At 72.1% G+C, this 55,710-nt stretch carries 53 protein-coding genes (2 of these 53 cut by a window edge); 24 read left to right on the top strand and 29 right to left on the bottom strand.

Features of this window, described 5'->3' with window-relative positions:
- The 5 genes from ACZ3I3_RS33900 to ACZ3I3_RS33880 form a co-directional block, all read right to left on the bottom strand.
- Position 1, bottom strand: a 1-nt sliver of a protein-coding gene (locus ACZ3I3_RS33900) for a DUF7144 family membrane protein (protein ID WP_467371309.1). It extends 497 nt beyond the left edge of the window; just 1 of its 498 coding nucleotides falls inside the window; the start codon is cut by the window's left edge — 1 of its three bases falls inside, at position 1; the stop codon falls past the left edge of the window.
- A gap of 30 nt (positions 2–31) precedes the next feature.
- Positions 32–499, bottom strand: a complete 468-nt coding sequence (locus tag ACZ3I3_RS33895; protein ID WP_467371307.1) for an SHOCT domain-containing protein — start codon at positions 497–499, stop codon at positions 32–34.
- Positions 500–579: 80 nt separating this feature from the next.
- Positions 580–1,476, bottom strand: a complete 897-nt coding sequence (locus ACZ3I3_RS33890; RefSeq protein ID WP_467371306.1) for a YhjD/YihY/BrkB family envelope integrity protein — start codon at positions 1,474–1,476, stop codon at positions 580–582.
- A 3-nt stretch (positions 1,477–1,479) separates the two neighbouring features.
- Complete coding sequence (locus ACZ3I3_RS33885; RefSeq protein WP_467371304.1) at positions 1,480–2,826, bottom strand: hypothetical protein; 1,347 nt, start codon at positions 2,824–2,826, stop codon at positions 1,480–1,482.
- Between the two features lie 121 nt (positions 2,827–2,947).
- Positions 2,948–3,607, bottom strand: coding sequence for an HdeD family acid-resistance protein (locus tag ACZ3I3_RS33880; protein WP_467371302.1), 660 nt, complete (start codon positions 3,605–3,607; stop codon positions 2,948–2,950).
- A 228-nt stretch (positions 3,608–3,835) separates the two neighbouring features.
- On the opposite strand from ACZ3I3_RS33880, the gene ACZ3I3_RS33875 reads away from it, so the two are divergent.
- A complete protein-coding gene (locus ACZ3I3_RS33875; RefSeq protein ID WP_467371300.1) occupies positions 3,836–4,501 on the top strand; it encodes a potassium channel family protein in 666 nt (221 codons plus the stop codon).
- Positions 4,498–5,919 (top strand): DUF2252 domain-containing protein, encoded by a 1,422-nt coding sequence (locus ACZ3I3_RS33870; protein WP_467371298.1) that lies wholly within the window; start codon positions 4,498–4,500, stop codon positions 5,917–5,919. Before ACZ3I3_RS33875 ends, ACZ3I3_RS33870 begins: the two co-directional genes overlap by 4 nt.
- 19 nt (positions 5,920–5,938) lie before the next feature.
- On the opposite strand, the gene ACZ3I3_RS33865 is transcribed toward ACZ3I3_RS33870, so the two are convergent.
- From ACZ3I3_RS33865 to ACZ3I3_RS33855, 3 genes are all read right to left on the bottom strand, one after another.
- On the bottom strand, positions 5,939–6,136 hold the full coding sequence (locus ACZ3I3_RS33865; RefSeq protein ID WP_020276994.1) for a hypothetical protein: 198 nt from the start codon (positions 6,134–6,136) through the stop codon (positions 5,939–5,941).
- A gap of 124 nt (positions 6,137–6,260) precedes the next feature.
- Complete coding sequence (locus ACZ3I3_RS33860; RefSeq protein ID WP_467371296.1) at positions 6,261–6,800, bottom strand: hypothetical protein; 540 nt, start codon at positions 6,798–6,800, stop codon at positions 6,261–6,263.
- 18 nt (positions 6,801–6,818) lie between these two features.
- Positions 6,819–8,447 carry an MFS transporter gene (locus tag ACZ3I3_RS33855; RefSeq protein ID WP_467371343.1) on the bottom strand — a complete coding sequence of 543 codons (1,629 nt, stop codon included), beginning with the start codon at positions 8,445–8,447 and terminating at the stop codon, positions 6,819–6,821.
- Positions 8,448–8,597: 150 nt separating this feature from the next.
- Between ACZ3I3_RS33855 and ACZ3I3_RS33850 the strand changes: the two genes are divergently transcribed.
- Positions 8,598–9,563 carry a hypothetical protein gene (locus ACZ3I3_RS33850; protein WP_467371294.1) on the top strand — a complete coding sequence of 322 codons (966 nt, stop codon included), beginning with the start codon at positions 8,598–8,600 and terminating at the stop codon, positions 9,561–9,563.
- Between the two features lie 3 nt (positions 9,564–9,566).
- On the opposite strand, the gene ACZ3I3_RS33845 is transcribed toward ACZ3I3_RS33850, so the two are convergent.
- The 7 genes from ACZ3I3_RS33845 to ACZ3I3_RS33815 form a co-directional block, all read right to left on the bottom strand.
- Positions 9,567–12,269 (bottom strand): winged helix-turn-helix domain-containing protein, encoded by a 2,703-nt coding sequence (locus ACZ3I3_RS33845; protein WP_467371292.1) that lies wholly within the window; start codon positions 12,267–12,269, stop codon positions 9,567–9,569.
- An 18-nt stretch (positions 12,270–12,287) separates the two neighbouring features.
- Complete coding sequence (locus ACZ3I3_RS33840; RefSeq protein WP_467371290.1) at positions 12,288–13,139, bottom strand: class II glutamine amidotransferase; 852 nt, start codon at positions 13,137–13,139, stop codon at positions 12,288–12,290.
- 225 nt (positions 13,140–13,364) lie between these two features.
- Complete coding sequence (locus tag ACZ3I3_RS33835) at positions 13,365–13,547, bottom strand: DoxX family protein (RefSeq protein WP_467371288.1); 183 nt, start codon at positions 13,545–13,547, stop codon at positions 13,365–13,367.
- Positions 13,544–15,511, bottom strand: a complete 1,968-nt coding sequence (locus tag ACZ3I3_RS33830; RefSeq protein ID WP_467371286.1) for an acetoacetate--CoA ligase — start codon at positions 15,509–15,511, stop codon at positions 13,544–13,546. Before ACZ3I3_RS33830 ends, ACZ3I3_RS33835 begins: the two co-directional genes overlap by 4 nt.
- Positions 15,508–17,094, bottom strand: coding sequence for a bifunctional 3-(3-hydroxy-phenyl)propionate/3-hydroxycinnamic acid hydroxylase MhpA (mhpA, locus tag ACZ3I3_RS33825; protein ID WP_467371284.1), 1,587 nt, complete (start codon positions 17,092–17,094; stop codon positions 15,508–15,510). The genes ACZ3I3_RS33830 and mhpA overlap by 4 nt, the downstream gene beginning before the upstream one ends.
- Before the next feature lie 7 nt (positions 17,095–17,101).
- Complete coding sequence (locus tag ACZ3I3_RS33820) at positions 17,102–18,091, bottom strand: fumarylacetoacetate hydrolase family protein (protein WP_467371282.1); 990 nt, start codon at positions 18,089–18,091, stop codon at positions 17,102–17,104.
- Positions 18,092–18,120: 29 nt separating this feature from the next.
- Positions 18,121–19,266, bottom strand: coding sequence for a VOC family protein (locus ACZ3I3_RS33815; RefSeq protein WP_467371280.1), 1,146 nt, complete (start codon positions 19,264–19,266; stop codon positions 18,121–18,123).
- Positions 19,267–19,401: 135 nt separating this feature from the next.
- On the opposite strand from ACZ3I3_RS33815, the gene ACZ3I3_RS33810 reads away from it, so the two are divergent.
- Complete coding sequence (locus tag ACZ3I3_RS33810; RefSeq protein WP_467371278.1) at positions 19,402–20,037, top strand: TetR/AcrR family transcriptional regulator; 636 nt, start codon at positions 19,402–19,404, stop codon at positions 20,035–20,037.
- 138 nt (positions 20,038–20,175) lie between these two features.
- On the opposite strand, the gene ACZ3I3_RS33805 is transcribed toward ACZ3I3_RS33810, so the two are convergent.
- Together ACZ3I3_RS33805 and ACZ3I3_RS33800 are read right to left on the bottom strand one after the other, a co-directional pair.
- On the bottom strand, positions 20,176–21,354 hold the full coding sequence (locus ACZ3I3_RS33805; protein WP_467371276.1) for an acyl-CoA dehydrogenase family protein: 1,179 nt from the start codon (positions 21,352–21,354) through the stop codon (positions 20,176–20,178).
- 139 nt (positions 21,355–21,493) lie between these two features.
- Positions 21,494–21,862 (bottom strand): four-helix bundle copper-binding protein, encoded by a 369-nt coding sequence (locus tag ACZ3I3_RS33800; protein ID WP_467371274.1) that lies wholly within the window; start codon positions 21,860–21,862, stop codon positions 21,494–21,496.
- 125 nt (positions 21,863–21,987) lie between these two features.
- On the opposite strand from ACZ3I3_RS33800, the gene ACZ3I3_RS33795 reads away from it, so the two are divergent.
- The 11 genes from ACZ3I3_RS33795 (at position 21,988) to ACZ3I3_RS33745 (ending at position 31,502) form a co-directional block, all read left to right on the top strand.
- A complete protein-coding gene (locus ACZ3I3_RS33795; protein ID WP_467371272.1) occupies positions 21,988–22,392 on the top strand; it encodes a ChaB family protein in 405 nt (134 codons plus the stop codon).
- Between the two features lie 37 nt (positions 22,393–22,429).
- Positions 22,430–22,795, top strand: a complete 366-nt coding sequence (locus ACZ3I3_RS33790; RefSeq protein ID WP_467371270.1) for a DUF6479 family protein — start codon at positions 22,430–22,432, stop codon at positions 22,793–22,795.
- A 75-nt stretch (positions 22,796–22,870) separates the two neighbouring features.
- Positions 22,871–23,221, top strand: a complete 351-nt coding sequence (locus tag ACZ3I3_RS33785) for a DUF8129 domain-containing protein (RefSeq protein WP_467371268.1) — start codon at positions 22,871–22,873, stop codon at positions 23,219–23,221.
- 167 nt (positions 23,222–23,388) lie between these two features.
- Entirely contained in the window at positions 23,389–23,895 is a 507-nt protein-coding gene (locus tag ACZ3I3_RS33780) for a SigE family RNA polymerase sigma factor (RefSeq protein WP_467371266.1), read from the top strand.
- A gap of 11 nt (positions 23,896–23,906) precedes the next feature.
- A complete protein-coding gene (locus ACZ3I3_RS33775) occupies positions 23,907–24,425 on the top strand; it encodes a cellulase (RefSeq protein WP_467371264.1) in 519 nt (172 codons plus the stop codon).
- Positions 24,426–24,577: 152 nt separating this feature from the next.
- Positions 24,578–25,864: a bifunctional glycosyltransferase family 2/GtrA family protein gene (locus ACZ3I3_RS33770; RefSeq protein WP_467371262.1), complete on the top strand. Its 1,287-nt coding sequence runs from the start codon at positions 24,578–24,580 to the stop codon at positions 25,862–25,864.
- Positions 25,861–27,126 (top strand): hypothetical protein, encoded by a 1,266-nt coding sequence (locus tag ACZ3I3_RS33765; RefSeq protein ID WP_467371260.1) that lies wholly within the window; start codon positions 25,861–25,863, stop codon positions 27,124–27,126. Before ACZ3I3_RS33770 ends, ACZ3I3_RS33765 begins: the two co-directional genes overlap by 4 nt.
- Before the next feature lie 127 nt (positions 27,127–27,253).
- Positions 27,254–28,927 carry a purine-cytosine permease family protein gene (locus ACZ3I3_RS33760; RefSeq protein WP_467371258.1) on the top strand — a complete coding sequence of 558 codons (1,674 nt, stop codon included), beginning with the start codon at positions 27,254–27,256 and terminating at the stop codon, positions 28,925–28,927.
- A 236-nt stretch (positions 28,928–29,163) separates the two neighbouring features.
- On the top strand, positions 29,164–29,622 hold the full coding sequence (locus tag ACZ3I3_RS33755; RefSeq protein WP_467371257.1) for a hypothetical protein: 459 nt from the start codon (positions 29,164–29,166) through the stop codon (positions 29,620–29,622).
- Between the two features lie 134 nt (positions 29,623–29,756).
- Entirely contained in the window at positions 29,757–30,242 is a 486-nt protein-coding gene (locus ACZ3I3_RS33750; RefSeq protein ID WP_467371255.1) for a cation:proton antiporter regulatory subunit, read from the top strand.
- A gap of 6 nt (positions 30,243–30,248) precedes the next feature.
- Positions 30,249–31,502: a cation:proton antiporter gene (locus tag ACZ3I3_RS33745; RefSeq protein WP_467371253.1), complete on the top strand. Its 1,254-nt coding sequence runs from the start codon at positions 30,249–30,251 to the stop codon at positions 31,500–31,502.
- A gap of 457 nt (positions 31,503–31,959) precedes the next feature.
- Here the strand turns inward: ACZ3I3_RS33745 and ACZ3I3_RS33740 are convergent, their stop codons facing one another.
- On the bottom strand, positions 31,960–32,541 hold the full coding sequence (locus ACZ3I3_RS33740; RefSeq protein WP_467371251.1) for an Rv1733c family protein: 582 nt from the start codon (positions 32,539–32,541) through the stop codon (positions 31,960–31,962).
- A gap of 76 nt (positions 32,542–32,617) precedes the next feature.
- Positions 32,618–33,718 (bottom strand): winged helix DNA-binding domain-containing protein, encoded by a 1,101-nt coding sequence (locus ACZ3I3_RS33735; protein ID WP_467371249.1) that lies wholly within the window; start codon positions 33,716–33,718, stop codon positions 32,618–32,620.
- 237 nt (positions 33,719–33,955) lie between these two features.
- On the opposite strand from ACZ3I3_RS33735, the gene ACZ3I3_RS33730 reads away from it, so the two are divergent.
- Positions 33,956–35,185 carry an acyl-CoA dehydrogenase family protein gene (locus ACZ3I3_RS33730; protein ID WP_467371247.1) on the top strand — a complete coding sequence of 410 codons (1,230 nt, stop codon included), beginning with the start codon at positions 33,956–33,958 and terminating at the stop codon, positions 35,183–35,185.
- A 40-nt stretch (positions 35,186–35,225) separates the two neighbouring features.
- Positions 35,226–36,125 (top strand): TauD/TfdA dioxygenase family protein, encoded by a 900-nt coding sequence (locus ACZ3I3_RS33725; RefSeq protein WP_467371245.1) that lies wholly within the window; start codon positions 35,226–35,228, stop codon positions 36,123–36,125.
- A 45-nt stretch (positions 36,126–36,170) separates the two neighbouring features.
- Here ACZ3I3_RS33725 and ACZ3I3_RS33720 read toward each other — a convergent pair whose 3' ends face one another.
- The gene (locus ACZ3I3_RS33720) at positions 36,171–37,751 is read right to left on the bottom strand and encodes an MDR family MFS transporter (RefSeq protein WP_467371243.1); all 1,581 of its coding nucleotides are present in this window, start codon (positions 37,749–37,751) and stop codon (positions 36,171–36,173) included.
- Between the two features lie 127 nt (positions 37,752–37,878).
- A complete protein-coding gene (locus ACZ3I3_RS33715) occupies positions 37,879–38,583 on the bottom strand; it encodes a TetR family transcriptional regulator (protein ID WP_467371241.1) in 705 nt (234 codons plus the stop codon).
- A 140-nt stretch (positions 38,584–38,723) separates the two neighbouring features.
- Here ACZ3I3_RS33715 and ACZ3I3_RS33710 point away from each other — a divergent pair, with 140 nt between their 5' ends.
- Both ACZ3I3_RS33710 and ACZ3I3_RS33705 read left to right on the top strand, forming a co-directional pair.
- The gene (locus ACZ3I3_RS33710; RefSeq protein WP_467371239.1) at positions 38,724–39,137 is read left to right on the top strand and encodes an SRPBCC family protein; all 414 of its coding nucleotides are present in this window, start codon (positions 38,724–38,726) and stop codon (positions 39,135–39,137) included.
- 16 nt (positions 39,138–39,153) lie between these two features.
- Complete coding sequence (locus ACZ3I3_RS33705) at positions 39,154–39,462, top strand: hypothetical protein (protein ID WP_467371237.1); 309 nt, start codon at positions 39,154–39,156, stop codon at positions 39,460–39,462.
- 190 nt (positions 39,463–39,652) lie between these two features.
- On the opposite strand, the gene ACZ3I3_RS33700 is transcribed toward ACZ3I3_RS33705, so the two are convergent.
- Positions 39,653–40,642: an SDR family oxidoreductase gene (locus ACZ3I3_RS33700; RefSeq protein ID WP_467371236.1), complete on the bottom strand. Its 990-nt coding sequence runs from the start codon at positions 40,640–40,642 to the stop codon at positions 39,653–39,655.
- Between the two features lie 218 nt (positions 40,643–40,860).
- Here ACZ3I3_RS33700 and ACZ3I3_RS33695 point away from each other — a divergent pair, with 218 nt between their 5' ends.
- On the top strand, positions 40,861–41,955 hold the full coding sequence (locus ACZ3I3_RS33695) for a carboxylate-amine ligase (protein ID WP_467371233.1): 1,095 nt from the start codon (positions 40,861–40,863) through the stop codon (positions 41,953–41,955).
- A 15-nt stretch (positions 41,956–41,970) separates the two neighbouring features.
- On the opposite strand, the gene ACZ3I3_RS33690 is transcribed toward ACZ3I3_RS33695, so the two are convergent.
- From ACZ3I3_RS33690 to ACZ3I3_RS33665, 6 genes are all read right to left on the bottom strand, one after another.
- Positions 41,971–42,219: a hypothetical protein gene (locus ACZ3I3_RS33690; RefSeq protein WP_467371231.1), complete on the bottom strand. Its 249-nt coding sequence runs from the start codon at positions 42,217–42,219 to the stop codon at positions 41,971–41,973.
- Positions 42,220–42,257: 38 nt separating this feature from the next.
- Complete coding sequence (locus ACZ3I3_RS33685) at positions 42,258–42,632, bottom strand: hypothetical protein (protein ID WP_467371230.1); 375 nt, start codon at positions 42,630–42,632, stop codon at positions 42,258–42,260.
- Between the two features lie 142 nt (positions 42,633–42,774).
- Entirely contained in the window at positions 42,775–43,845 is a 1,071-nt protein-coding gene (locus tag ACZ3I3_RS33680) for a PucR family transcriptional regulator (protein ID WP_467371228.1), read from the bottom strand.
- Between the two features lie 82 nt (positions 43,846–43,927).
- Entirely contained in the window at positions 43,928–48,802 is a 4,875-nt protein-coding gene (locus ACZ3I3_RS33675) for a DNA repair ATPase (RefSeq protein WP_467371227.1), read from the bottom strand.
- 130 nt (positions 48,803–48,932) lie between these two features.
- Complete coding sequence (locus ACZ3I3_RS33670; RefSeq protein ID WP_467371225.1) at positions 48,933–50,966, bottom strand: flotillin family protein; 2,034 nt, start codon at positions 50,964–50,966, stop codon at positions 48,933–48,935.
- 93 nt (positions 50,967–51,059) lie between these two features.
- Entirely contained in the window at positions 51,060–51,458 is a 399-nt protein-coding gene (locus tag ACZ3I3_RS33665) for a hypothetical protein (protein WP_467371223.1), read from the bottom strand.
- A 402-nt stretch (positions 51,459–51,860) separates the two neighbouring features.
- Between ACZ3I3_RS33665 and dhaK the strand changes: the two genes are divergently transcribed.
- The 3 genes from dhaK to ACZ3I3_RS33650 are packed head-to-tail and all read left to right on the top strand — an operon-like array spanning position 51,861 to position 53,905.
- Positions 51,861–52,853, top strand: coding sequence for a dihydroxyacetone kinase subunit DhaK (gene dhaK, locus ACZ3I3_RS33660; protein ID WP_467371222.1), 993 nt, complete (start codon positions 51,861–51,863; stop codon positions 52,851–52,853).
- A 49-nt stretch (positions 52,854–52,902) separates the two neighbouring features.
- A complete protein-coding gene (gene dhaL / locus ACZ3I3_RS33655) occupies positions 52,903–53,502 on the top strand; it encodes a dihydroxyacetone kinase subunit DhaL (protein WP_467371220.1) in 600 nt (199 codons plus the stop codon).
- A complete protein-coding gene (locus ACZ3I3_RS33650; protein WP_467371218.1) occupies positions 53,495–53,905 on the top strand; it encodes a PTS-dependent dihydroxyacetone kinase phosphotransferase subunit DhaM in 411 nt (136 codons plus the stop codon). Before dhaL ends, ACZ3I3_RS33650 begins: the two co-directional genes overlap by 8 nt.
- A gap of 109 nt (positions 53,906–54,014) precedes the next feature.
- On the opposite strand, the gene ACZ3I3_RS33645 is transcribed toward ACZ3I3_RS33650, so the two are convergent.
- A complete protein-coding gene (locus tag ACZ3I3_RS33645) occupies positions 54,015–54,698 on the bottom strand; it encodes a glycoside hydrolase family 75 protein (protein WP_467371216.1) in 684 nt (227 codons plus the stop codon).
- A 399-nt stretch (positions 54,699–55,097) separates the two neighbouring features.
- Here ACZ3I3_RS33645 and ACZ3I3_RS33640 point away from each other — a divergent pair, with 399 nt between their 5' ends.
- On the top strand, positions 55,098–55,710 hold the 5' portion of the coding sequence (locus ACZ3I3_RS33640) for a fibronectin type III domain-containing protein (protein ID WP_467371214.1). It continues 374 nt past the right edge of the window; the window shows 613 of its 987 coding nt (coding positions 1–613); the start codon lies at positions 55,098–55,100; the stop codon falls past the right edge of the window.

Raw genomic sequence — 55,710 nt, 5'->3', positions numbered from 1 at the left:
TCTTGTGCCTCGATTCATGGTGCGCGGATGCTCAGTGACCGGAGGTGCGGGCGGTGGAGCCGGCGTGCTCCGCCGGGCCGTGGCCGGCCAGGACCAGTTCCTTGGCCCTGCGGAACTCCTCGTCCGTGATGTCGCCGCGGGCGCGGATGTCGGACAGCTTGGCCAGTTCGTCGATGCTGCTGGACCGGCCCGCGCTTCCCGCGGCTTCCCTGATGCGGGCGTCGAAGGCTTCCTGCTGTGCTCGCGCCTGCGCTACTTCCCGGCGACCCATGTTCTTGCCGCGGGCGACCACGTAGACGAAGACGCCCAGGAAGGGCAGCAGGACGGTGAACGCCAGCCATCCGGCTTTCGCCCACCCGCTCATCTCGTCGTCGCGGAAGATGTCGAAGACGACGCGGAAGAGCAGGACGAACCACATGATCCACAGGAAGAACAGGAGCATGCTCCAGAAGACGCTCAGCAGGGGATAGTCGTACGCCAGGTACGTCTGTGCGCTCATGTCTCTTCTCCGTTTCCGGGCGCTCGCCCGGCCGCCCTGGGGTGCTGTCTTCAGCGTGAGCACAGCCGGGGCCGGGTGCCTCACCCGACGCGGGTGAGCCTGCGGGCCGGCCGGCGTGTCCGGTACCAGTCGGACGAGGCGACGTACTGGCCGATGGCGAGGCCCGAGACGGCCACCAGGAACACGGCGATCAACCAGGACAGGAACGTGAAGACGGGCCCCAGCGGGCCGAACTCCCGCAGGCTGCGCTCCATCGCCGTGGGCACGAACAGACCGGCGGCCCAGCTCAGTACGACCGTGCCCAGGCCCGCGAGCAGTGCCCCCGGCAGCAGGCTCCGCCAGCCGATCCGGCCGCCCAGCAGCAAGTGCTGGGACCACCACCACAGCGCGGTCGCCGACAGCGCGGACAGCACCCATCCGGTCACCACGACGCCGCCGAACCCGCTGCGCAGCGGTGCCTGGACCATGAGGACACCCAGCCAGACGAGCAGCCAGAGCAGCCAGCGCCAGAGCGCGGCCCGCACCGGTGTCCTGGGCAGGCGCCAGCACCGCTCGCAGACCGCCTGAAGCGCCCGGCTGAAGGCCGTGGCGGACACGAGCGTCACCACCACGCCCACTGCACCCACGGCGTCCCGCGTCGTGCCGGTGGCGGTGAAAGCACGGCGTACCTCGTCGAGCGTGTCGCCGCGCACCCCCAGAACAGCGCGGAGGGAGTCGGCCAGCAGATCCTGCACCTCGCGGGGGGCGAACGCCGCGACGGTCATCAGCAGCGGGAGCGCGGTGAGGAAGGCTTGCGCGGCCAGCCTCACGGAGCCCTCCACGATGCTGAGCGCCGCCAGGCGGGACAGCAGCCGGGCCGTGGTCCCGGACCGCGCGCGTGCCGCGAACCGCGCGACCGTGTGCCTGCCGGGCTCCGTATGCCTGTCGGGCTCCGTGTGCTTGCCGGACGCGCGCCCGAGGCCGGGTTTTCCTGCCATGACTCACAGCGCCGCCCGTTGCCCCGCTCGGTCGGCCGGTCCGGCGGCGGCCGCGAGGATCGCCAGGATGATCAGGACGGCCAGGGCGATGCCGAGGACGAGCGCCACCGCTCCGACCGTGGGGTGGTTCCAGAACACGAGCACCAGCGCTCCCGCCGCGATGACGCCACCGGTGATCCATGCCCGGTGACCCGCCAGCCAGCGTCCGGTGGATCCGGTGCGCACTCCGGCGCGGCGCAGCCCTCGGCCGGCGGCCGTCGTGCCCCGGTCCGTCACCGTGCGGACGGCGCGGGCGGGGCGTCCGGGACCGTACAGGTACGCGACCAGTGCCGTGATCACCGAGACGACGAGCAGGGTGCGGGTGCTGTCCCGCAGGAACCGGACGAACGTGTCGAAGATCGCCGCGGCCGCGTCGGTGGGCAGCGCGGTGGGCGGGACGGAGTCCAGGTAGACCCGTCGGACCACGGCCAGCCCGACGAGCAGCACCACCATCATCACGCCGACGCCCGTCGCGGTGATCACCAACGTCACGCGGTGGGCCGGATTGGTCCACACGGCGAGCGCGGCGAGGACGACGGTCAGGACGGGCAGCCAGGTGCCGAGGATGTCCAGCAGCCGCATCGTGTCCTGTGCCTTGCCCAGTTCCTCGGCCTGGAACAGCGTGATCGTCCGGTCGGTGTCCGGGATGGCGGCCGCCTTGTCGAAGCCGGCGTCGACGAGCCGCTCCCGTACCTGGTCGACGACCGCTCCCACGTCCAGCTGGACCGTGTCGCCCTCGGCGCGCAGAGCGCCCTCCCTTTCACCGGTGAGCATGTTCACCACCGCGGCGTGCGACCGCCGGTTGGCGCCCTCCCACACCTGCTGGAAGACGTCGCTGGTGATCACGCGGGTCACGGTGCGGTCCACGACGGTCCTGACCGCGTTGCGCAGCGGGCCTTCGAGGGACTCGGCCCCCTCCACGACGCGGGGTGGTGCCCCGGCGTCCTGGAGGACCCTGGTGAGCGAGTCCGTCACCGCTTTGACGTCCACGTTCTCCACCACGCGGTCCGTGAGCCGGTTGATCACGACCTCCTGTACGGGCGGCTCGGACGCCAGCGGCGCGACGGTCTCCACGTATCTGTCGGTGTCGGAGACCGTGTCCTGGACCCAGGCCGCGACGACGGCCAGGGGCGCGAGCAGCAGGGCCAGCAGGAGGAGGACCGAGGAGCCGGCCCGGCGCACCCGCCGGTGGCGCACCGCCGCGTGTCGGCGCAGCCGTTCGTATTCCGCTCGTTCCTCGGCCGTCATGACGTGCTTGTGGTGCGGCGTTCCGCCGGAGTCCGGCGGATCCGGGGTCTCGGCCGGGTTCATGGGTGCTCCTCTCCGTGCGCCGCTTCGGCCGTGCCGGTCGCCGCTCGGGACGACGGCGGGTGGCCGAGGCGACCGCGGGGTCCGGTGCTCTGCCGCCCCCACCGGAGCGGCAGGTGCGGTGTCAGTCCGTCGCGGCGGGGGCCCGCGGCCCCGTGGGATGCGTCTTACGGAGTGCGGCCCGCCACGCGAGGGCGACCACCGCCTCGCCCAGGCCGAGCAGGACGAGCCACAGGCCGAGCAGCCGGGTCAGGGCGCGGGCCGACTCGGCCGGCAGCGCGAGCACCACGATCCCCGCGACGACGGCGAGCACCGCGACGCCCAGGAGGACGCCGCGGTGAGGCAGGTCCTTCGCGGCGACGGCCGTGTAGAGGGTGAGGATGCCGGACGCCAGCCAGACGACCCCGACGATCAGTGAGAGCGCGGCGATCGTCTGCAGCGGGTTCCGCAGGCACAGCACGCCGGCAAGGACGTACAGCACGGACAGGAACAGCCCCGGGAGCCGTTCGTGCCCCTCCCGGGCGAAGACCTCGACGAACCGGAACGCCCCGGCCACCAGCAGGTGCAGGCCGATGAGGACCGCCAGGATGTGCAGGGTCACCTCCGGCCAGACCAGTACCAGGACGCCCAGGACAAGGGTCGCGGCGGCCGAGGCCAGCAGCCAGGTCCATGAACGGCCGAGCCGCGCCAGTGCCTGCGCGGGTTCGTCCGGCGGACCGGGGGCCGCCCCGTCGGGCTCGTGTTCCTGCCCGGTGCGCGATGCCGGATCACGCGACATGGTCATGGCTCCTCCTCGCGTGATCGGACGGTCGCTTCCGGCCGCCGACGGGGCGGTGTGTGTGGGGTGTGTGCGGGTGCGAGGACCTGACCGCTCCAGGGTCACGCCTGCCGCCGGAAGCCGGGTCACCCGCCACGGGTGATCCGGTGACGCCGCCGGGGCGGTGAGGTGGGAACCCCCCGAGCTCTGCCCCCAGCAGCCTTCCGGCCGCCGGACGGAACGAAGAGACACGAGATGAGCGATCCGAGCACTGCCCCGACGGACCGCGCCCGGTCCGGGCCGGACGCCCACCGGCGCCGCAGGCGGCTCCGCCCCCGCCGGTGGGCGGCTGTCGCCGCCGTCGCCCGCGCCGTGCTCATCGCCGCCGGCCTCGTCACCGCCTACTACCTGCTGCCCCTGGACGAGCGCGGTACCGCCGGTGCCTCGGCGCTGCTCGTGTGCGGCCTGCTGGCGGTGCTGCTGGTGTTCGGCTGGGAGGTGCGGGCCATCATGCGCTCAGCCCACCCGCGTCTGAAGGCAGTCGAGGCACTGGCCGCCACGCTGGCCCTGTTCCTGGTCCTCTTCGCAGGCGCCTACTACCTGCTGGACCGCTCCGCCCCGGACTCCTTCAGCGAGCCGATGACCAGGACGGACGCCCTGTACTTCACGCTCACCACCTTCAGCACCGTCGGCTACGGGGACATCGCGGCACGCTCCCAGACCGGGCGGGTGCTGACGATGGTGCAGATGGCGGGAGGGCTGCTGCTCGTGGGCGTCGCCGCACGGGTGCTGGCGAGCGCGGTCCAGGCGGGGCTGAGCCGGCAGCGCCGGGAGCCGCCGGCCCAGCCGCGCACTGGCACCGGCACCGGCACCGGCACCGGCACCGACGCGGGGACTCGGGACAGGGAGGCCGGACCATGACCGTACCCAGCGCTTTCACCGCGTCCCTGTCGCCGGCCGAGCGAGCGGCGTACGGCAGGAACGCGCGCAGACGGGCGTCGCGTTCGTGCCACGGCTGGTACGAGACGGCGCAGCGGCGACCCGACCCGATCGAGGTGATCGAGCATCAGTCGGCCGATCGTGTAACGGAGTTGGTGCCGATCCGCTACGGCCGCATGCTGGAGTCGCCGTTCCGCTTCTACCGCGGCGCAGCCGCGATCATGGCGGCGGACCTGGCACCCCTGCCCAACACCGGACTGCAGGTGCAGCTCTGCGGGGACGCCCACCCGCTGAACTTCCGGCTGCTCGCCTCGCCGGAGCGCCGTCTGGTCTTCGACATCAACGACTTCGACGAGACCCTGCCCGGACCGTTCGAATGGGACGTGAAGCGACTGGCGGCCGGTTTCGTGACGGCCGGCCGGGCCAACGGCTTCTCGCGCAAGGAGCAGAACAGCACCGTGCGGGCCTGTGTGCGGGCCTACCGGGAGCGGATGCGCGAGTTCGCCGGCATGCGCACCCTGGACATCTGGTACGCCCAGGACGACGCCGACCGGCTGCGGGAACTGCTGGCGTCGTCGGACGACAAGTCGCTGGACAGGGAGACCAGACGCCGTACCGCCGAGGCCGCGGCGCGCGCCCGTACGCGTACGCATCTGAGGGCCTTCGAGAAGCTCACCCGCGTCACGGCCGAGGGCCGGCGCATCGCCCCGGACCCACCGCTGATCACCCCGCTCTCCCAGCTGTCGGCCGACTCGTCCGAGGCAGGGCGGGAGAAGGAACTCCAGACCCTCCTGGACGGGTACGCGCGGACCCTGCCGTCCGAGCGCCGGCACCTGTTGCGGCATTACCGTCTGGTGGACCTGGCCCGGAAGGTGGTGGGCGTCGGCAGCGTCGGTACGCGCTGCTGGGTGCTGCTCCTGCTCGGCAGGGACGACGACGATCCCCTGCTGCTTCAGGCCAAGGAAGCCCAGGAGTCGGTGCTGGCCCCGCACACGGGCGGCGAGCGCTACGACAACCAGGGCCGCCGGGTGGTGGCCGGACAGCGCCTGATGCAGACGACCGGCGACATCTTCCTCGGCTGGACGCACGTCGTGGGCCTCGACGGGCGGGGCCGGGACTTCTACGTGCGTCAACTGTGGGACTGGAAGGGCATCGCACGGCCGGAGACCATGGGCCCTGGTCTGCTCTCCCTCTTCGGCCGGCTGTGCGGGGCGTCCCTGGCACGGGCCCACGCCCGCTCGGGCGATCCCCTGGCCCTCGCCGCCTACCTGGGGGGCAGCGACCGCTTCGACCGCGCGCTCACCGAGTTCGCCCAGTCCTACGCCGACCAGAACGAGCGGGACTTCGCGGCGCTGGAAGCGGCCCGCCGCTCCGGCCGGATCAGGGCGAAGCAGCTCTGAGCGCGGCGCCCCGGTCCCGTCACTCGGGCAGCTGGCGCATCTCCAAGACCCGCAGTCCCAGTGACTGGCAGCGAGCCAGCAGCCCGTACAGGTGCGCTTCGTCCACGACGGGGCCGAACAGGACGGTCTGGCCGGACATCACCACATGGCCCAGCTCCGGAAAGGCTTTGGCCAACGTCTCCGACAGGTGTCCCTCGACTCGGATCTCGTAGCGCACGAGCTGTCCTTCCATCGACTGCCTCGGACAGGCGGACGGCGCCCTACCCTGCGATCGTCCGCCTCCGTGTTCCTTCGGGGCCTCACCCGGTACAGGTGACCGTCGCCCGGCAACGAGCCCGGGATCAATGCTTCAGAACGATCTTGACGGCGATGATCAGCAGACCGAGCAGCAGGTTGACCGACGCGGTGACGGCCATGAGCCGCCGCGAAGCACCGGCGCGGCGGGCCGCGGCCACGGACCAGCCCACCTGTCCGGCCACGGCGACGGACAGGGCCAGCCAGAGGGCGCCGCGCACGTCCAGGCCCAGGAGCGGACTGACGACCACCGCGGCGGCAGGCGGGACGGCGGCCTTGACGATCGGCCACTCGTCACGGCACACGTTCCAAACGACCCGGCGGTCCGGAGTCTGTTGCGCCAGGCGCGCCCCGAAGAGCTGGGCGTGCACGTGCCCGATCCAGAACACCACGCCGGTGAGCAACAGCAACAGCACCAGCTCGACGCGGGGGAACGAGCCCAGGGAGCCGGCGCCGACCACCACGGAGGCAGCGAGCATGGATCCGTAGACGCCGCCCGTGTAGTCCGCGCGGGCCCGGCGCTCGGCCCGGCGCTCCGCGCGGGCCGTGGCCGGGCCGGCTGTCGTTCCGGTTCTGGTCCTCGGCACCGGTGACTCCCTCCGGATTCAGCTCGTCGAGCCGCTCACTCCGGCCGGAGCGTCGGCGTCCGGCCGCCGCGGACGGCTGTCCCCGGCCGTCGGCAGGCGCGGTGTGACCAGGAGACTGGCGAGAGCGATGCCGCCGGTGGCCAGGATCGCCGCCTTCAGACCGTCGAGCTGCGCGGAGGCATAGGAGTCCGCGACGGCGTCGACCTCGGGCGGTGGCAACCCGGCACGCTCGGCCGCCGAGCGCACCTGATCGGTGGAGACGAAGGTGACCCCCGCCTGGAGAGCGACACCGACTTCCTGACGGGTCTGTTCGGACAGCCGCGGGTTGTCCGCCACCTGCGAGGTGAAGGCGTGGGCGAGCGCACCGATGAGGATCGACCCGATGAGGGCGGTGCCCAGTGCGGAGCCCAGATTCTGTGCCGTGAACTGGAGCCCTCCGGCCTCACTGCGTTCCGTCTCTCCGACGCCGGACTGGACGACGTTGCCCAGTTGCGAGGCGAGCAGGCCGACGCCGACGCCCAGCAGGGCCACGGCGCCGGCGAACTGCGCGTCGTCGATGACCGGGTCGATGGTGGCCAGCAGCCACACGATGGCCGCCGCCAGGGTCACCAGGGCCAGCCGGACCACCCGGCGCGGCCCCCACACCCGCCCCAGCGAGGACGCGGAAAGGGAGGTCACCAGCATCGTGGCGGACACCGGGAGCAGCCGCAGACCCGTCTCGAAGGCATCGAATCCCTGAACCACCTGCAAGTACAGCGGGATGGTGAAGAACAGCCCCAGCAGGATGAGGTTCTGGCTCAGCAGCGTCATCAGGCCGGACCGCAGGACGGGCCTGCCCAGCAGGGACAGGTGCACGAGGGGGTCGGCGCCCTGGTGCTCCCGCCGCCGCTCCCAGAGCCGGAAGAGGGCCAGGACGGCCGCCCCGGCACCGACGACGAACAGGGTCGGGGCGAAGCCGAAGACGGTGAAGGGCGGGTTGCGGGGCTGCACCCACCCCCAGGTGCTGCTCTGCAGCACCCCGAGCACGCCCAGCCCCAGCCCGGCCGCGGACAGCACCGCGCCGACCCCGTCCAGCCGCGGACGCGGGCCGCTCGGGGCGGACTTCGCGATCACCCGGCGGCACAGCAGGACGGCCACGACGACCACGACCTCGCCGGCGAAGACCAGCCGCCAGGTGAGGTACGTCGTCACCCAGCCCCCCAGGAGCGGGCCGACCGCGATCCCGGCGCCGGCGAGCCCGCCGATGACCGCGTAGGCGATGGCCCGGTCCTTCCCGCGATACGACTCGGCGACGAGGGCGGCCATCGCCGGCAGCACCATGGCGGCTCCGAGCCCTTCGATGACGGACCAGCCCAGCGTGAGGACCCACAGCGTGGGCGCCACGGCTGTCAGGGCCGATCCCACGCCGTAGACGACCAGCCCCAGAAGGAACATGCGGCGACGCCCCAGGATGTCCCCGAACCTGCCACCGATGACCATGAAAGCGGCCATGACCAGCGCGTACAGGGTGATGACGGCCTGGATGGCGGTGACCTCGGTGTCGAAGTCCTCGACCAGCTGACTGATGGACACGTTCATGACGGAGGTGTCCAGGACCATCAGGAACTGGGCCGTACCGAGGACGATCAGAGCCCGCCAGTGCTTCACACTGTCCACCTCGCCGAGTCGACCCGCCCATCACATCCCAGGCACGGGCCCCGTGCCTCACCCGCCACGGGGGAAGGGCCGCGCCGCGACGGTTCCGCTGGTGGAGAATGCGGGCGCCGATACCAGGGCGATTCGTGATAGATACGATTTGTGCCGTCTCGGGAGAATCTGAGAGCTGCGGGTTCCCGCAGGAAGCCCTTCCCTGAACGCTCGCTGCTGGCGTCGGTCGTCACCGATCCCGGACACCTGCCCGAACTCCTCGCCGACTTCGCCGTCCGCCGTATCGGTCCGGCCGTACCCGAAGCGATCGCCTCACTTCGGCGGAGCCACCCCGACGCCACCGAGACGGAGCTCCGGGCCCGGGTGATCGCCCGCGGCCGTCGGGCCGTCGTATCGGAGGGATCGATCGTGGGCGGCCCGTTCCTCGTCCTCATTCCCGTCGCGTTCTGCGCGGCGCTGCTCCGCCAGGCACGTACGGTCCTGGAGCTGGCCGCCCTCGACGGCCGCGACCCCACAGCGAGCGCCCGCGCCGGGGAACTCCTCGTCCTCCAAGGTGTGTACGAGGACACGCGGCAGGCGCAGCACGCGCTCACCCGCACCGGACGCGCCGCCGGCGCACCCACCCGCTGGAAGCGGTGGGCGGCCCTGTGGAACGTCACCCTGCGCATGGCACACCTCCTCGGCATCCTCCCGCCGGACGAAGCGAGTCATGAAACGGGCCGACGCCTGCGCCGGGTCGCCGTCCAGGCTTGGCGGTGGCTGCTCCTCGGCGTGGTCTTCCTGGTCGGAACGGTCGCCCCCCTCGTCTGGCTCCCGTACATGGCGGTGATCTACCGGCGCGCCGACGCCCGGCTGGCAGACCGTGTCCTCGCCTACTACTTCGCCGACACCGCACCCGCCCCGCGCCACCGGACCTCCCGCCTCGAACCGGAAGCAGTCGCGGCCGCGCTCCGCGCCCTCCTCTCCCTCCTGATTCCGCTCGCTCTGACCGCCGCGACCTTCCTGACCGGGCTGCGCATCGCCGACAGCCGCTGGCCGGTCCTCGGCATCGCCTTGGCCACGGCGTCCGCAGCGGTCGGCGTGCTCTGGTACTGGCGCCGCCACCGGCGCCCTTGACCGTCACAACAGCCCGAGGTCGCGCGCGCGGTGCACGGCGTCGCTGCGCCGGTTCACCGCCATCTTCCGGTACACGCTCTTGAGGTGGGTCTTCACCGTGTTCACCGACACATAGAGGTCGGCGGCGATCTCCTCCGTCGACATCATCCCGGCCAGCCGCTCCAGGACGTCACGCTCGCGTCCGCTCAGCTCCACCGCGACGAGTGGCGAGGGCGGCGATTGCGGGCCGGGCCGCTCATCCCGTCCCGCGGGGGGCGGGCCGGGCATGAGCCAGCCCGCTGCCAGCTCGTGCAGCGGAGCCGTGGCCAGGAGTGGCCCGATCCAAGCTCCCGCATCGAGGAAAGGACGCCGCAGCCGCTCGCGCCGGGCGTCGAGGAGCGCTTGGGCCACGAGCCTGCGGGCTGTCGCGGTGTCTCCCGACTCCTCCGCGGCCCGAGCCCTCACGAGCGCTGCCCTCACGGTCACCGCCGGACCCGTCCCGCCCTGGGTGCGGATGCTGTCGAGCAGGTCGACGGCCGCCTCGGGACGCCCCGCGGCGAGCTGGATCGCCGCGGCCTCCACGGCACACGCGGGCTGGTCGCCGGAGACGCGCCGGAGTACCGCGGTGGCTTCGTCCGGCCGGCCTTCGGCCAGGTGGGCGGCGGAGGCGACGAGCGCTTCATGGCTTGCCGCCCAAGGTGATGCCACGGCGGCGGAGACGGCCGGGTCCGCCGCCTCGACGGCGGCTCGTACCCTGCCCCTGGCCATCAGCAGACGAGCTGAGGCGAGGGCTCGTCCCGCCGCGGGCACCGGATCACGCGTTCCCGAGGGGAGGGCCACCTCGTCGAGGAGGGCCTGGGCCCGGTCCAGTTCATGGCGGTCGACGGCCACGGCGGCCAGGACCAGCCGTTCGATGCCGGAGCCGGACGGCTGGGGCAGGCCGACCCGCTCCGCCTCGGACACCGCCGCGAGGGCCCTGCGTTCCGCCCGGCCGAGCCAGCCGTTCAGATAGTCGAGCAGGGCCAGGTGCCCCATCGACTCCTCCCGGGGCAGCACGGTGGAGGCTGCGCCGGGAGTCCCTGCCACGGTGGTCAGGGCAGCGCGCGCGTCGTCGAAACGCCCGGCCCACAGCCGCACCGATCCCAGATGGGTCAGCAGCAGGGCGGGGATTTCGGGATGCTCGTCCAGGAGGTGCTCCGGGACTTCCCGCCGCAGCGCGTCGGCCGCTTCGGCGGCCTTCTCGGCCCGTGGGGGACATCCGGTCAGCCGGGCGGCCAGTGCCTCCAGCAGCGCGCAGCTCAGCTGGGCAGCCGCCAGGTCGGGCGCGTCGCCGGCCAGGTGCTTCTCGGCACGGCGCAGGCGGGGCAGACCGCGGTCCAGGTCGCACCGGGACAGGTCGTGGGCCGCGCGTACGAGGTCCGACGCCGGACTCCTGGCCTCGGGCCCCATGGGGGAGAACACCTGGGCCAGGTCACCCGAGCGCAGGCCGGTGAAGAGCTGTCCGATCGCCAGGTCGTCCACGAGGGCACCGGCGGCGAAATCCCAGTCTCCCGCGGCGGCGCCGTGGGCGAGCGTCTCCGGCAGGAATCCGTGACGACGCAGCCACCGCGCGGCCCGCCGGTGGAGTTCCGGCTCCAGGCCGGGCAGGCGCTCGCGCAGATGGGCCCGGAGTATCTCCCCGAACAGCGGATGGAGCTGGTACCACGAGTGCCCGAGGTGCTCCACGAACGCGTTGCCGCGGTGCAGCCCGGCGAGCACGGGTTCGGCATCGGCGCGGAGTGTCAGTGCGTCGGCCAGGCCGGGACAGAAGCGCTCCAGGACGCTGACGCGCAGCAGGAGGTCCTGTGTCTCTTCCGGCTGTGTCTTGAGGACTTCGGCCAGCAGGAAGTCCGCGACCGTGTTGCGGTCCGCCTCGAACTCCTTCAGGTAGCGCTCCGGGTCGGCGCTCTCCCGGGCGGCCAGGGCGGACAGGCGCAGGCCGGCGGCCCAGCCCCGGGTGCGGTCCACCAAGGCCCGTGCGGCGTGGACCGGCAGGATCAGACCGTGCAGCTCCAGCAGCGCGGCGGCCTCCTCGGGAGTGAAGGCCAGCTCGGCGGCGCGGATCTCCGTCAGCTCACCGGCCGCCCGGTAACGGTGCAGCGGAAGCAGCGGTTCGGTGCGCGTGACGAGGACGAGGTGCAGGCCCCGCCCGGCGTGGTGCAGCACGAACTCCAGCTGCTCCGCGACCTCCGGGGCGGTCACGCGGTCGTACTCGTCGAGCACGAGGACCACGGGCCGGTCGCGGTCGTCCAGCTCGGCGGCGAGGGACGCCAGCAGCTTCTGGTCCACCCCGGTCGCGTCCGCAGGGGCCCCGACCGCGTCGGATGCCAGTGCACCGCAGGTGCGCAGTGCCTGAAGGACGTAGGCCCAGAAGACCCCGGGACGCCGGTCCCCCACTTCTACGCTGAGCCAGGCGACCGGTGGCGGCAGTCCGGCGGCCCAGTCGGCGGCCAGCACGGTCTTGCCGGCCCCTGCCACACCGTTGACCAGTGTCAACGGTGTCCGCAGAGCCTGGTCGAGGTGCTGGACGAGCCGCTGCCGCCGTAGAAACGTCGCAGGCCTCGCGGGGAGGGCGAACCGGGTGCGCAGGAGCGGGTTTCCCAGGGGATCGGCGGACGGGACGGCCGGAACGATCGGAACGGCCGGTCCTCGGGCGTCGTCGTGGGTCTCGGGCACGGAGCTCACCATCCCTGACGGGTTCGCCGGTCAGCTCCGGGCCGAGTCACCCTGCGGGGCGGGCCGGAAAGCATGGAGCGCGTCTCCGCCCGGCTGGATGATGCCGTAACTGCTCTCCGGCACCTCGTTCCACGCCCCGGGGAGGGTGCCCAGCGGTTCGGAGACGACGAGGCGGGTCTCGTCGGAGATGTCCCGCAGGAACGCGGCATCCGGGTGGAGCGCGCGCAGGGTGTCCACCTTGGTACTGAAGTACAACGACCGCGAGCGGCCCTCGCTGGAGTAGCGGAACACCCATACGCGTTCGCCGTCGGCCACCGCGAGGGTCATCTGCAGCGGGTGGGGGACGCCGTGCGCGTGCCCCTCCTTCTCGACCAGGCCTGCCATGCGCGCCACGGCACCGGGAGGGTCCTCCGTCAGGCCGAAGGTGAGGGCCAGGAAGAACATGAGCTCGGAGTCGGTGGAACCCTCGATGTCGAGATACAGGTCCGGATCGACGGCCAGAGCGAGGTCACGCCGGAGGCTGTGGAACCCGCTGATCGCCCCGTTGTGCATCCACATCCAGCGACCGCTCCGGAAGGGGTGGCAGTTGGTCTGCTGCACGGCCGTCCCGGTCGATGCCCTGATGTGCGCGAAGAACAGACCCGAGCGAACGTGGTGGGCGACCTCCAGCAGATTGCGGTTGTTCCAAGCCGGACCGACATCCCGCAGCACCGCCGGAGTGTCCGTGTCCTGCGTGTACCAGCCGACACCGAAACCGTCGCCGTTGGTCGTCTCCACCCCCATGCGGGAGTGCAGGCTCTGGTCGATCAAGGAGTGTTCCGGCTGGAAGAGGACCTGGCTGAGAAGGACGGGCGTACCCGAGTAGGCGATCCAGCGGCACATCCTGGGTCCCCCGTTTCTTGTATCGGGAGGACGAACTCGCTCAGGGTTTTCTCCGGCTCTGGCCTTCCGTCTCGGGAACCCCTCACGCGTCGGTCGTTCACTCATCCACGGTAGGAGCCGCGAGAAGGGGGCGCATGTTGGCTGTCGACGCCCCCCTCCGCTGGACGGCGTACGCTGCGGGCCGTCAGCCGGTACCGACCGCCAGCCCGGCATACGCCACCGCCGTCAAGGCCGGCACGGCGCCGCTCCGGCCACTTCCAGGATGCCGACGACGCGGTAGAGGCTCGGCGACATGCCGAGGTGTGCTGCCGCCTGCCGCATGAACGGCACGGCGGCGATCTTCGCCGCTCCCAGTGGCAGGAAGACCAGGGCCAGGACGACGGCGAGGGTGGTCTGTGCGGTTGTCACGTCGACCGGCCCCGGCGTCCGGCGCCCAGGCGGGCGAAGTGATCGACGAGGTCGGGGGCGTCCACGACCGCGGGGTTGACGACCTGCTCGACGGGGACGCCCTGGAGGAGGCGTTTGACGGGGACTTCGAGTTTCTTTCCGGTGCGGGTGTGCGGGATGCCCGGTGCTTCGAGGATCTCGTCGGGTACGTGGCGGGGTGATGCCCCGGTCCGGATGGCTTCCTTGATCTTCTCGCGGAGCGGGTCGTCCAGGGTCACCCCGGCGGCGAGGACCACGAACAGCGGCATCCAGTAGCCGCCGTCAGGTTCCTCGGCACCGATGACGAGCGCCTCGGTGATCTCGGGGAGGCGTTCGACGGCGTCGTGGATGTCGGCGCTGCCCAGGCGTACGCCGTTGCGGTTCAAGGTGCTGTCCGAGCGGCCGTGGACGATCACGGAGCCGTGTCCCGTGACCGTGATCCAGTCGCCGTGCCGCCACACGCCGGGGTAGGAGGAGAAGTAGGCGTCGCGGTAGCGGGTGCCGTCGGGGTCGTTCCAGAAGTACAGCGGCATCGACGGCATCGGGCGGGTGACGACCAGTTCCCCGACCTGGTCCACGACCGGGAAGCCCTCGGCGTCGTACGCGGCCAGGGCCACGCCCAGGTGGGGCGCCGACAACTCGCCCGCCCAGACAGGGAGGTTGGGTGCGCTGCCCGCGAAGCCGGAGACGACGTCCGTGCCGCCGCTGATGGATGCCAGCAGCACGTGGTCGCCGACGTGGTCACGGACCCAGGGGTAGGCGGACGCGGGCAGGGCGGAGCCGGTGCAGCCCACCACTCGGATCGACGACAGGTCGTGGACGGACGGGTCGATGCCGAACTTGGCCATGCCCAGCAGGTACTGGGGGCTGGTGCCGAAGACGGTCACCCTGTGGCGCGCAGCCAGTTCCCACAGGACGTCCAGCTTGGCGAAGGGTGCCGGGCTCCCGTCGTACGTGCACGTCGTGGCGCCGGTCAGCAGCGTGGAGGCGACCAGGTTCCACATCATCCAGTGGGTGGTGGTGTACCACAGGAGACGGTCGCCGGGGCCGAGGTCGGAGTGGAGGCCGAGAGACTTCAGATGCTCCAGCAGGACGCCGCCGTGGCCGTGGACGATGCCCTTGGGCAGGCCGGTGGTGCCGGAGGAGAACACCACCCACAGGGGGTGGTCGAACGGCACCGGCGTACAGGTGAGTTCCTCGGCACGGGTGGCGGCGTCCTCCCAAGGGACGATCAGCGACGGGTACGCCTGCGACGGCCACGGCAGGCCCACGTGGTCCACCAGGAGCGTCGCCTTCAGCGTCGGCAGCGCGCCGACGAGTTCGAGGGTGGCGTCGCGGCGGTCGTGCGTGGTGCCGTTGAAGAGATAGCCGTCGGCTCCGATCAGGACGGTGGGTTCGAGCTGGGCGAAGCGGTCGGCGGCGGCCTTGGGGGCGTAGTCCTGCCCGCAGACCGACCACACCGCGCCCAGGCTCGCGGCGGCGAGGAACGCGACGATCGCGTGCGGGGTGTTGGGCAGGTAGCCCACCACGCGGTCCCCCTTGCCGACGCCGAGGTCGCGCAGGGTGGCTGCGACGGAGGCGACCTGGGCACGCAGGCGTCTCGCGGTCACCTCGTAGCCGGAGCCGGTCTCATCGAGGGCGATGATCGCCACGGCGTCGTCGGCGAGGTTGCGCAGGGCGTGGTGGGCGTAGTTGAGGGTGGCGCCGGGGAACCAGCGGGCGCCGGGCAACCGCTCCTCCGCCAGTACCTGCTCGTACGGGGTGTCCGCGTCGATGTCGAAGTACTCCCACACCGCGCCCCAGAAACCCTCCAGGTCGGTGACCGACCAGCGGTGCAGGGCGGCGTAGTCGGAGCCGGCCAGGCCGACGTGGCGCGCGAAGTCCATGATGTGGCTGTCCGCGACGGCCTGCGGATCAAGCGTCGTGAAAGGCTCGGGCACGGTCATCGTGTGGCGCTCCTCAGCAGGCTGTTCTCGACGGTCCGTCCGGGTGACAGTGGGGGGCTGTGCGTGGTGTGCAGAAGGGCCGCCCAGGTGGCGGTGTCGGTGAAGGCGCGGTCCCCTGCCGGGACGACGTCCATGACGACGCGGTCGGGGCGCAGCAGGACGGCGTCGGCCCGGCCGGCGCGCAGCCAGGCGGCGAGCGTGCCGTCGTCGCCGAGGCCGGTCACGGGGATCGACCGGGCGCCGAGCCCGTGGGCGAGGGCGTTGAGCGAGGGCCAGGGTTCCGCGGCGGTCAGCACGGTGAAGGAGTCGCCGAGCAACTCGTCGAGGCGCGTGTGCCGTCCCTCGGCGGTGATCCACGGTTGCGGGCAGTGGGTGCCCACCAGGCTCCTGCGCAGGCGGCGTCGGACGAGGGGCCCGGCGGTCAGGGGCGGGCTGAGGTCGCGGCCGGCCGCCGCGGTCAGGCCGGGTATGCGGCAGGCCGCGGTCAGGAGTCTGCGGCGCACTGCGGCGGCGCCGTCCTGGCCGCCGGTCATGGCCCAGCCCATGGCGACCGCGAGCCGGATCACATGCCGGGCGTGCGGCTTGCGCTCGCTCTCGTATGTGGCCAGCAACCGCTCGTCGCCGCCCTGTTGGAGGACCCGGGCGAGCTTCCAGGTGAGGTTGTAGGCGTCGCGCAGCCCCGAGCACAGGCCCTGCCCGATGAACGGCGGGGTGAGGTGGGCGGCGTCACCGAGGAGGAAGACCCGTCCGCTGCGCCATCGGTCGGCGACGCGCGCCCGGAAGGTGTACTGCGCCTCGCGGACGATCTCGAACTCCTCGTCGCAGGAAGGCGGCAGCCACGGTGCGACCAGCTCGCGCACCGGCTCCTCGGCGTCCCGGAGCCGGAACTCCCAGCGGTAGCGGTCCTCGCCGACGCGCATGAAGGTCGCCGGGCGGTGCGGGTCACAGACCTGGTCGACGCCCTCCCAGCAGCGGACATCGGCCTTCGTGCGGACGTCGATGACGGTCCAGCCCTCCTCGAAGCCCAGGTCCTCCCATACGGCGCCGATGGCGTCACGGGTGAGGCTGTTCGCCCCGTCGCAGCCGAGCACCGCCTCGGCCCGCAGCTGGTGGTCGCCGTCGTCGTCGCGATAGGTCACCCGCAGGGGGCCCTCGGTGTCGGGGCCGATGCCGGTGACCTCCACGCCGCCGCGCAGTTCGCACTCCGGGTGCCGGGCGAAGGCGTCGCGCAGCAGTCGCTCCAGGTCGGGCTGGTCGAACATGCTGGTCTGCGGGTAGCCGTGCGGGCCGTGCCCGGTGCGGCGGAACTCGGCCATCACCCGGTGCCGGGCGTCCAGCAGCCGCAGCCCGTTCGCCGGGCGGGCGATCGCGGTGAACTCCTCCCCCACGCCCGCGGCTTGGAGGATCCTGCGGACCTCGTCGTCGGTGGCGACGGCGCGCGGGAGGGGGTAGACGTCCCGGTGGCGGTCCAGGACTACGGTGCGTACTCCGCGCCGGGCGAGGAGGAGGGCGGCGGTCACGCCCACCGGTCCGGCGCCGATGATCACCACGGGTGCGTCTGTCCCGTTGCGTTCGACGGTCATGTGCGGCTCACTTCGAGGTCGGCTTCGCGTCCGCGACGGGCGTGCGCTGCTCACCGAGGTCGATCCGGCCGTCCGGGGTCGCGATCGTCGCTGTGATCACGTCACCCGTGTGCAGGTAATGGGGGTTCTTCGCCTGGGACTTGAAGAACGCCTTCCACTTCACGGCGGGCGGCAGCAGTGCGCCGATCTTCTCCACCGGCTTCGGCGGGGCCTTCAGCGCCGTACCGCCGGGCGTGCCGGTCAGCAGCAGGTCGCCGGGGTCGAGAGTCTGGAAGCGGGCCAGCAGGGTCAGGGCCTGCGCCGGGCGGACGATCATGTCGGCGAGGGTGCGGTCCTGGCGCAGGTCGCCGTTGACGGACAGCTTCAGGCGCAGATCGAGGAGGTGGGCGAAGTCCTCCAGCTCCAGCAGCGCCAGGTACGGGCCGGTCGGCGTGAAGGTCGGGTACGACTTGCTTTCGTAGAACTGCGTCTTGGTCAGCTGGACATCGCGGGCGCTGATGTCGTTGGTGATCACGAGCCCGGCGACGTACGACGGCAGGTCCCGCTCCTCGACCGGTGTGCCGACGGGCAGGGGCGCGCCCATGACGAGCCCGAGTTCGATCTCGTAGTCGAGGAACTCCACGTGGGAGGGCCGCACGACGGCGTCGCCGGGTCCGCTGACCGAGCCGGACGCCTTCCGGAAGAAGGTGGCCGGGATGTCGCCGGTGAAGCCCGAATCACGGGCGTGGCTGCGGTAGTTGACCATCTGGGCGACCACCCGGCAAGGAGTGGTGACCGGCGAGAGGGCCACCAGGTCGGCGACGGGCGTGCCCGCTTCGGCCGAGAGCGCCGCCTCGCGTACGGCGTCACGGTCGGCGATCAGCTCGGCGGTGGTGACGGCCTTGGTGTCGACGGGGACGGCCCGGTCGAGGGGGGTCTCCCCTGCTCGATCGGAGTCGGGAGCATGAGGGAGGACCACCCACCAGCCGTCGGCGGTGCGCAGGACATTGGTGCTCATGTCAGTACCTTCGTGAGGGGGCGGAGGATTCAGGACCTGGCAGCCTTGAGCAGGCCCAGCAGGCGTACGGGGTCCATCTCGTTGTCACCGCGCAGGGCCTCGATGACGTCGCGCAGCCGCTGCGGGGAGGGGCTCGCGCCGAGGAAGTCGCGGGTGGCCGGCGGTCCCCACTGGGCGAGGCCACTGGTCGACAGGGGCGCCCACCCGGGCTCGACGTCGCAGGAGAACAGGTCGCCGTCGGCGAAGTGCTCCAGCATGAAGCGGTCGGGGTCGCGCCAGTAGTCGAAGAGCTGGCTGCCCTGGATATGCCGGCCGATGCCCCAACTGCGCTGGTAGCCGCGCTCCTTGAGGTACTCGCCGCCGACGGCGATCGAGTCCAGGTCGGTGACCTGGTAGGCGGAGTGGACATAGCCCGTGCCCGGCCCCAGGTGCATGGCCAGCGTGTGATGGTCGGCCGGCACACTGCCGAGGTCGCAGCGGATGAACGCCATGACGGGGCCGCGCTCGCGCTGCCCGTCCAGGAACTGGAAGTCGGACACGATCATCCCCAGCGTGTCCAGGTACCAGTCCAGGGCCCGGCTGAACACGCGGGTCTCCAGGACGACATGACCCAGTCGCTGAATGCGGGACGGCTCACGCGGCGGGCGCTGTGTGCCGTTCGTACGGGGGCGATCGGTGCCGGAGTTGAGCAGCAGCGGGCGTTGCCCGGGCAGCGCCGACAGCTGCTCGCCGCAGTGCACCACCCGCACCGGGAAGCCCGAGGGATCGAGCAGGCCGACCGCCTTGCCGCCGCCCGGCACGTCCGCGTCCCGCACGTCGGAGCCGGTGGCCCGCGCCAGCCGGTCCAGATCGGCCCGTTCCGCCGCGCGGAACGCCGGGCCGGTGAAACGGGACGTACGCCCGCGCCGGATCACCATGCACGGCGTACCGGCGAAGGTGCCGCGCAGCCACAGCGCGCCCTCGGTGCGCGCGGCGACCTGGAAGCCGAAGTCCCGGGCGAAGACCTCGGCCCGCTCCAGGTCCGGTTTCTCGAACTCCAGCCAGGCCAGGTCCGCCACCTTGATCACGGGATTCCGGGAGCGGCCGGGATGCTCACCGCGCAGGGCGCCCTGCTCGCTGTGCAGGTCCTGGTGGGCCGTCCTGACGTCAGGCCCGTGGACGGGGGTTTCAGACATGGTGCCCTCCGATCAGCATCGCCGTCATGAGGAAATCATCAAGTCTGACAGTGTCATCGTCAAGGCGTTAGCGACATAGAATTGATGGATTCATCAGAGCTGCTGTTGTCATCGGTCAGCGGTTAGACTCTGCGCATGCCTACGTCAGCCCCGCCCAGCAACCGGTTCGAGCGGCGCCGCGCCGAGACCCGTCGCGCGCTCGTTCGCGCCGCCCGGCGGATACTCGCCGAGACCGGTGACACCGGCGTCAGCATCCAGGCGATCGCCGAGCGCGCCGACGTCGGCTTCGGCTCCTTCTACAACCACTTCGAGTCGAAGACCGAGCTGTTCGAGGCGGCGGTGGTGGACGCTCTCGAGGAGTACGGCCAGAGCTTCGACGAGCGCCTGGCCGGGATCGACGACCCGGCGGAACTCGTCGCGGCCGGATTCCGGCTCAGCGCCCGGATGGCCGACTCCCACCCGGAGCTCATGCAGGTCCTGCGCCGTCGCGGCCTCGGTCACATCCACTCGGACAACGGTCTGGCCCGGCGGGCACTGCGTGACCTCGAGGTCGGCATGGCCTCCGGCCGCTTCACCGCCGTCGACCCGGCGGTCGCCCTGTCCGCACTGGGCGGGACCCTGCTGTCCCTGGTGGAGCTGAGATTCGCCCGCCCCGACCTGGACGGCGACGAGGCCGCGATGAGCCTGGCCGAGATGACCCTGCGGATGCTGGGCGTACCGCCGGACGACGCCCACGACGTAGCCCGGCGCCCCCTCCCCGACCCCGCCTGAGCGCCTGGCCTCCTACGCACTCGGTGCCGAGCTCGGCCGGAGCGTGACCGAGCGGCCGTTGAAGCCGGCGGCGCCCCTCTCCCGTACGGTGACGACGGAGCGCAGACGTGCCGACTGAGAAATCATCGTCACAGGTCGTCAGCGTCGCACCCGCGGCATCCCCAGCCCGATCCACGAGATGATCTCCCGCTGGATCTCGTTGTTGCCGCCGCCGAAGGTGAAGATGACCGCCGAGCGGTAGCCGCGTTCCAGCTCGCCGCGCAGCACCGCGCCCGCCGAGCCCTCCTTCAGCGCACCGGGGGCGGCGACGATCTCCATGAGCCAGGCGTAGGCGTCGCGCCGGGCCTCGGAGCCGTAGACCTTGACGGCGGAGGCGTCCTGCGGGGTGAGGGTGCCGTCCTGGACGGCACCGACCATCCGCCAGTTGAGCAGCTTCAGCGCGTCCAGCCGGGCGTGGGTCCGGGCCAGCAGGCGGCGTACCCACGGCAGGTCGGCGACGCGGCGGCCGTCGGCGAGCTTGGTCTCCATCGCCCAGCGCTGCACGTCATGCAGGGCGCGGATCGCCATGGTGCCGTGGGCGGCCAGGGTCACGCGCTCGTGGTTGAGCTGGTTGGTGATCAGCCGCCAGCCCTCGTTCTCGGCTCCGACCCGGTGGGAGACGGGGACGCGGACGTTCTCGTAGTAGCTGGCCGTGGTGTCGTGCGAGGCGAGGGTGTTGATGAGGGTGCAGGAGTAGCCGGGGTCGGTGGTCGGCACCAGGAGCATGGTGATGCCCTTGTGCGGCGGGGCGGCGGGATCCGTACGGACCGCGAGCCACACCCAGTCCGCCGTGTCGCCGTTGGTCGTCCAGATCTTCTGGCCGTTGACGACGTACTCGTCGCCGTCCCTCACCGCACGGGTCCGCAGGGACGCGAGGTCGGTGCCCGCTCCGGGCTCGCTGTAGCCGATGGCGAAGTCGATCTCGCCGGAGAGGATCCGCGGCAGGAAGTAGGCCTTCTGCTCCTCGGTCCCGTACCGCATGATCGTCGGTCCGACGGTGTTCAGCGCCATGAGCGGCAGCGGGACGCCGGCCTGGGCGGCCTCGTCGAAGAAGATGAACTGCTCCATCGCGGTCAGGCCGCGCCCGCCGTACTCTTCGGGCCAGCCCACGCCGAGCCGGCCGTCCGCACCGAGCCGCCGGATGGTCTCGCGGTAGAACCGCTTCTGGGCGGCCGGGTCGCCGTGCCGGGCGTACGCGTGGTCCGGGACCAGTTCGGCGAAGTAGGCGCGCAGTTCCGTGCGCAGCCGCTGCTGCTCGGGCGTGTATTCGAGGTGCACGGCGCCTCCAGGCTCCCAAGGCCGGTCCTGTCGGCGCACACGGTAGAACGCGTTACAGAAATTGGGAATGGCGAGGGCCCGGGAACATCCCGGCCCAGCCCGCGAAAACCTCCTCGGTTCAGCGTGGCGAGGAACCTCCTCAGTTCAGCGTGGCGAGGAAGTCGGTGCACGCCCGCGCGCACGCACGGCACGCCGCCGCCGAGTCCTCCGCCCCCGGCTGCCGGTCGAAGACGTGCGCGGCCTCCAGGCACACGGTCCGGCACCACTCCACCTGGACGCGGATGGTGTTCTCGTCCACCTGGTTCTGCTCGGACAGCACACGGCAGGTCGCGTCGCAGACCTCCGCGCACATGATGCCCTTGCGTCGTACGAGTTCCTGGTTCTCGGTGCCGTCGGGATCCACGAGGCTCGCGCGCAACGCGCACGCCCGGGCGCACTCGGTGCACGCCTGGGCACAGGCGAAGCGGTCCTCCAGGAACCGGAACAGCTCCTGCTGGGATGTCGTCACACCGCGCGGGTAGCCCCGCCGATGCGGGTCAAACCCGGTGCCGCCAAGGGTTCCGTACGGTTTTCCGGCCCTGGCGACCGGGCACCCGGCAGGCCCGGGAACGACGACGCACGGAGGTGAGTCACATGCCCGGGCGAGAGGAACTTCCGTCGACCCTGGAGCGGTCCGCCAAGGAGGCGCAGCGCACCTGGATCAAGGCGCACGACTCGGCCGTGGAGCAGTACGGCGAGGGTGAGCGCGCGCACCGCGTGGCCTTCGGGGCGCTGAAGCACACGCATGAGAAGGTCGGCGACCACTGGGAGCGCAAGGAGGGCGGCCGCAAGGCCCCTTCGGACCCGCGCTCGGCCCGGCCCCGGCAGCAGGGCGGCCGCAGCGGCGAGGGCGTCGACGAGCGTGCCTCGAAGGAGCACCTGTACGACCTCGCGAAGCGGCTCGGTGTCGAGGGGCGGTCGCGCATGTCGAAGGCGGAGCTGCTGGACGCCGTCCGCAAGGAGAACCGGTCGAAGACCCGGGCCGCACGGTCGGGGTGAGCAGGTTCATGGGGAGGACCAGGGGTACTCGCGTGCCATGACTAGCGCATGGATGGAGATGGCCGCGGGCCGCGGGGCCCTCGGCATCGGGCTGATCGTGGCGGGTGTGGTGGTCGTGGCCCTGCTGCTGGGGGCCTTCGTCCTCGGCGTGCGCATCAAGCGCAGGGAGCTGCCCACGCCGCGGCCCGACGAGCAGCCGCGACTGCCCGACGGCGGCCCGGTCCGTGAGACGAGTGAGCGCCGGGAGCCCGAGGAGGTGCCGAGGAGCCAGGACCGTCTGACTCCGCACGAGCTGAAGACGCACGGCAACCAGAGCGACCGCAGGAGCGCGACCCAGGAGCGTCCCCGCTGGAACGAGGGCAGCAGCGGCTCGTTCGGCAGCGGCGGCCCGGGCGGCCGCTGACCCCCGCTCCCCGCACTCCGCTCCGCACCCCACGCCGTACACGTCGTACACGTCGTCCACAGGGAAGTGAGAACCATGACTGATCCCGCCCGCAACACGCTGCCGCTGCCGGACTACGACCACCTGCCGATCGGCGGCCTGGAGAGTCGTGTGCGGTCGCTGTCCGCGGACGAGGTGGAGGAACTGCTGGCGTACGAGCGGTCGCACGCCGACCGGCTGCCGGTGACCGAGCTGCTGGGGTCCCGCCTGGAGCAGCTGCGCGAGGGCGCGGAGCCGACGTCCGGCGATCCGGGCGCGCTGCGTCCCGAGACGGGTGAGGGGCACGGGGGCTCTCCGGTGTCGCCGGCCACGTCCCCGCAGCCGTTCAGCCCGCCGCCGCACGGCACACCCGACCAGCGGGGCAAGCCGAAGGGTGACCGCACGTAGCGTCGCCGGCGGACAGAGCCGACCAGAAGGGCCCGTGCCTGTGCGCGGGCCCTTTTGCGTGCCCACCACTCAGGGTGAGGTGGATCACAGCAGACAAGTGCAGCGTGACGTGGGGTCCAGCGTCTTTTCAGTGGTGCAGGGGGTCACTGAGACGCGGGACGGTGGGGATGGAGCAGGTTCGGGCGGACGGCTTCGACGAGTTCGTGGCCGCCCGTTGGTCGGCGCTGCTCCATGTCGCGCGGCTGCTGACGGGCGGCGACCGGCAGCGAGCCGAGGACCTGGTGCAGGAATCGCTGGTGAAGCTGTGGTTCGCCTGGCCGAAGGTGGCCGAACAGGCGCCGGAGGCGTACGTCCGCACGGTGCTGGTGCGGATGGCGGCGCGCTCGGCGAAGCGGCGCTGGTGGGGCGAGCGCCCGGTGGAGCAGCTGCCGGAGCTGGCCGAGCCGGGTGATGTGTCGTCCACCGTGGCGGAACGCTCGCGGCTGGAGGCCGCGCTGGCCCTGCTGTCTCCCAAGCAGCGGGCCGCGGTGGTGCTGCGCTACTACGAGGACCTGCCCGAGGCCCAGGTCGCCCAGGCGCTGGGTTGCCCGGTGGGCACGGCACGGTCCCACGCGTCACGCGGAGTCGCCCGGCTCCGCCAGATCCTGTCCGACGCCGTCAGGCCCGTGGGGTGAAGGGAGAAGCGATGGACGACTTCGAGCGGGACCTGTCGCGGCTGCTACGCGACACCCGGCAGCACACCCCCTACGAGCCCGAACACCGGCGGCGGCTGCACGCCGGCATCCGCTCCCGCCGCAGGGCGCGACTGCTGTGGAAGGCGGGCGGTTCCGCCGTGGCGGTGGCCGGGCTCAGCGTGGGGCTCGCCCTGCTGCCGAGCATGCTCACCAGGGCCCAGCCCGCCGATCACCGGCCACAGCCCGCGACGAGCCGGACCCCCTCGCAGGACAGCGGGCCCACGTCCGGCTCCCCGGACCCCAGTACGACGCCGACCGAGCCGGAGTCGTCCGCGCCGGCGACCACGACCGGCGGCAGCACGCCATCCGGAAGCCCGAGCCCGACGGCCAGCCCCACCCCTACGGCCACGGTCTCCGACAGCCGCACCACCTCGGCGCCCCCCACGCCGCCCCCTTCCCCGACGCCCACGACGGCTCCGCCGTCCGCCCTGGAGGAGACACAGGAGCCTTCCGCATCGGCCACCGAGTAGCCGCCTGAGCGGCCGTTCCCGTCGGCGGCGTCAGCGCCCCGGACCCGTCACCGCTCGAACACCGTCACCGCACCACCGCCACGGGCGCCTTCGGCATGCCCGGAACCGGCGCTCGCGAACGTCCGGCGCCAGAAAGAGACCGTGAAACAGCCATGAGAACCGCACGGCGGCCGGCCCTGCTCGACCGCCCGACCACCGAACTGTCCGCGCTGCCGCGCCGGGCGCCCCTGTCCGCGCGCCACCCGGATCCCGTCCTCGACGTCGTCGTCCCCGTGTTCAACGAGGAGAACGACCTGGAGCCCTGCGTCCGGCGCCTGCACGCGCATCTCGCCGAGACCTTCCCCTACTCCTTCCGGATCACCATCGCCGACAACGCCAGCACCGACCGGACGCCGCGCATCGCGGCGCGGCTGGCCGCGGAGCTGCCCGGCACGGACTGGATCCGGCTGGCCGAGAAGGGGCGCGGCCGTGCGCTGCACGCCGCCTGGTCACGCTCGGGCGCCCCGGTGCTGGCGTATCTCGACGTGGACCTGTCCACGGACCTCGCGGCGCTGCTGCCGCTGGTCGCGCCGCTGATCTCCGGTCACTCGGACATCGCCATCGGCACCCGGCTGGCGCGCGGTTCGCGGGTGGTGCGCGGACCGAAGCGGGAGATCATCTCCCGCTGCTACAACGGTCTGCTGCGCGGCACGCTCGCCGTGGGTTTCTCGGACGCGCAGTGCGGGTTCAAGGCGGTGCGGCGGGACGTCGCCGAGCGGCTGCTGCCGCTGGTGGAGGACCGCGAGTGGTTCTTCGACACCGAGTTGCTGGTCATCGCCGAGCGCGCGGGGCTGCGGATCCACGAGGTGCCGGTGGACTGGGTGGACGACCCGGACAGCCGGGTGCGCATCCTGTCCACGGCCCTGGCCGACCTGCGCGGCATGGCCAGGCTGGGGCGGGCCCTGGCCTGCGGGCGGCTGCCGCTGTCCGCGCTGCGCCGCAGCGGCGGCGACCTCGACGGCGAACTGCCGGCGGGCCTGGCCCGGCAGGTGGTGCGCTTCGCCGCCGTCGGAGTCGCCAGCACCCTGTGCTACCTGCTGCTCTACACCGCCTTCCGGCCGGCGGCGGGGGCCCAGGCCGCCAACGCGCTGGCCCTGCTGGCCAGTGCGGTCGCCAACACCGCGGCCAACCGGCGGCTCACCTTCGGGGTGCGGGGCCGCGTCGGCGCCCTGCGCCACCACCTCAAGGGACTCGCGGCCTTCCTGGTCGGGCTGTCGCTCACCAGCGGTTCGCTGGCCGCCCTCCACCAGACCGCTCCCGGGGCGGGCCACCGGATCGAACTCGTGACCCTCGTCGCCGCCAACCTGGCCGCGACGCTGCTGCGCTTCCTCCTCTTGCGGGCCTGGGTGTTCCCCGGCCACGACGCCCGCCCCACTCGCCGTACGACAGGATCCTCATGAGCACCGTCGAGCTGCGTCGACCGCCGTCCGGCCTCGACGACGCCCCCGAAGTCCCGCCCGGTCCCCGGGAGTTCCGCCGACGGCTGCGCGGGGCCGTCGTGCGTTGCGGACCCGTGCTGCTGACGTACGGCGTGCTGAAGCTGGCCGGCTTCGCCGTCTTCATGTACCTGCTGGACTCCGCGGGCGACTTCCGGAAGAAGAACCCGCGTTTCGGCGGCGGCGCACACCCCTGGGACGTCCTGGCCAGCTGGGACGGCTGGTGGTACCAGCAGATCGCCCAGCACGGCTACGACCCGGCCCTGAAACCGGTCCCGGGGGCGACGGGCCTGATCACCCTGGAGGGCAACTCTGCGGCGTTCTTCCCGCTGTACCCGACGCTGATGCGGCTGGTCTCGGAGTGCACCGGACTGGGTCTGTTCGGCGCCGGCATGACGGTCTCCGTCGTGGCGTCGTTCGTCGCCGCGCTCGGCATCTACGCCGTGACGCAACGGCTGGGCGGTCACCGGGCCGGGCTGGTCGCGGCCGGGCTGTGGGCGGTCTGGCCCGGTTCGGGCACGGAGTGGTCGGGCTACTCGGAGTCCCTCTACACGGCCCTCGCCGCATGGGCCTGTCACGCCGTCATGTCCCGACGCTGGCTCACCGCCGGGCTGCTGACCTGCGCGGCCGGGCTGTGCCGGCCGACCGCCGCCGCGCTGGTCGCCGCACTCGCGGTCGCCGCGCTGCTGTCCCTGCGCCGGCGTGCGGACGGGGTCCTGCGCCCGCTGGGCGCCGTGGCGATCGCGCCGCTGGGTCTCTTCGGCTACCTGGCGTGGGTCAACTACCGCATGGGCGACATCAACGGCTACTCCAAGCTCCAGGACGGTGCCTGGGCCCACAAGTTCGACTGGGGAGTCCACTCGTTCAACGTGCTGACGTCCATCCCGGTCGGGCACTTCGACTACCTCTTCGCGTCGCCCTTCCTGGACGTCATCGGTGTCTGCGTGGTCCTGACGGTGCCGGTGCTGACCGTGCTGCTGCTGCGTCTGAGACCGCCCGCCGTGCTCGTCGTCTACACGCTTCTCTCGTACCTCATGGTGATGGCCACCCAGCAGATCTTCGGCAACGTCTCGCGCTATCTGCTCCCGCTCTTCCCGCTGTTCATCCCGCTCGCCCTGGCCATGCGCCGGCTCCACTGGCCGTCCCTCGCCGCCGTGCTGGGCACGGCCGCGCTGGCCTCCGGGTCGTACGCGGGCTACGTGCTCTTCGAACTCGGGGTGCCGTAGAACGGCCTTCGGCCCTCGCGCGTCACCTGCCGAAACACTCCCTTCACGCAGGAAGTATTTAGGGGTAACGACCGCTGCCTACCGTGCCTGCCTTGTCAGTCCCCAACCCGCAGCAAGGAGGCGTGGCATGAGTACCGAGCCACGACTGGCCGAGGTCACCGAGCCGGAGCCCGCGCAGAAGGCAGCACCGGGCGCCGACCAGGCCGTCAAGGAGACCCTCGAGGACTACACGCTCCGCTTCGCGCCACGCAGTTACCGGCGCTGGACCCCGATGGTGGTGGCGACGACCGCGCTCGGCGGCATCGCCTACATGGCCGACTTCTCCATCGGGGCCGGCATCGGTCTGGCCCACGGCACCGGCAACGCGCTGCTCGCGATCGCCGTCGCCGCCGTCGTCATCTTCGTGACCGGCTTTCCGCTCGCCTACTACGGGGCCCGCTACAACATCGACCTGGACCTGATCACGCGCGGCTCGGGCTTCGGCTACTTCGGCTCGGTCCTCACCAGTGTCATCTTCGCCAGCTTCACCTTCATCTTCTTCGCCCTCGAAGGCTCGATCATGGCCCAGGGCCTGAAGCTGGGCCTCGGACTACCGCTGTGGCTGGGCTACTTGGTGTCCACGGTCATGGTGATCCCGCTGGTCGTCTACGGCATGACGGCGCTGAGCAAGCTCCAGGTGTGGACCACGCCGATCTGGCTGCTGTTGATGGTCGGCCCGCTGGTGTACCTGGTCGCCACCGACCCGGGGACCGTCGACCGCTTCCTCGCCTACGCGGGCACCGACGGGGACGGCGGCGTCAACACCGCCTCCGTGCTGCTGGGCGCGGGCGTGTGTCTGTCGCTGATCGCGCAGATCGGCGAGCAGATCGACTACCTGCGCTTCATGCCGCCCAAGACCGAGGCGAACAAGCGCAGTTGGTGGACCGCCGTGGTGATGGCCGGCCCGGGCTGGGTGGTGCTGGGCGCGCTGAAGCAGGCGATCGGCGTGTTCCTCGCGGTCTACATCATCGCCGAGGTCGGTCCCACCGCCGCGCCCGAGCCGATCCAGCAGTTCAAGCACGCCTTCGACGCGATGATGCCGTCCTGGCTCGTCCTTCCGCTGGCCGTGGCCCTGGTCGTGATCAGCCAGATCAAGATCAACGTGACGAACGCGTACTCCGGCTCCCTCGCCTGGACCAACTCCTTCACCCGCGTCACGCGGCGCTACCCGGGCCGGCTGGTCTTCGTCCTGGTCAACCTCGGCTTCGCGCTCGTCCTGATGGAAGCCGACATGTTCAGCTTCCTCAACAGCATCCTGGGCTTCTACTCGAACTGCGCGATCGCCTGGGTGGTCACCGTGGCCACCGACATCGGCATCAACAAGTACGTGCTGAAGCTGTCCCCGCACGCCCCCGAGTTCCGCCGCGGCATGCTCTACGCCGTCAACCCGGTCGGGGTCGTGTCCTTCGTCGCCGCCTCCGCACTGTCCATCGCCATGTACTTCCACGGGCTGGGCGACACGCTCCAGCCGTACTCGCCCGTCGCCGCCGCCGTCATCGCGTTCGTCGTCACCCCGCTGATGGCCGTGGTCACCAAGGGCAGGTACTACCTGCGCCGCACCGACGACGGCATCGCCGAGCCGCCGCTCGACGAGGACGGCAACCCCAGCGCCGTCACCTACGAATGCCACGTGTGCCGACAGCGGTTCGAGCGGCCGGACGTGGCCGCCTGCCTGACGCACGACGCGGTCGTCTGCTCGCTCTGCCTGAGCACCGACAAGATCGGCGACCACGTCCTGCCGGCGGCACCCGCCGTCGTCTGAGGCGGGGTGGGGCGGAGGCCGCGAGGCGCCTCCGCCCCCTTGTCGCACTCCCACGACGACTTGGCTGCTCCCGGTCGACGGCGGCTCCACCCTCCGCCCCGCGCTCGGCGGTACCAACTCGGTCTCGGACTCCCTTCACCGGCCCCCGTGAAGGGGCGCTCTCCCACACCGGACGGCATACTGATCTTGCGTCGCGCAGTGCTGCGGGCCGATGGGCGGAGAGGAGATGACGGGACGTGACCAGCGAAGGACCGGGCGGCGGACGGGGAACGCCCGACGAGCCGGACGGCACTCCCCCGATCCCGGACGACGTGTGGCAGAAGTTCCTCACGGACAGCGAGCACGCCATACGCGCCTCCGCCCCCAGGGAGCCTTCCGCGCGGGAGCGGGCGGCCGGACGGCGGCTCCAACCCCCGTACGCCGTCGGTGACCTGTGGCAGCCGGAGGACCTGTGGGTCCGCGTGGCCTGGGGCGACCTGGACCGCCGTGCGAAGGTCCGGCGTGTGGGACGGGTCGTCGCCACCGCCGCGGCCGTGGCTCTGGCGCTGGGAGCCTGGTCCCAGTTGTCCGTCGGCGCGGGCGCGGGCACCCGGCCCGGGACGGGCACCGTGCGGCAGGTGGAGGGCGCGACCGCGAGGCAGCCCACGACCACTCCCTTCCCGTCCGGATCCCCTGTCCCGGCGCCCTCCAGGTAGCACACGCAGGACGGGTGCGGTCCCGCACAGCCGCCTAGGATGAGCTCACAGGCCGGGATCTGGACGCTGTCCGGGCGCGGCCCCCCACAGGCGGAGTCATCACACACGCGCACGCCGACGGAAGGGGGACAGACATGAGCGCGCCACGCCTCAGCAGTACGCCGTTGCCGGGCATAGGTGTCCGCTACGACCTGACGACCCGGGACAGCCGCCGGCTGTCCGTGGTCGCCCACCGCGACGGCCACCGGACGATCAGCGCCTACCGCAGGGACGACCCGGACGCCTGCGACCTGTCGGTGCGTCTGACGGCGGAGGAGGCGGCGACGCTCATCGACGCGCTGATGCCCGCGCACCACACGCCGAACCTGCTGTCCACGACCGACCTGGGGCTCGTCGCCGAGCGGATCGAACTGTCCGGCACCTCGCACTGGAACGGCCGGCTGCTGGGCGAGTCCCGGATCCGCACCGACACCGGCGCGTCCATCGTGGCGGTGCTGCGCCGGGCCGAGGCGATCCCCTCCCCCACGCCGGACTTCCGGCTCGCCGGCGGCGACACGCTCATCGTCATCGGGACCCGCGAGGGCGTGGAGGCTGCCGCCGCGATACTCGGGCGGGAGTGACCCGCCATGCACTCTTCCGCGGTGTTCCTGATCGAGTTCGGCTGCCTCATCCTCGGGCTCGGGCTGCTCGGCCGCCTCGCCGGGCGCTTCAGCTTCTCGCCGATCCCGCTCTACCTGCTGGCCGGGCTGGCCTTCGGCGAGGGCGGACTGCTGCCGATGGTCGCCAGCGAGGACTTCGTCGCCATCGGCGCCGAGATCGGCGTCATCCTGCTGCTGCTCATGCTGGGCCTGGAGTACACGGCCACGGACCTCGTCTCCAACCTCAGGACCCACTACCCGGCCGGGGTCGTCGACGCCGTCCTCAACGCCCTGCCCGGTGCGGTGCTCGCCCTGCTGCTCGGCTGGGGACCGGTCGCGGCCGTCGTACTGGCCGGCGTCACCTGGGTCTCCTCCTCCGGCGTCATCGCCAGGGTCCTGGGCGAGCTGGGGCGGCTCGGCAACCGTGAGACCCCGGCCATCCTGAGCATCCTGGTCCTCGAGGACCTCTCCATGGCGGTCTACCTGCCGATCGTCACCGCCCTGCTGGCCGGGGTGGGTCTGGCCGCGGGCGCCGTCACGCTGGCCATCGCCCTGGGCGTGGCCACGGTCGTGCTCGTCCTCGCCGTGCGCTACGGCCGTCATGTGTCCCGCTTCGTCTCCAGCGACGACCCCGAGAAACTGCTGCTGGTGGTGCTCGGCGTGACGCTGGTCGTCGCCGGGCTCGCGCAGCAGCTCCAGGTGTCCGCGGCCGTGGGTGCCTTCCTGGTGGGCATCGCGCTGTCCGGCGAGGTCGCCGAGGGTGCGACGAGCCTGCTCGCGCCGCTGCGGGACCTGTTCGCCGCGGTGTTCTTCGTCTTCTTCGGCCTGCACACGGACCCCGCCAGCATCCCGCCCGTACTGCTTCCGGCCCTCGCCCTGGCTGCCGTCACCACCGCGACGAAGATCGCCACCGGCTACTGGGCCGCGCACCGCGCCGGGATCGGGCCCAAGGGCCGCTGGCGCGCCGGCGGCACGCTCGTGGCCCGCGGCGAGTTCTCCATCGTCATCGCCGGGCTGGCCGTCACGTCCGGCATCGAGCCCTCCCTCGGCCCGCTGGCCACGGCGTACGTCCTCATCCTGGTCCTGCTCGGTCCTCTGACCGCGCGCTACACCGAGCCCGTGGCGACCGCCCTGACCGGCCGACTGCGCCGCAAGCGGACGACGTCCGGCACAGCATCGGCCCCTGCCCCACCGGGCGCCCACGAGACCCTCGACGACCAGGACATCGTCGGCCGCGCGTGACGGGCCCCGGGGGGCGGTCGACTTCCAGGAGTCCACGCGCCCTCAATCACCTCGACGCCGGCGGCGCGCACGCGTGGGACCGCGCGGACTGATGTGGGGGGCGCCTGCCTGGCGCGGCCGCGTGTACCTGCGGAGCGCGGCCCGGTCCCCGCGAGCTGACGGGTGCGGCTGCACTCCCGTACCGCCGTGCAAGGGCGCCACGAGCCCGCGGGACGTACAGCCGCACTCCCCTACCCGGCATGCGGCAGCCTCCGTCGGTCAGCCGCGCACAGGCGCGTCTTCCCCGTCCGCCACGCGGAGCCCGGAGGCCTCCGTCGGTCAGCGGCCATAGGCGCGTCTTCCCTGTCCGGCGGGCAGTAGCCCGGTGCACGTCAGGCTCCGTCGGTCAGCGACGCGCGCCCGCGTCTCCCGCGTCCGCCCCGCGCAAGCCCCCGTCCGTGTCGCTGTCGGCGTGCGGTCAGCCCGTCTTCCAGCCGCGGCGGGTGTCGATCCGTTCCCATTCCGCGTCCCACTGGGCCATGCGCCGCCGGTCCAGGGACAGCCGGGTCAGCCAGGCGGCGCCCAGCACCATCGCGCCCGCGAGGGCTCCTGCCAGGCCGCCGCCCACGGTCGTGTGCAGCCAGGCCTCGCCCTCGGACACCGGTGGGGTCGTGATGTCACCGCTCCTGTTCACCCACAGGGGGATCGTGCTCCCGGCCGGAGTCCTGGGCGGCACCCGCGCCTGCTCCGTGTGCGTCGAGCCGTCCGGCGCGGTCCACCGCACCTTGGCCCACACCCGGTGATCGCTCGCCGCGCGGGCCGGTGACGGGCCCGGCGCGTCCGCGACGGCGACCGCGGAGACCTGACGGCTCTCCGCCCGCTGCCGTTCGACGGCCCGCTCGACCGCGCCCGCCGCCATCAGTCCCGCGCACACGCCGCCGAACAGGGCGAACACCCAGCCGGCGAGCACGACCCAGGCTTCGACGACGTCGATGCGCCGTTTGAGCGCGTTGCGCCGCCACCGCCACCACCGCACGGTCATACGTTCTGTGGTTCCCACCGGCCGACACCCCCTCGTGAGCACCGGCAGCACCCTTCCAGTGTGCGCCTGAACCGTGCCCCTGTCGGCGTGGAGCTCAGCCGGAAGACGCGGCGATCCGTACCCGGTCGCTCGCGTCACCGGACAGGAAGGACGCCATCGCCCGCCCTTCCTCGGCGACGGACTCGCGCTCGGCCCGGGAGAAGCGGCGCAGCGGGGTGACCAGGACGGTGTCCGCCTCGACGGTCCAGGTCGCCGCGACCCGGCCGTCGACCAGGACGACGCGGGCGCCTGCGACCGACAGGCCGCGGTGGGCGTCGTCGATGATCCGGCCGCGGTCGTGGTAGCCGAGGATCGCGTTGTCGAACGCCGGCAGGAACCGCACCGGCGCGGGGGTGCCGGGGTCGGGGCGCGGCGCGTCGGGAAGGTCCAGCAGTTCCCGGCCGCGCTCGTCGCGGAAGGCGACCAGTTCCTCGCGCAGGGCGGAGACCGCGGCGGGCAGTCCCGCCAGTCCGCACCAGGCGCGCAGATCGGCCGAGGCGGCGGGTCCGAACGCGGCCAGGTAACGCCGTACCAGCGTCTGTCCGACGGGATCGGAGTCGTCCGGGACCGGTGGGTCGATCCCGCGCCCCAGCCAGGAGGAGACCAGCGCGTAGCGCACCCCCGCCGTCGTGCGCCACAGTCCGCGCGGCGGCAGCTGCACCATCGGGAGCAGGCCGGCGACCAGCATTTCTCCCAGGGGCCGGGACCCCGCCTCCGGCCAGCGGGCGGCGACGGCTCGTGCGAGGTCGCCCATGGAGCGGGGTTCGCCGTCGGCCATGATCTCCCGCCCCGCCGCCGCGAGTTCGCCGAGGTCCACGCCCTCCAGCTCGCGGCGGTACGTGCCGAGCACCCGCTGGCGCAGCATCGCGTCGTGGCGGGCCCGCCAGGCCACGAGGTCGTCGGCGGTGACGAGGTGGACGGTGCGGCGCATGAGATGGGTCCGCACCACGCGTCGCCCGGTGAGCAGTTCCGACAGCACCGCCGGGTCGAACGCCCGTAGCCGGGACCAGAGTCCGATGAACGGTTCCTGGGGTTCCTGCGCCTGCAGACCGCACAGGTGCGCGACGGCGTCGAGGACCGGCAGGTCGGCGCGGTCGAGGAGCAACTGCCGTGCGAGGGTGGCGCGGTTGAGCGCGCGGGCGTCGAGAACCGTCAAGGGAGCACCTCGGCCTTCGAGTCGTGTGCCGGCCGGTGGTTCGAGAGGCCCGGGCGGCTTGCCCGATCACCGTGGCACGCGATGCGGTCAGGCTGTGACCGCATCCGCCGGCTGCCCCTCCCACACCTGGGTTCCCTAGTTTTCCTATAGAATTACTAGGAAAGCATTGACGAGGGTCGGCGGCGCCGCACAGGATGATGTGCGTGCCTCAGACATCGACTTGAGGAGACCTCTGCCATGGGCGTTGCCCCTGCGCCGTCCGGCTCCGACGCGGAATCGGACCGGACCGGGCCCGGGACTGCTCACTGGCTGCGCGTGGCCCGCGAGACCGCGGACGACCTGGCCACGGACGCGGTGGCCAGGGACCAGGCGGGCAAGCCCCCGTTCGACGAGGTGTCCCGGCTGCGCGAGTCGGGGCTGCTGACACTCCTGGTACCGGCCGGGCTCGGGGGTGGCGGGGCGGACTGGCCGACGGCGTACGCGGTGGTCCGGGAGATCGCCGCGGCCGACGGCGCGATAGGCCAACTCCTCGGCTGCCACTACTTCATGTCATGGAGCGCCCGGTTCTTCACCGAGCCCGCTCTCGCCGCCCGGCTGGAGCAGCGGTCCGCCGCTCAGGAGTGGTGCTGGGGTGGCGGTCTGGCGCGTCAGGAGCCGGCTCTGACGCTGGTCTGGGACGGGCAGGACCATGTACTGACCGGCCGTCAGAGCTTCGCCGCCGGCGTCCTGGTCGCCGACCGCCTCGCCGTGCGGGCGGTGCGGGCCGATACCGGCGAACCACTCGCCGTCGTGGTCGATCCCGCACTCCCGGGCGTGGTGGTCGACGGCGACGCCGACCCGTTCGGGCAACGGCTCGCGGCCGGCGGAAGCGTGGAGTTCGACGCCGTGCCGATCGCCGCCGACGACGTCCTGGGCTCACTGGCCGCGGACGAGGACGTCCTGTCACCCCTGACCGCTCTGGTGTCGCCGGTCGGGCGGCTCCTTTCGGTGCAGCTGCGTCTCGGCATGGCGGAGGGAGTGCTCGCGGAGGCCCGCGAGTACAGCAGGACCGGCCGGTCCCTCTGGCACCCGGACTGGCCGGTCGGCTCACCTCAGGACCCGCAGGTGCTGACCGTGTACGGGGAGCTCACCGTGCTCACCCGCTCCGCGTCCGCCCTCGCCGACCAGGCGCGGGACGCCGTGCACGACGGGCTGGCCCGTGGTGAGGACCTCGGCTACGACGAGTGCGCGGAGATCTCCGTCCTGGTCGCCATGGCCGAAGCCGCAGCGTCCAGGGCCGCGCAGGAGTCCACCGCCCGTGCCCTCGACATCATCGGTGCCCGTTCCGCGTCCTCACGGCTGGGCTTCGACCGCTTCTGGCGCAACGCCAGGACCCACACCCTGTACGAACCCGTGGCCCACCGGCTCCGCGATGTCGGGGACTACTTCCTCAACGGTGCCCACCCGCCGTTCGTGCTCCCCGTCTGACGGACCGCGTCTGACGGACCCGCAGGAAAGGACCCCGTACATGACCACCAGCACCGGCTTCGACGTCCGCAGGATCGGCGGGCGTATCGGCGCCGAGATCCTCGGCGTGGATCTCTCCGGCGACCTCGAACCCGCCCTCGTCTCCGAGATCAACTCCGCGCTCCTGGAGCACAAGGCGCTCCTCTTCCGCGACCAGCACCTCGACGACGCGGGTCAGCTCCGCTTCGCCTCCCTCTTCGGCGAGCTCACCACCGCCCACCCCACCGTGCCCTCCGTCGACGGGCAGCCCCGGGTCCTGCCCGTCGACGCCGACGAGGGCATCCGCTCCAACGTGTGGCACACGGACGTCACGTTCGTCCGCACGCCTCCGAAGGCGTCCACGCTGCGCGGCATCGTCGTCCCGCCCTACGGCGGCAACACCCTGATCGCCAACTCGGCCGCCGCGTACCGGGATCTGCCCGAGCCGCTGCGCGAGCTGGCGGACCGGCTGTGGGCCGTGCACACCAACGCCTATGACTACGCGGCCCCGAAGAGCGAAAAGGCGGCCGAGTACCGCAAGCGGTTCGTCTCGCGCACGTACCGCACCGTCCACCCGATCGTCCGGGTCCACCCGGAGACCGGGGAGCGGGGCCTGTTCATCGGCGGTTTCGCCCAGAGCATCGTCGGTCTGGGCTCGTCCGAATCCCGTGACCTGCTGCGCATCTTCCAGTCGTACGTCACCCGCCCGGAGAACATCGTGCGGGTGGCCTTGACGCCGGGCGACCTGGTCCTGTTCGACAACCGCATCACCCAGCACTACGCCCCCGACGACTACGGCGACCTGCCACGCCTGCTGCACCGGGTGACGGTCGCGGGCGACGTCCCCGCCGGCGTCGACGGCACCCTCAGTCACGTCCTCGAAGGTGACGACGCCTCCCACTACACCCCTGCCGTGGCCTGAGCCGCCGGCGGGGACACGTGCCCCCGCCGGCGGCCCGGCGCCCCGTCAGGCGTCGGCGTCGACGCGCGGGAGCGTGCCGCCCGCGCCTGCCTTGCCGGCCTTCGCCGACTCCTCGGAGAGCCGCTCCATGCCACTGGTGTTCTTCAGCGCCTTCTCCTTGATGAACAGCACGGCGACCAGCGCGAGTGCCGCGAAGGGAGTGGCGACGAGGAAGAGTTCGGCGGTGGCGACGCCGTAGGCGTGTTCCACCATCTCCCGCATCGGTGCCGGCAGGGCGGTCATGTCGGGCACTCCCCCGTGCCCGGCCTGCCCTCCGCCCTCGGCGGCACCACCCGCGTCCTTCAGGCTCTTGGTCATCTCGGAGGCGACGCGGTTGGCCAGGATCGCGCCGAGCACGCTGGTCCCGATGGTGCCGCCCATGCTGCGGAAGAAGGACAACACCGAGGTTGCCGCGCCCAGTTCGGCCGCCGGGACGTCGTTCTGCGCGGCCAGCACCAGGTTCTGCATCAGCATGCCGACGCCGATGCCCATGACCGCCATGTAGACGCTGAGGAGACCGAAGTGGGTGTCCGGCCCGATGGTGGAGAGCAGTCCGAGACCGACAGTCATGGTGACGCCGCCCCCGACGAGGTACACCTTCCACCGTCCGGTCGCGCTGATGATCTGCCCCGCGACGGTGGAGGACACCAGCAGGCCCAGGATCATGGGCAGGCTCATCAGACCCGCCATCGTCGGGGACTTGCCGAGCGACACCTGGAAGTACTGCGACAGGAAGACCGTGCCGCCGAACATGGCCACACCGACGAACAGGCTCGCCAGAGTGGTCAGCGCCACCGTCCGGTTGCGGAAGATGCCGAGCGGGATGACCGGCTCGGCGACCTTCGCCTCGACGGCGACCGCGAGGGCCAGCAGCACCACTCCCCCGCCGGTCAGGGCGGCGGTCTGCCACGACGCCCAGTCGAACTCGTTCCCGGCGAGCGTGACCCAGATCAGCAGCGCGCAGACACCCGCGACGATCAGGAAGGCACCCAGGTAGTCGATCTTCGCCTCGCGGCGGACGGTGGGCAGGTGCAGCGTGCGCTGGAGCAGGGCGATGGCGAGCAGGGCGAAGGGCACGCCGATGAAGAAGCACCAGCGCCAGCCGAGCCACGAGGTGTCCACCAGGACGCCGCCGATCAGCGGACCGGCCACGGTGCCCACGGCGAACACGGCGCCGAAGATTCCCGCGTACTTGCCCAGCCTGCGCGGCGGGATGATGGCCGCCATCACGACCTGCGCGAGCGCCGTGAGACCGCCGGCGCCGATGCCCTGGGCCACCCGGCTGAAGATGAGCAGGCCCACGTCCTGGGAGAAGCCCGCCAGCAGCGACCCGACGACGAACAGGCCCAGGGAGAGCTGGAGCAGCAGTTTCTTGTTGTACAGGTCGGACAGCTTGCCCCACAGCGGCACGGTCGCCGTCATGGCCAGCAGTTCGGCGGTGACGACCCAGGTGTAGGAGGACTGGCTGGCCCCGAGGTCGGCGATGATCCGGGGCAGCGCGTTGGACACCACGGTGCCGGCCAGGATGGCGACGAACATGCCCGCCATCAGTCCCGACATGGCCTGGAGTATCTGCCGGTTGGACATGGCGGACGGTGACGCCTCTACGGGCGCCGCTGAAGAATTCACATCATCTCTTTCACGGAGTCACAGAGTCAGGGAGAAGGACCGGGACGGACGGACGGACCCGGGCCCTGGAGGGATGAGCGGCTGCCTACCGGTCCGCCGGACCGGCCGATTCCGCCTGCGACGGAGCCGGAAGCCCCGCCGCCAGTTGTTCGAACGTCTCCCGCAAGACGTCAACGAAGGCGAGTTCGTCCTGCCGGACGCACCAGTGCTCGACGGCGACCCGGACGGCCGCGATGCCCACGGCGGCGAGCAGACGGGGGTAGAGACCCAGCGCCCGCCTCCTGCGTTCGTCGTCCGGTGAGCCGAGCCCGGCACGGTCCCCGGCGAAGAGCGGCGAGCCTGCGCCGATGCGCTCGGCGAGCGTCTCGGCCAGGGCGAGCTCGTCGGCCATGTGGGCGCCGAGGCTGCGCGCGAGCAGGTGTGGTGAGCGGCGCAGCACCTCGGCGTGCAGGCGCCACAGTTCCTGCTGCTGCTCGATCTCCGCCAGCTCGCTCGCCACGGCGTCGCGCAGCGCCTCCAGCGGGGACAGCGCGGCGGGCGCGGCCAGCACGGCCTGCCGGACCCTTGCACTGGCGTCGGCGCCGATCATGACGAAGACGTCGTCACGGGCGTCGAAGTAGTTGAAGAACGTCCGCGCGGAGACCCCGGCTGCCTCGCTGATCGCGTCGACGGTGACGTGCTCCGCCCCGTGCTCCGCGGCGAGCCGCACCGCGGCCGCCACCAGGGCGGCGCGGGTCGCCCGCTTCTTGCGCTCACGCAGCCCGACCCCCGCCGGGTTCCCCTCCGTCATGGTTGCATGGTACGCAAAGATGCAGACTCTGCAAAAAGAGAGCAGGTGGGCACCGACGGCAGACGGAGCCGGGAGGGTTATGACCCGTCAGGCCGGGAACGCGGTGCGCTGAACGACCCCGAGGCGAGGCCGGTAACGCGATGACCGAGTACGAACGTTCACGCACGATGCCCGCACAGCCCGAGCACGTCTTCGACCAGGCCGCGAACATCGGCCAGTTGGACACCTGGCTGCCGGAGGCCCTGCACGTCGAGGCCGGGGAGCTGCCCGCGGTCACCGTGCACGAGGACCGCACCGACGAGGACACCTCCGCCCTGCTGCGTGCCCAGCGCCACCAGATGCGGCTCGAATGGGGCACCCGCGACCAGGGCAGCTACACGGGCTGGCTCCAGGTCGCCGGGATCGGCGGCGGAGCCAGTGAGGTGACGGTGCACCTGTCCTTCTTCGACGACAGTCATGACCCCGGCGAGACGATGGTGCGCGACGCCCTGGACGCCAGCCTGCGGCGCCTGGAGGAGCAGGTGCGGCTGCGCGTCGACCACGCGGCCGGCTGATCCGGGACCGCACGCCATGGCACGCGTCAAGCAGTACGCCGTCGCGGCGTCCGGACAGTGGACCGACGAGGAGGAAGGCCGGCGCCGCCTGCCGTCCGGCGAGGTGCACGCATGGGAGCCGGGGCTGAACCAGACCGTCTGCGGACTGTCCCTCAGCCGCTCCCGGCTGGTCCGCTTCCCGCACGTCACCTGGCTGGACACCTTCCCGGAGTCCGGCGGTGCGGCGGACCGGGTACGGCGCCAGTGCCCGCGCTGCGCCTCGGTCGCCGGACGCCGCGGCCAGGACGCACGCCCCCGGTGGCAGCGCATGAACCCGCGGCCGTGACGCCGTACAGACGGCGGGGCTGCCCGCGCGGCCACGACGGGCGCGCGGGGGCGGGTGCACAGCCCGGCGCTGCGGGGTGCCGCTGCGCCCACCCGCCCCGCCCTGGGGTACTTCCCAGGCCCTTAAGGCACCGGGGGAGGCACGACTGCCCGCAGCTCCAGCCTGCACACGGCGCCCGCGCACCGCCCCCTCAGGCGCCCGCCGCGCCGTGGGTCGCCCGCCGCCCGGCTGCCACGGCCGCTCCCGCCAGGGCCGCGGCGACTGCCGTCCTGCGCAGCGCGGTGCGCCGTCGGCCGCCCCAGCCGCCGTGCACCGACCCCGTCCCCTCGGCCGGTACGTGCAGCGTTCCGTGCGTGGCGGGGGCCTCCTCGTCGTGGGACAGGTGGGTCTTGTCCGTCTGCCGTGCCATGGCACGCTCCGCGAGGCCGGGTGCCATCCGGGCCTGGCGTACCAGTGCGCGGCCCGCGGGGCCGACCACCACTTCGCGACGCGGCCGGCTGACGAGTCGCACGACTGCCCGGGCGACCCGCTCGGGGCTGTACACGGGGGGCATGGCCACGACCCTGCGCCCGGTGTAGTTGGCCGCCTGCTGGAAGTGCGGCGTGTCGATGGTCGCGGGCAGCACTGTGCACACGTCGATACCCTTCACGCCCTCCACCCGGAGCTGCTGCCGAAGGCTGGAGCCGAGCCCGCGGACGGCGTGCTTGGACATGCCGTACGGGTGGCTGTACGGCTGCGCCACGGCACCCACGATGGACGCGATGTTGATCAACGTGCCGCCGCCCTGCTCCCGCATCACCCGCAGAGCCGCCCGGGCCCCGTGCACGTAGCCCATGACGTTGACGTCCAGCACCTTGCGGAAGTCCTCCAGGGGTACGTCCTCGAAGCGGCCGAAGGCGTTGACGGCCGCGTTGTTGACCCAGACGTCGATGCGGCCGAACTCCTCCACGGCCCGGCGCGCCAGATCCTCGACCGCCTTGGCGTCCGTCGTGTCGGTCGGCACGACCAGTGTCCGTGCCCCGCGGTGCTTCGCGCACGCGTGGGCCGTCGCCTCGAGTGCCTCCTCGCGCCGCGCGGCCAGCACCACGGCACATCCCTTGCGCGCGAAGGCCTCGGCCGTGGCCCGTCCGATCCCGCTGGACGCTCCGGTCACCACCACCACGTGATTGCGCAGGCCCATCGCAAACCTCCTCACGTCTGCCCGGACCGGACGCTTCCTGCCCGGCTCCGCGGCGGAACGAGTACCCGGCACCGCCGAGTCACCCCGGCATCATGGTTTGCCATGGTTTGCCATCCCGTGGCCGCGGCACTCGGGGCACGCGCGAGCGTCCCGCCGGCAGCGTCCGGCCGGCGCCGCGCGATCCGGCCCCGGTGACGGGGCAGAACAGAGGGTGACCGATGACGACGATCGGTGTGGAAGAGGAGTACCTGCTCCTCGACCCGGTTACCGGGCTGCCGGTGCCCCTGGCCGACAAGGTGCGGGCGGCGGCGGGCCTGGCGCATCTCGTGGCCGACCAGGAGGTGCAGTGCGAGCTGCTGCAGGCGCAGGTCGAGGTGGCCACGCCGGTGTGCGCCACCCTGGAGGAGGCAGGGGGACATCTGCTGAGGCTGCGGCACGCCATCGGGGCGGCGGCCGAAGCGCACGGCTGCCGGATCGCGGCCTGCGGAACGCCCCCGCTGCGCCATCGTCACCCGGTGGCCGTCACCGACCAGGCCCGCTATCGGGCCATGCTCACCCAGGCGCCCCAGCTGGTGGCCGAGCAGTTGGTCAACGGCATGCACGTGCACGTGGCCGTGCCCAGCCGCGAGACGGGCGTGCAGGTCCTGAACCGGATCCGGGTCTGGCTGCCGACCCTGACGGCCATGTCGGCGAACTCACCGCTGTGGGACGGCCACGACACCGGCTTCGCCAGCTGGCGCACGGTGATCTTCGGTCGCTGGCCGGTGAGCGGCGTACCCCCGTTCTTCCGTGACGTGGCCGACTACGACCGGCGCCTGACGCAGCTGCTGGAGACGGGCGTGATCTCGGACAGCGGGCAGTTGTACTGGCAGGCCCGCCTGTCGGCCCGGTATCCCACCGTCGAGGTGCGGTGCCTGGACGTTCAACTGCGCGCGGACGACGCGGTCATGCTCGCGGGTATGACCCACGCCCTCGTGGACACGGCCATCAGGGAAACGGCCGCCGGGGCGCCGGTGCCCGACTGCGAACCGGAGCTTCTCCAGATCGCCCTGTGGCATGCCGCCCGTCACGGTCTGAGCGACACCCTGATCTGCCCGGGCGGCCGGCCGCGCCGCGCCGGGGACGTGCTGTACCAGCTCCTGCGGCACGTCGCGCCCGCCCTCGACGCGTCCGGCGCGACCCGGCAGGTGACGGCCCTGGTCCACCGGCTCCTGCAGAACGGGACCGGAGCGGACAGACAGCGCGCCGCTCTCGCCGAGGGCGGTATCCGGGCCGTGACCGACCTGATCGGCGCGGAGAGCAGCATGTCGTGACTCCCCCGCGGCCCGTCACACTGCGGCGATGCCCTCCATGCCGGACTCGTCGAAGGCGGGCAGGCCCTCAGCGGTGGTGACCTTGGTGAGCGCGCCGTCGGCCTCGACGCGGAAGCCGTCGACCGTGCCCGAGACGGCGTTCTGGACGTGGACGAACTTCTCGTCCCCCGTCACGGCGAGGTCGATCACGCCCTGTGACTTGGCGGAGGGCGGAGTCGCGATGCCGACCTCAATGGTCAGGCTCAGCGCGCCGTGCTTGTCCATGATCCTGAACCCTTGGACGCTGCTGTCGCCACCCGCGTTCATGACGTAGGCGACCTTGCCGTGCACCGCAACACTGGCGGGGAACTCCCCACCGGATGCCACGACTTGCCGGTCCTGGAGCCGCTGTCCCTCCACACGGCACCGCCCTTGCCGCCGGTCCCATAGGTCCCCGCGGGTTTCAGGGCGCCGTCGTCACCCCGTGCGAAGGCGTGGATGGTGTTGCCGTCCAACTCGTTGCCCTGGACGAAGACGGCGTGGTCGGCCCCGGCAGCGGTACCGGAGTACTGACCGGCCGAGGCCAGGGAGACAGCCACCGTGGCCGCTCCCGCGATGGCGAGGGCCCCGCCGCCGAACAGGATGCGCCGTGTCCTGGGCTTGGCCCGGTGACCCCTGCGGCTGCTGTGCATGTTCACGTCCGTTCCTCGATCTCTCCGCGCCGCCCGTGCGGCGGAGTCCGCGACTGCGGACGGGAACAGAGTGACCAGAGGGACTGGTGCGCCGGTGTGGAACGGCGGGCGCGTCAGACTCTCGTAGGGTCCTGCCGCGGGGCACCGCTCAGAAGGATTTCGCCGGCCAGTCCAGCAACCGGGCCCCGATCACCGCGGTCTGCAGCGTGTAGCGGTGCACCGGGTCGGACGGATCGGCGCCGGTCAGCTTGTGGATGCGTTCCAGGCGATAGGTGAAGGCCCGCACGCTCAGCGACAACCGCCGCGCCGCCTCCGCGGACACGCAGCCGGAATCGAAGTACGCGGTGAGAGTGTCCAGGAGCGGCTGGGCGCCGCCGCGGGCCTGGCGCAGCGGGCCGAGGGCGCTGTGCACCAGGTCGGCCATGGCCTGCCGGTCGCGGGTGAGGACCGGGTAGACGAGGAGGTCGGAGGCGCGCAGCACGGGCTCGTCGAGTCCCAGTCGTTCGGCCAGGTCGAGGGCGTTCAGGGCCTCTTCGTACGAGTGGACGACGCCTGCCGCGCCGGGCTGGGGGCGGCCGATCGCCACCTGTGCCCCGCCCGTGGCGGCGAACGCCTGCTTCGCGAAGTAGGCGAGGACCTCGTCCTGGTCGCCCGGGGCGATGCACACCAGCCGTCCGTCCTTGGTGGTGAGCAGGATGCTGCGGTCGCCGAACCGGCTGATCAGCGCGCGCTCCACCTCCCGGAGGGCCGGATCTCCCTCGTCGTAGGCGGTCGTGCCGCGCGCCACGGCGACCGCGTGCTCGTAGGACAGGCGCAGCCCGTAGCGCTCCGCGCGCTGGGCCAGCCGGCCCAGGTCGCTGCGGCCGTACAGCAGGTCGTCGATGAACTCCCGGCGGGCCACTTCCTCCTTGCGTACGGCGTGCCGCTGGGCCCGCTCGTAGCCCTCGGCGAACGCGTCCATGGCCTGGGCGGCGGCAGCGAGCACGCTGTCCACGGAAACACCGTTCCCGGCCGGCCAGTTCGCCCGGGCCTCGGCCATGTGGGCGGCGACCAGGGCACGCAGTCCGAGACCGGCCTCCGCTGCCTTCTCACCCAGCGCGCGGCGCGAGTCCAGTTCCTCCCGCGTCAGCCGGCGGCCCGTCGCGGAGGCGTCTGCGAGGAGGCCGGCGTATCCGTCCAGGTACTTGCCGTACTCCTCGTCCTCGTGCTGACCTGTCATGGAACCGAGCCCCCCCCGTTGCTGCGTCCTTGACATCTTGGTCTTCCTGCCGGATTCCGGCAATGTCGAGCGCGTCGGCACGTCACTGCTCCCCGTTCGCCGACGCCGGGCGGACCGCGTGGCGGGCCAGGGGATTGGCCATCAGGTGGCGAGGGTCGGCCGCGCGGTTGATCGCCGTCTCCACGGCCGCGATCCGGTCGGCGAGCAGTCCGAGGGCGGCCACGGCGCGGACCAGAGGGTCGTCGTCCGGTCCGCCCAGCGTCCGGGTGCGTACGTACGCCGCCTTCAGCTCGCTCCATCGCAGCGCCTGTTCACCGGTGAGGGTGCCGCGCAGCTCCGCCAGTTTCAGCAGGTTGGACTCGGCGCCGGTGGTGAGGGTCTGGGCCTCGGCCGTGTAGTGGTCGTCGATCAGCGCGGCCAGTTCGGCGTCGTTCATGACGGGCTGGACGCGTTGCGCGATCTTGTTCATGTTGCGGTAGGAGCCCTGGAGCCGGAAGGGCGGCTCGGAGCGGGTGGCGTCGGACTGGGCGGCCGAGGCGATGTACGCGGCGTTGACCGCCAGGACCGTCTCGCGGGCCGTGAGCAGGTGGCGCAGTACGGCGAGGACGCGCTTCAGTTCGGCGGGGGCGTACGGGTGTGCCAGCCGGTCCGCGCGGGCCGTGGAATCGCCCTCGGCCAGGCGGATCAGCAGCTCCAGGTCCGCGCGGTCGCGGCCGGCGAGCGGGGCGAGGACCGGGTTCGCCGTCAGCGCGTTCTCGACGAAGCTGAGCGCGAAGGCGTCCTCCTTGCCGGTCAGGACGTCGCCGAGGTTCCACACGTCGGCGCGGTTGGTGAGCATGTCGGGGACGTGGAAGCGGCTGCCGGACTCGGTGTAGGGGTTGCCGGCCATGCACACCGCGAACCGCTTGCCGCGCAGGTCGTAGGTGCGCGGCTCGCCGTCGCGCACGCCATCGATACGGCGGGTGGCGTCGCACAGCGGGATGAACTTCTGGAGCAGTTCGGGCGAGGTGTGCTGGATGTCGTCGAGGTGGAGCAGGATGTTGTTGCCCGCCTCCAGCGCGAAGTTGATCTTCTCGATCTCCTGGCGGGCGGTGGCGTTCGGGGCCTCGGCCGGGTCGAGGGAGGTGACGGCGTGGCCGAGTGCGGGGCCGTCGACCTTCACCAGGACCAGGCCGAGGCGGTCCGCGATGTACTCCATGAGCGTCGTCTTGCCGTAGCCGGGCGGGGAGATGAGCAGGAGCAGGCCGCCGGTGTCGGTGCGCTTGGTGTCGCCCGTCGTGCCGAGTTGCCTGGCGAGGCTGTCGCCGACCAGGGGGAGGTAGACCTCGTCGATCAGCTTGCTGCGCACGAACGCCGACATCACCGCCGGGCGGTACTGGTCCAGGCGGAGGCGGGTTCGCTCGGCTGCCAGGAGTACCGTACGGCGGCGCTGGTAGGCGCGGTGGGCGGGAACCTCACGAGCGCGGAACTCCCTCGTCCGGGCGAGGAGTTCGTCGACGCGGACCGTGAGGGTGCCGCCGCTGACGCGTGGGTGGGTGCCGAGCAGCCCCTCGACGGTCTCGGTCAGCGGGGCGTCGGACTCGTAGCGGGGCAGGTCCGGGCAGAGTTCGGCGGCCACCGCCTCGGCCAGGTCGCCGGGGGTGATCTGCGTGCCGGTCGCGGCGGCGTACGACGTCAGCCATGCCTCGACCAGCTGTCTGCGGGCGGCCGGGTCGGTGAGGTGGGCGAGGTCGTCGTCGTAGGCCGGTGTGCCCACCGTGCGGCGGAACTTGTCGAGCAGCGTGCGGGTGCCGGCGCTGATGACGAAGCCGTCGGGGCCGCCGGTCAGCTCCTCGAAGAGGTAGGCGGCCGCCGCCTGGGTGCTGATTGCCTCTGTCAGCTCGGCGCGCAGATCGGCGATCGCCGGGACGAGTCCGAAGGTGTCCCGGGCGCGCGCCAGTGAGACCGCACGCCGGGTCCAGTTCTCGCGCTCTTCGGCCGTCGTGCCGTGCGCCCAGAAGAGCTGGGCGGCGGCGCGGGCGGCGGGCTCGTGGCGGAGCGGGCCGGCGCCCTCGTGCAGGCGCAGCAGTGCGGCGAGGATCGCGGTCGCGTCGTGGTCGTGAACGCCACGCTGATGGCCCTCGTCGTACGCCGCCTCCGCCGCCTGCCGGACGAGGGCGGGCAGGTCGGCCTCCCCGAGCGCGGCCGGGCCGTGTTCGTCCAGCAGCCGGGCGGCGAGGTGCTCGGCGCGGTAGACGTCGGGCGACTCGGACGGCAGGGGGCGGTCCCAGTGGGCGCGGGTGGCGGCGAAGTCGGGGTCCGTGACCGGCGAGCGGTAGTCGGTGCCGGTGAGCGCGAAGGCGAGGGTGTCGCCGTGCGGGACCAGGGTGAGGTCGAGGGGCTGGGTGTTGACGGCGAAACGGTGGGTGCCCAGGCGGAGGGTGCGGCCGTCGTCGGCGTACAGGTCGGTGCGGTCGCGCAGGGCGCGCAGCGCCTCCTGGCGGGCCGACTTCAGGCGGCCGTCGAGTTCCTCGGCCCTCACCTGGTCGCCGAGTTCGCGCAGTTCGTCGGCGATGCGGCGGATCTTGGCGGGCATCGGGTCGGAGGTGAAGTACGTGGCGATCGCGTCCGTACCGGCGAGCGTCGCGGCGCGGCGGGTGACCGTGCGCAGGACGCGGGCCGCCGAGTCGGCCAGGCGCTCGGCGCGGCGGGCACGGGCGTCGGCCAGGGTCTGTTTGCGGGCGGAGAACGCCTCGTGGACCTCGTCGCGCTTGTCCGCCAGCTCGGCGAGGAAGTCGTCGGACTCGGCGAACCGGGACTCCAGGTTCTCCACCCGCACCAGCACGCGGGCGAGTTGGTCGTCGCAGGCCTCGGGGCTGTCGGCGGCCGCGAGCGCGCCGATGACGGCCTGGCCGAGCAGGGCGAACTCGGCGGCGAACTCGGCCCGTCCCTCACGGTCGAGGAGCGCGCGACGGCGGCCGTCGAGCGTGGCGCGGGCGCGGTTGACACCACCGAGGACCTCGGCGATCCGTTCCAGGATGGACGTGCGGACGGTGGCGTCGCCGATGTCCAGCCCGGCGACGACCTCGGTCACCGTGCGCAGTCCCTCGGCGAGGTCGTCGAGACGGGCTGCGACGGGCGCGGCCTCGGCGGCGGTGTCGATCGCCCCGGCGTCCGCGACGAGTTGTCCGATGGCTGCTTGGTGACCGGCGAAGGCGTCCTCGCGGGCGAGGTGATCGACGGCCCGCTGCCCGAAGGAGGCGAGGTCGGCCTCGGCGTCGGCGGCGAGTTCGTCGATGCGGGCGGTGTCGGCGTACCGCATGTCCTTGAGGGTGAGCAGATGGCCTTGGGCGTGCCGCAGTTCGGTCAGGCCGGTCACCCAGGCCGAGGCGCTGCGCGGGGCCTCGCCGCGCAGGCGCCGTACGACCGCTGCCACCTGTGCGGCTGCTTCGGCCAGCGCGTCGGCCGCCTGGCGGGTGAGGGCCTGGACGGTCTCGAACTCGGCCAGCACCTGCTCGGCGGTGGTCCGGACGTGCGTGAGCGGCGTGTGCAGATCGCCGAGTTCGGGGTCGCTGAGCCAGTGGTGGGAGTCGGCGGCCCGGACACAGGCGGCGGCCAGTGCCTCGTAGACCTCGCTCGTCGGGGTCGTCTCGGTGACGGCGCGTGTGAGGGACAGGCAGTCGGAGATACCGCGTACGAGGTCGGCGTTGCCGACGCGGGCGAGCGGTCCGGCGCCGACGGGTTGGGCGGCGGCGTGCGTGTCGGAGACGTACGGGGAGTTCCACAGCTGGAGCGGGTGCACGCGCTGCGGCTCGTCGGTGTCCGCCCGCAGCACCATCAGCGTGCCGTCGTCGAAGAGGGCCCAGCCGTGGCAGGACAGCGCAGTGGCGACCTCCTTGCGGATCATGTTGTACGGCAGCAGGAGACTGCGGCCCGCCACGCGCGCGTGGAAGGCGAACAGGACGTCCTCGCCGTTCGGGGACCGGACCACGCGCTCGAATTCCAGGTCATCGGTGTCGGTGCCGTCGAACGTCTTGTACGTTCCTGTGGCGAGGCAGTAGCCGCCGGGGAAGACGATCCCCTGGTCCGCGGGCAGTGTCCGGCAGGCCCGGCCGATGCCGTCGAGGCGGACGACGCTCTTCGTGAGCGTGTTGAAGACCAGGTACCGGTGGACGTCCTCCTTGTACGGCAGGACGTCCAGCAGGATGAGGGCGCCCACGCGCGCGTACGCGATCTCTGCGTCGGCGAGGGACTGGAGCGGCTCGGCGACCGGCTCGGTGTGAATCCCGTCGCCCGTCTCGGTGTCGTCCTCCACCTTGACGGTCAGGGTGCCGCCGACCGTATCGACGAAGACCTCGCCCTCGATGGAGACATGCGGGTGACGGCCGAGGACGTGGTGCTCGCGGGCCGTCCGCGTCCAGGCGAAGTCGTGGGAGGGCGGGAAGACGTGGTCGCGCTCGCCCCGCGCGTCGAGGAAGGACACCTGGCCGTCGTCGGTCACCGCCCAGCGCAGGACGCGGATGTCGCCGGCCTTCTCCCCCGTCTGGAAGACGGCCAGCAACTTGCCCTCGACACGACGGAGTTGCAGGAGGTGGGCCTGCCGGTAGTAGCGGTGGAGAGCGGTGAACTCGCGGACGAAGGCGGGGTCGTCGAGCAGGCCCGGCACGGCGTCCTCGGACAGCCGGTCGAGATCGCGGTCGTAGAGCGCGAAGACGTCGCCCACCGTCGTCTCCGGCTTGAGGCCGAGGAGGACGTTGTGGCCGAAGAGCAGCTTGTCGCCGACGGCGGCGATGTCGCGGGGCACGCAGTTGTGCTCGGTGTGCAGCCGCTCGGTGCTCGTCAGCTCCAGCCGGGTGGAGCCGAACTCCTCGGTCCGGCGGGTGTTGAGCGCCTCGGCGCGCCGGGCGAGTTCGGCGGCCTGCGCGGTGAGCCGGTCGCGCAGCACCTCGTACGTGCCGGTGTCCAGACCGGTGGTCATGAGGTCCCTTTCGGAAGTCGGAGAGCGTGGTCCGGAGCTGCCGTCCCCTGTGCGGCAGCTCCGGACCACGGGCCGGGTGGGGCCGTGACGCCCCGCGCCCGGTCCTGGCACCGGCCAGGACCGGCGGCGGTCAGCCCCTGCCACTGCCGTTGAGCTCGGTCAGCGGGGTGTCGGCGAGGCCCAGTTCGCCTGCCTTGTCCAGGAGCTGCTGGAACTGCCCGGCGTTCCCGCCGCCCTGCTTCAGGAACTTCATCAGCAGGGCGGAGACGGTCAGGTTCTGCACGTCGGCCGTCGAGACCGAGCCGAGGGCTCGGCTGAGGTCGTCGGTGAAGCTGGAGGTGCCGTCCAGCCAGGGCTTCGCGAGCGCCTGGGCGGTCTCGGAGTGCTGGACGAAGCCGTCGACGCCCTTGCCGAGCGCGATCGAGGAGACCAGACGGTCGAAGAAGACCGACTCGCCGCCGACGATGCTGATGTCGGCGTTCTCCAGCCCCGTGGCGAGCACCGTGGCCTGCGCCTCGGCGACCTGTCGCTGGACGTCCAGCCCGGCGAGCCGGATGTCCTTCTCCGCCTCCAGGCGCAGCCGGTACTCCTCGTGGCCACGGGAGGCGTCGTCCAGTGCGGCCATCGCGGCGGCCTTCTCGGTCAGCCCGGCGGCCTCGGCCTTCAGCTTCCCGCTGATGCCCTCGGCCTCGGCCAGCGCCTTGGCCCGCGCCCCGTCGGCTTCGGCGCGCAGCCGGGCCTGTGTCGCCTCCGCCTCCGCACGGCCGGCCTTCTCGATGACCTCGGCCTCCTTGTCGCGGACCTGGACCACCGCGAGGCCCTCTGCGGCGGACTCGGCCTGGATGCCCTCGGCGAGGCGCAGCTTGGCCTGCGCGTCGAGGTCGGCGCTCTTCAAACGGGCCTCGGCGAGGGTGAGTTCCTCGGCGGCGCGGTGGACGGCGGCCTGCTCGGCCGCCTCGGCGGCCTTGATGTCCTTGACCAGCTTCTCCTGCGCTTCGGCCTCGGCTGCGATGATCACGGCCTGCCGGCCGCGCTCGGCCTCCTCCACGGCCCGCAGCTTCTTGATGGCCTCCTCCTGCTCGGCGACCGTACGGTCCACCGCCACGCGCTCGCGGATGACCTCGGCGATGTCCCGCCTCTCCGCCTCGACCTCCTTCTCGGCGGCGATCTGCGTCAGTCGCGTCTCCCGCTCCCGTGCGATGGCCTCGAGCTGCCGGTCCTTCTCGATGCGCTCGTTCTCGACGGCGATGACCCGCTCACGGTTCTTGGCCGCGACGGCGACCTCCCGGGCCTGGTTCTCGCGCTGGATACCGAGCTGCTCCTCGGTCCTGAGGAACGCGCCCTGCGCCCGCAGCCGCTCCTCCTCCACCACCCGCGCCGTCTCGGCCTCCTCACGGGCCCGTACGGTCTCGATCTCCCGGCGCTGCTTGATCTCGGCGTCCGCCTGCCGGCGCTCCAGCTCCAGGATCGCCTCGCGGGCGTCGACGTTCTGCCGGGTGATCTCCTTCTCCTCGTGGCGCTGGAACTCGTTGGTGCGCACGTGCTCCACGGCCGTGAGCTCGGTGATCTTCCGGATGCCCTGGGCGTCGAGCACGTTGGCCGGGTCGAGCTGGGTCAGCGGCGTCTGCTCCAGGTAGTCGATCGCCGCGTCCTCCAGGTGGTAGCCGTTGAGGTCGACGCCGATGACCTCGATGATCCGGTACCGCAGCTCCTCGCGCTTGGTGTAGAGATCGGTGAAGTCCAGCTGCTTGCCGACGGTCTTCAGCGCCTCGGAGAACTTCGCGTGGAACAGTTCCTGGAGCGTGTCCCGGTCACTGGCCCGTGCGGCGCCCACGGCCTGGGCGACCTTGATGACGTCCTCGACGGTCTTGTTGACCTTCACGAAGAACGAGATCCGGATGTCCGCCCGTATGTTGTCGCGGCAGATCAGGCCCTCCTTGCCGACCCGGGTGATCTCGATGGTCTTCACCGAGATGTCCATCACCTCGGCCTTGTGCAGCACGGGCAGCACGACCTGCCCGGTGAAGGTCACGTCGACCTTGCGCATCTTGGAGACGATCAGCGCCTTGCCCTGCTCCACCTTGCGGAACAACCGGGCGACGACGAGCAGGAGGAGCAGGCAGACGGCGACGAGCACGCCGGTGCCCACGATCATGGCAGCCATGGCATACGTCCTTCAGCGTAAGGAACTTGAAAGCGAGGGAGGACTGGGAAGAGAGACAGCAAGGCCGGAGCCGGGTCCCGGTGTCGCCGCGGCTCAGGCGGCGTGGTCCGCCCGTACGGACGGCCCGGGTTCGTCCGGGAAGAGGCGGTGCAGCCGCCGTACGATCAGGCACGTCGCACCCCAGGCCACGAGCATCGCCCCGACGGGTGCGACCAGGTGCAGCAGCCCGGCGACCGGCCCCGGGAACGCGAACGCGCTGAAGAGAACCGCCGCTCCGACGCTCAGGGACCAGGCGAGCGCGGTCAGCAGTGAGAAGGCCACCGTCACGGGCACCCCGTCCATGCGCCAGGCCCGGAGATCCACATCCGCGTCGAAGCTGCCGACGTCGGTGACACCCACGGCTGCGAGGAGCCAGAAGCAGACGACCACGACGAGTGCGGCGGTCAGCAGGATCGTGGGCGGGCCGGCGGCCGCTGCCAGAAGGGTGCGCATCCCGTGGTCCCCCCTCTCCCCCGCGGCACCTCTCGGTCGTGTCCGGTGAGGCACGGCCGTTCCGGGCCCTGGTGCCGGGCACCTGCCGGTGTCCGGCACCAAGGCGATCCGCCGTGCTCCCCGCGAGCCATGCTGCACGATCCGGCCCTGGCCGCGCATTGCCGGTTCCCGGCAGTGTTCCCGGGGGTCTGCGTGCCGGGGCCGTAAAGAAACCGTCAAGGCAGGAGGGCGGCATCCGTACCTGACGCTCTGTCGGCAAGATCGGCGTCGAGTCGGCGTCACCACCCCCGCGACCCGCCGCCGAGGGCCGGGAAACGCCAAGATCGACAGGTGGTCAAGCCTGAGCGGGCCTGCGAGGATGAAGGCCAGAGGCGCACGTACCAGGCTCACCAGGAGGTACCCGTGAAGATGCTGATCAACGTCCCGGAGACCGTGGTCGCGGACGCGCTGCGTGGTCTGGCGGCTGCCCACCCGGAGCTGACCGTGGACGTGGAGAACCGGGTGATCGTGCGGCGGGACGCTCCCGTGGCCGGAAAGGTGGGGCTGGTCTCGGGCGGTGGCTCGGGGCACGAGCCGTTGCACGGGGGTTTCGTGGGGCCCGGCATGCTGTCGGCCGCCTGTCCGGGCGAGGTGTTCACCTCGCCGGTGCCCGACCAGATGCTGCGCGCGGCCGCCGCCGTGGACAGCGGGGCCGGGGTCCTGTTCATCGTGAAGAACTACACCGGTGACGTGCTCAACTTCGACATGGCCGCCGAGCTGGCCGAGGACGAGGGCATCCAGGTCGCGAAAGTACTGGTCAACGATGACGTGGCGGTGACCGACAGCCTGTACACGGCCGGGCGGCGCGGTACCGGCGCGACCCTGTTCGTGGAGAAGATCGCGGGCGCCGCCGCCGAGGAGGGCATGCCGCTGGAGCGGGTGGAGGCCATCGCCCGGCAGGTCAACGAGAACTCCCGCAGCTTCGGTGTCGCGCTGAGCGCGTGCAGCACGCCGGCCAAGGGCAGCCCCACGTTCGATCTGCCGCCCGGTGAGCTGGAGTTGGGCATCGGCATTCACGGCGAACCCGGCCGGGAGCGGCGGGCGATGATGACCTCCGGCGAGATCGCCGAGGCCGCCGTCGAGGCGGTGGTGGAGGACCTGAGGCCGCGCAATCCCGTGCTGGTCCTCGTCAACGGCATGGGGGCGACGCCCCTGCTCGAGCTGTACGGCTTCAACGCCGAGGTGCACCGCGTGCTCGCCGCCCGCGGTGTCCCCGTGGCCCGCGTGCTCGTGGGCAACTACGTCACCTCCCTGGACATGGCGGGCGCCTCCCTCACCCTGTGCCAGGTCGACGAGGACATGCTGCGGCTGTGGGACGCGCCGGTGAAGACGCCCGGTCTGCGCTGGGGCGTGTGACGCGGAAGGGGTAGAGGATCACCACGTACCTACCAGGCAAGGAGACCCAGTGCTCGACGCCGATTTCTTCCGCCGTTGGATGACGGCGACCGCCGCGTCCGTCGACCGTGAGGCGGAACGGCTCACCGCCCTCGACTCGCCCATCGGGGACGCCGACCACGGCAGCAACCTGCAGCGCGGCTTCACGGCCGTGCGGGCGGCCCTCGAGAAGGAGGCTCCCGGTACGCCCGGCGGTGTCCTGACGCTGGCCGGACGCCAGCTGATCTCGACGGTCGGCGGCGCCTCGGGGCCGCTGTACGGGACGCTGCTGCGCCGTACCGGCAAGGCGCTTGGGGACGCCGCAGAGGTCAGCGCGGAGCAGTTGGCGGAGGCGCTGCGGGCCGGGGTGGACGCGGTCAGGACGCTGGGCGGTGCCGCGCCGGGCGACAAGACCATGATCGACGCGCTGGTGCCCGCGGTGGACGCGCTGGGCGATTCGTTCACGGCGGCCCGGACCGCCGCGGAAGAGGGCGCCGTGGCGACGACGCCCTTGCAGGCGCGCAAGGGCCGGGCGAGCTATCTGGGCGAGCGCAGCATCGGGCACCAGGACCCGGGTGCCACCTCGGCCGCGCTGCTCGTCGCCGGACTCGCGGAGGCCGCCGGTGAGTGACGAGCGGCTCGTGGGGATCGTGCTGGTGTCGCACAGCGCGGAGGTGGCAGCGTCGGTCGCCGAGCTGGCGAAGGGGCTCGCGGGCGGTGGCCCGGTGGTGCCCGTCGCCCCGGCGGGCGGTACCGAGGGCGGCGGGCTCGGCACCAGCGCCGAACTGATCGCCGCGGCGGCCGCGTCCGTCGACCGGGGCGCCGGCGTCGCCGTGCTGACCGATCTGGGCAGTGCGGTGCTGACCGTGAAGGCGCTGCTCGCGGAGGGCGACGAACTCCCGGAGCAGACACGGCTGGTGGACGCTCCGTTCGTGGAGGGAGCCGTCGCCGCGGTCGTCACGGCGGCCACCGGGGCCGATCTGGCGGCGGTGGAGTCGGCCGCCGCGGAGGCGTACACGTACCGGAAGGTGTGAGACCGGGCCGGGCGCGCCGGAGAACGGCGTGCCCGGCGACCGTGACCGTCGACCGCGGGGCGGGCGGCAGAGGTGTACGTGACGTCGTCCCTGACGCTTCGTCAATCAGTCAGCGGCTGCCGACGAACCGCCTCGCCAGCCGCTCCCCCGTCGTCACGGCCGCCGCCTGGTCCTCGATGGGTGACACGCGGGTGTTCTTGAAGACGATGTAGGTGACGCCGGACGGTGTGCCGCCGCCGTGCGGGTCCGCGCGGATGCCGAGGCCCTTGGCGGTCGCGTAGGACGCCTCTCCGATGATGTCCTGCGGGCCCGTGTCGCCGACGACCGCGTACTGCACACGGTCGCGGTGGACGACGGCCACGACGGAACCGCCGCCCACACCGTGCTTGCGGTAGTCCCAGATGCGGCTCGGGGCGGGCACGACGATGAACGGGAGGCGTTCGGCGCTGAGGGGGCGGCCGTCGGACTGCACGTAGGCGGTGCTGTCGGAGAAGTAGGGGTCCGTGCGGCGGTTGCAGCGGGGCCCGGGGCGGCCGTCGCAGTCGATGTCCATGTCGGCCTTCCAGAACACGGCGTCTCGCGTGCCGCAGACCGGGATGTCCGCGGGTGCGCCGCTGTCGCTGCGGTACCGGCCGCGGGACACCGGAGCGCAGTCCCGCACCTTGGCCAGCAGGTCGGCGGCGCGGACGGGGGGCTCGCGCCACGCCGCCGGCTCGGGCGGGGAGGTGTGGGGTGTCGTCGGGGCGAGCAGGGCGGCGCTGGCCGCGGCCAGCGTGAGCGACTGGACACGCACGATAGGGAAGCCTCTCGTGGGGAACCTGACGGGCACTCAGCCAATCTGGCCCCGGGCCGATCACCCGGCCACCGCTGGGGGGCCGGACGGTGCACGGCCCCAACCTCCGACAGGGGCCGGGGGCCTGAGTCCGTGTGAGACCCCAGGCCGGCCCGGCCGCCTGCGCCGGCGCGGGATCTGCGACGACAGCGGTCCGCGCGACAGGCCCGAACTCCCTGGTGTCCGCCAGGAGTTCGGCCGTGAGGACCTTCAGCATACGTAACTCTCCCGGGTGGTCACGAACGGCGGGAGGTGACGCCCCGACAGAGGGCTTGCCACACACGCCCACTTGATGTGTTCCCGCCATCCGCGCCATATTGGTCCGGACCATTCCCGAGTGCCGCCCCGGGAGGCAGTGTCGTGCGAGGCCTTTCCCTTCTCCCCTCCCACCTCCTTCGCATCGCGCTCTGCGCGGCTCTCGTCCCGGTCGCCTCCTGCGGGTGGACCGGCACGGACGAAGGGAACGGCGGTTCTCCGCCGGGCGCGCCGACAGGCGTCACCGCGGCGGCGGGCACGGCGACGAGCGTGCACGTCATGTGGAACACGACCGCCCGGGCCGAGGTCTACGAGGTGTATCGCGGCACCACGAAGGTCAGGGAAGTGCCGGGCTCCAGGCACATGGTGGACGTCACCAGGCTCCGGCCCTCCACCCTGTATGTCTTCACCGTGCGGGCGCGGGACGCCGACGGGCGGCTGGGACCGCGCAGCCGGGCGGTCCGGGCGAGGACACCCGCGGCCGTCGCGGACGACCACTCCACACCCACCCGCCCGTCGGCGCCGCAGGGTCGGGCGGCCGGCAGCCGGGCGGTCCAGCTGTCCTGGTCCGCCTCGACGGACGACCGGGGCGTGGCGTCGTACGACATCCATCAGGGGGACACGAAGATCCACAGCGTGGGCGGGTCCCAGACGGCCGCGGTGGTCACGGGGCTGCGGCCCGGCACGGCCTACTCGTTCACCGTCCGGGCCAGGGACG

The organism is Streptomyces sp. NPDC016851, from assembly GCF_055562795.1.
This window is presented reverse-complemented; position numbering and strand designations above follow the sequence as displayed.

What these genes read in the sequence shown, in the direction of transcription:
- ACZ3I3_RS33895 (WP_467371307.1), bottom strand. Translation starts at nt 499, where the DNA reads ATGAGCGCACAGACGTACCTGGCGTACGACTATCCCCTGCTGAGCGTC.
- ACZ3I3_RS33890 (WP_467371306.1), bottom strand. Translation starts at nt 1,476, where the DNA reads ATGGCAGGAAAACCCGGCCTCGGGCGCGCGTCCGGCAAGCACACGGAG.
- ACZ3I3_RS33885 (WP_467371304.1), bottom strand. Translation starts at nt 2,826, where the DNA reads ATGAACCCGGCCGAGACCCCGGATCCGCCGGACTCCGGCGGAACGCCG.
- ACZ3I3_RS33880 (WP_467371302.1), bottom strand. Translation starts at nt 3,607, where the DNA reads ATGACCATGTCGCGTGATCCGGCATCGCGCACCGGGCAGGAACACGAG.
- ACZ3I3_RS33875 (WP_467371300.1), top strand. Translation starts at nt 3,836, where the DNA reads ATGAGCGATCCGAGCACTGCCCCGACGGACCGCGCCCGGTCCGGGCCG.
- ACZ3I3_RS33870 (WP_467371298.1), top strand. Translation starts at nt 4,498, where the DNA reads ATGACCGTACCCAGCGCTTTCACCGCGTCCCTGTCGCCGGCCGAGCGA.
- ACZ3I3_RS33845 (WP_467371292.1), bottom strand. Translation starts at nt 12,269, where the DNA reads ATGGTGAGCTCCGTGCCCGAGACCCACGACGACGCCCGAGGACCGGCC.
- ACZ3I3_RS33840 (WP_467371290.1), bottom strand. Translation starts at nt 13,139, where the DNA reads ATGTGCCGCTGGATCGCCTACTCGGGTACGCCCGTCCTTCTCAGCCAG.
- ACZ3I3_RS33830 (WP_467371286.1), bottom strand. Translation starts at nt 15,511, where the DNA reads ATGACCGTGCCCGAGCCTTTCACGACGCTTGATCCGCAGGCCGTCGCG.
- mhpA (WP_467371284.1), bottom strand. Translation starts at nt 17,094, where the DNA reads ATGACCGTCGAACGCAACGGGACAGACGCACCCGTGGTGATCATCGGC.
- ACZ3I3_RS33820 (WP_467371282.1), bottom strand. Translation starts at nt 18,091, where the DNA reads ATGAGCACCAATGTCCTGCGCACCGCCGACGGCTGGTGGGTGGTCCTC.
- ACZ3I3_RS33815 (WP_467371280.1), bottom strand. Translation starts at nt 19,266, where the DNA reads ATGTCTGAAACCCCCGTCCACGGGCCTGACGTCAGGACGGCCCACCAG.
- ACZ3I3_RS33810 (WP_467371278.1), top strand. Translation starts at nt 19,402, where the DNA reads ATGCCTACGTCAGCCCCGCCCAGCAACCGGTTCGAGCGGCGCCGCGCC.
- ACZ3I3_RS33795 (WP_467371272.1), top strand. Translation starts at nt 21,988, where the DNA reads ATGCCCGGGCGAGAGGAACTTCCGTCGACCCTGGAGCGGTCCGCCAAG.
- ACZ3I3_RS33790 (WP_467371270.1), top strand. Translation starts at nt 22,430, where the DNA reads ATGACTAGCGCATGGATGGAGATGGCCGCGGGCCGCGGGGCCCTCGGC.
- ACZ3I3_RS33785 (WP_467371268.1), top strand. Translation starts at nt 22,871, where the DNA reads ATGACTGATCCCGCCCGCAACACGCTGCCGCTGCCGGACTACGACCAC.
- ACZ3I3_RS33780 (WP_467371266.1), top strand. Translation starts at nt 23,389, where the DNA reads ATGGAGCAGGTTCGGGCGGACGGCTTCGACGAGTTCGTGGCCGCCCGT.
- ACZ3I3_RS33775 (WP_467371264.1), top strand. Translation starts at nt 23,907, where the DNA reads ATGGACGACTTCGAGCGGGACCTGTCGCGGCTGCTACGCGACACCCGG.
- ACZ3I3_RS33770 (WP_467371262.1), top strand. Translation starts at nt 24,578, where the DNA reads ATGAGAACCGCACGGCGGCCGGCCCTGCTCGACCGCCCGACCACCGAA.
- ACZ3I3_RS33765 (WP_467371260.1), top strand. Translation starts at nt 25,861, where the DNA reads ATGAGCACCGTCGAGCTGCGTCGACCGCCGTCCGGCCTCGACGACGCC.
- ACZ3I3_RS33760 (WP_467371258.1), top strand. Translation starts at nt 27,254, where the DNA reads ATGAGTACCGAGCCACGACTGGCCGAGGTCACCGAGCCGGAGCCCGCG.
- ACZ3I3_RS33750 (WP_467371255.1), top strand. Translation starts at nt 29,757, where the DNA reads ATGAGCGCGCCACGCCTCAGCAGTACGCCGTTGCCGGGCATAGGTGTC.
- ACZ3I3_RS33745 (WP_467371253.1), top strand. Translation starts at nt 30,249, where the DNA reads ATGCACTCTTCCGCGGTGTTCCTGATCGAGTTCGGCTGCCTCATCCTC.
- ACZ3I3_RS33730 (WP_467371247.1), top strand. Translation starts at nt 33,956, where the DNA reads ATGGGCGTTGCCCCTGCGCCGTCCGGCTCCGACGCGGAATCGGACCGG.
- ACZ3I3_RS33725 (WP_467371245.1), top strand. Translation starts at nt 35,226, where the DNA reads ATGACCACCAGCACCGGCTTCGACGTCCGCAGGATCGGCGGGCGTATC.
- ACZ3I3_RS33720 (WP_467371243.1), bottom strand. Translation starts at nt 37,751, where the DNA reads ATGTCCAACCGGCAGATACTCCAGGCCATGTCGGGACTGATGGCGGGC.
- ACZ3I3_RS33715 (WP_467371241.1), bottom strand. Translation starts at nt 38,583, where the DNA reads ATGACGGAGGGGAACCCGGCGGGGGTCGGGCTGCGTGAGCGCAAGAAG.
- ACZ3I3_RS33710 (WP_467371239.1), top strand. Translation starts at nt 38,724, where the DNA reads ATGACCGAGTACGAACGTTCACGCACGATGCCCGCACAGCCCGAGCAC.
- ACZ3I3_RS33705 (WP_467371237.1), top strand. Translation starts at nt 39,154, where the DNA reads ATGGCACGCGTCAAGCAGTACGCCGTCGCGGCGTCCGGACAGTGGACC.
- ACZ3I3_RS33700 (WP_467371236.1), bottom strand. Translation starts at nt 40,642, where the DNA reads ATGGGCCTGCGCAATCACGTGGTGGTGGTGACCGGAGCGTCCAGCGGG.
- ACZ3I3_RS33695 (WP_467371233.1), top strand. Translation starts at nt 40,861, where the DNA reads ATGACGACGATCGGTGTGGAAGAGGAGTACCTGCTCCTCGACCCGGTT.
- ACZ3I3_RS33690 (WP_467371231.1), bottom strand. Translation starts at nt 42,219, where the DNA reads ATGGACAAGCACGGCGCGCTGAGCCTGACCATTGAGGTCGGCATCGCG.
- ACZ3I3_RS33680 (WP_467371228.1), bottom strand. Translation starts at nt 43,845, where the DNA reads ATGACAGGTCAGCACGAGGACGAGGAGTACGGCAAGTACCTGGACGGA.
- ACZ3I3_RS33675 (WP_467371227.1), bottom strand. Translation starts at nt 48,802, where the DNA reads ATGACCACCGGTCTGGACACCGGCACGTACGAGGTGCTGCGCGACCGG.
- ACZ3I3_RS33670 (WP_467371225.1), bottom strand. Translation starts at nt 50,966, where the DNA reads ATGGCTGCCATGATCGTGGGCACCGGCGTGCTCGTCGCCGTCTGCCTG.
- ACZ3I3_RS33665 (WP_467371223.1), bottom strand. Translation starts at nt 51,458, where the DNA reads ATGCGCACCCTTCTGGCAGCGGCCGCCGGCCCGCCCACGATCCTGCTG.